The organism is Nocardia sp. CNY236 (assembly GCF_000482385.1).
Taxonomy (GTDB): domain Bacteria; phylum Actinomycetota; class Actinomycetes; order Mycobacteriales; family Mycobacteriaceae; genus Nocardia.
The window spans coordinates 57,672-115,342 of the sequence record NZ_AXVD01000007.1 but is presented as its reverse complement, the minus strand read 5'-3'; the positions used below and the strand labels follow the sequence as shown (position 1 = coordinate 115,342).

The 57,671-nt window shown below is 63.9% G+C and carries 43 protein-coding genes and 2 pseudogenes (1 of these 45 only partly in view); 30 read left to right on the top strand and 15 right to left on the bottom strand.

Annotation, left to right across the window (positions count from 1 at the left end):
• Nucleotides 1-9,297, top strand: the end of a protein-coding gene (locus tag K940_RS27195) for a non-ribosomal peptide synthase/polyketide synthase (RefSeq protein ID WP_081706193.1). It extends 15,168 nt beyond the left edge of the window; the window shows 9,297 of its 24,465 coding nt (coding positions 15,169-24,465); its start codon lies off the left edge, out of view; the stop codon is at nt 9,295-9,297.
• Nucleotides 9,291-10,088 carry an FkbM family methyltransferase gene (locus tag K940_RS0106685; RefSeq protein WP_028476899.1) on the top strand — a complete coding sequence of 266 codons (798 nt, stop codon included), beginning with the start codon at nt 9,291-9,293 and terminating at the stop codon, nt 10,086-10,088. Before K940_RS27195 ends, K940_RS0106685 begins: the two co-directional genes overlap by 7 nt.
• Nucleotides 10,089-10,139: 51 nt before the next feature.
• Here K940_RS0106685 and K940_RS0106680 read toward each other — a convergent pair whose 3' ends face one another.
• A complete protein-coding gene (locus K940_RS0106680; RefSeq protein WP_028476898.1) occupies nt 10,140-12,491 on the bottom strand; it encodes an arylsulfatase in 2,352 nt (783 codons plus the stop codon).
• 461 nt (nt 12,492-12,952) lie between these two features.
• Between K940_RS0106680 and gndA the strand changes: the two genes are divergently transcribed.
• Nucleotides 12,953-14,398: an NADP-dependent phosphogluconate dehydrogenase gene (gene gndA, locus K940_RS0106670; protein ID WP_028476897.1), complete on the top strand. Its 1,446-nt coding sequence runs from the start codon at nt 12,953-12,955 to the stop codon at nt 14,396-14,398.
• Nucleotides 14,399-14,431: 33 nt separating this feature from the next.
• On the opposite strand, the gene K940_RS30675 is transcribed toward gndA, so the two are convergent.
• Entirely contained in the window at nt 14,432-14,887 is a 456-nt protein-coding gene (locus K940_RS30675; RefSeq protein WP_051406943.1) for a GyrI-like domain-containing protein, read from the bottom strand.
• Nucleotides 14,888-15,104: 217 nt separating this feature from the next.
• On the opposite strand from K940_RS30675, the gene K940_RS0106660 reads away from it, so the two are divergent.
• Genes K940_RS0106660 through K940_RS0106650 form a run of 3 tightly spaced genes read left to right on the top strand, consistent with a single transcriptional unit; the run spans nt 15,105 to nt 17,683 of the window.
• Nucleotides 15,105-16,049 carry a metal ABC transporter substrate-binding protein gene (locus K940_RS0106660; RefSeq protein ID WP_028476896.1) on the top strand — a complete coding sequence of 315 codons (945 nt, stop codon included), beginning with the start codon at nt 15,105-15,107 and terminating at the stop codon, nt 16,047-16,049.
• Nucleotides 16,046-16,780 (top strand): metal ABC transporter ATP-binding protein, encoded by a 735-nt coding sequence (locus tag K940_RS0106655; RefSeq protein ID WP_028476895.1) that lies wholly within the window; start codon nt 16,046-16,048, stop codon nt 16,778-16,780. The genes K940_RS0106660 and K940_RS0106655 overlap by 4 nt, the downstream gene beginning before the upstream one ends.
• A gap of 24 nt (nt 16,781-16,804) precedes the next feature.
• Nucleotides 16,805-17,683 (top strand): metal ABC transporter permease, encoded by an 879-nt coding sequence (locus tag K940_RS0106650; protein WP_028476894.1) that lies wholly within the window; start codon nt 16,805-16,807, stop codon nt 17,681-17,683.
• A gap of 89 nt (nt 17,684-17,772) precedes the next feature.
• On the opposite strand, the gene K940_RS0106645 is transcribed toward K940_RS0106650, so the two are convergent.
• The gene (locus tag K940_RS0106645) at nt 17,773-18,357 is read right to left on the bottom strand and encodes a TerD family protein (protein ID WP_028476893.1); all 585 of its coding nucleotides are present in this window, start codon (nt 18,355-18,357) and stop codon (nt 17,773-17,775) included.
• Between the two features lie 133 nt (nt 18,358-18,490).
• Here K940_RS0106645 and K940_RS0106640 point away from each other — a divergent pair, with 133 nt between their 5' ends.
• The 5 genes and pseudogenes from K940_RS0106640 (at nt 18,491) to K940_RS0106620 (ending at nt 23,560) form a co-directional block, all read left to right on the top strand.
• Entirely contained in the window at nt 18,491-19,477 is a 987-nt protein-coding gene (locus K940_RS0106640; RefSeq protein WP_028476892.1) for an NAD(P)-dependent alcohol dehydrogenase, read from the top strand.
• A gap of 110 nt (nt 19,478-19,587) precedes the next feature.
• Complete coding sequence (locus K940_RS0106635) at nt 19,588-20,445, top strand: LLM class F420-dependent oxidoreductase (RefSeq protein ID WP_028476891.1); 858 nt, start codon at nt 19,588-19,590, stop codon at nt 20,443-20,445.
• A 345-nt stretch (nt 20,446-20,790) separates the two neighbouring features.
• A pseudogene (locus K940_RS31480) lies at nt 20,791-20,955 on the top strand (transposase); the annotation flags it as partial.
• 883 nt (nt 20,956-21,838) lie between these two features.
• Entirely contained in the window at nt 21,839-22,066 is a 228-nt protein-coding gene (locus K940_RS32865; protein WP_028476889.1) for a hypothetical protein, read from the top strand.
• A 372-nt stretch (nt 22,067-22,438) separates the two neighbouring features.
• The gene (locus tag K940_RS0106620; RefSeq protein WP_028476888.1) at nt 22,439-23,560 is read left to right on the top strand and encodes a hypothetical protein; all 1,122 of its coding nucleotides are present in this window, start codon (nt 22,439-22,441) and stop codon (nt 23,558-23,560) included.
• 451 nt (nt 23,561-24,011) lie between these two features.
• On the opposite strand, the pseudogene K940_RS0106610 reads toward K940_RS0106620, so the two are convergent.
• Nucleotides 24,012-24,320: pseudogene (locus K940_RS0106610) on the bottom strand (transposase); the annotation flags it as partial.
• A gap of 194 nt (nt 24,321-24,514) precedes the next feature.
• Between K940_RS0106610 and K940_RS0106605 the strand changes: the two are divergent.
• The 3 genes from K940_RS0106605 (at nt 24,515) to K940_RS0106580 (ending at nt 28,424) form a co-directional block, all read left to right on the top strand.
• The gene (locus K940_RS0106605) at nt 24,515-25,972 is read left to right on the top strand and encodes an SDR family oxidoreductase (protein WP_369797475.1); all 1,458 of its coding nucleotides are present in this window, start codon (nt 24,515-24,517) and stop codon (nt 25,970-25,972) included.
• A gap of 102 nt (nt 25,973-26,074) precedes the next feature.
• The gene (locus K940_RS32230; protein ID WP_155980769.1) at nt 26,075-26,236 is read left to right on the top strand and encodes an alpha/beta fold hydrolase; all 162 of its coding nucleotides are present in this window, start codon (nt 26,075-26,077) and stop codon (nt 26,234-26,236) included.
• A gap of 1,393 nt (nt 26,237-27,629) precedes the next feature.
• Nucleotides 27,630-28,424, top strand: coding sequence for a transcriptional regulator (locus K940_RS0106580; protein ID WP_155980768.1), 795 nt, complete (start codon nt 27,630-27,632; stop codon nt 28,422-28,424).
• Here the strand turns inward: K940_RS0106580 and K940_RS27180 are convergent.
• The gene (locus K940_RS27180) at nt 28,408-29,082 is read right to left on the bottom strand and encodes an HAD family hydrolase (protein WP_036527726.1); all 675 of its coding nucleotides are present in this window, start codon (nt 29,080-29,082) and stop codon (nt 28,408-28,410) included. The two genes, K940_RS0106580 and K940_RS27180, sit on opposite strands and share 17 nt — an antisense overlap.
• A 117-nt stretch (nt 29,083-29,199) precedes the next feature.
• A complete protein-coding gene (locus tag K940_RS0106565) occupies nt 29,200-29,784 on the bottom strand; it encodes a TetR/AcrR family transcriptional regulator (RefSeq protein ID WP_196812118.1) in 585 nt (194 codons plus the stop codon).
• Between the two features lie 58 nt (nt 29,785-29,842).
• On the opposite strand from K940_RS0106565, the gene K940_RS0106560 reads away from it, so the two are divergent.
• A complete protein-coding gene (locus tag K940_RS0106560; protein ID WP_028476879.1) occupies nt 29,843-30,766 on the top strand; it encodes a haloalkane dehalogenase in 924 nt (307 codons plus the stop codon).
• A gap of 120 nt (nt 30,767-30,886) precedes the next feature.
• Here the strand turns inward: K940_RS0106560 and K940_RS32225 are convergent, their stop codons facing one another.
• From K940_RS32225 to K940_RS0106525, 3 genes are all read right to left on the bottom strand, one after another.
• Nucleotides 30,887-31,027: a hypothetical protein gene (locus K940_RS32225; RefSeq protein ID WP_155980766.1), complete on the bottom strand. Its 141-nt coding sequence runs from the start codon at nt 31,025-31,027 to the stop codon at nt 30,887-30,889.
• Nucleotides 31,028-31,402: 375 nt separating this feature from the next.
• On the bottom strand, nt 31,403-31,951 hold the full coding sequence (locus K940_RS0106545) for a dihydrofolate reductase family protein (protein WP_028476878.1): 549 nt from the start codon (nt 31,949-31,951) through the stop codon (nt 31,403-31,405).
• A 613-nt stretch (nt 31,952-32,564) separates the two neighbouring features.
• The gene (locus tag K940_RS0106525) at nt 32,565-33,455 is read right to left on the bottom strand and encodes an MspA family porin (RefSeq protein WP_155980765.1); all 891 of its coding nucleotides are present in this window, start codon (nt 33,453-33,455) and stop codon (nt 32,565-32,567) included.
• Nucleotides 33,456-34,257: 802 nt separating this feature from the next.
• Here K940_RS0106525 and rox point away from each other — a divergent pair.
• On the top strand, nt 34,258-35,691 hold the full coding sequence (gene rox / locus K940_RS0106520; protein ID WP_028476874.1) for a rifampin monooxygenase: 1,434 nt from the start codon (nt 34,258-34,260) through the stop codon (nt 35,689-35,691).
• Nucleotides 35,692-35,886: 195 nt separating this feature from the next.
• Here rox and K940_RS0106510 read toward each other — a convergent pair whose 3' ends face one another.
• Together K940_RS0106510 and K940_RS27175 are read right to left on the bottom strand one after the other, a co-directional pair.
• Nucleotides 35,887-37,065: a winged helix-turn-helix domain-containing protein gene (locus K940_RS0106510; RefSeq protein WP_028476873.1), complete on the bottom strand. Its 1,179-nt coding sequence runs from the start codon at nt 37,063-37,065 to the stop codon at nt 35,887-35,889.
• 284 nt (nt 37,066-37,349) lie between these two features.
• Complete coding sequence (locus K940_RS27175; RefSeq protein ID WP_051406942.1) at nt 37,350-38,564, bottom strand: epoxide hydrolase family protein; 1,215 nt, start codon at nt 38,562-38,564, stop codon at nt 37,350-37,352.
• 192 nt (nt 38,565-38,756) lie between these two features.
• Here K940_RS27175 and K940_RS0106500 point away from each other — a divergent pair, with 192 nt between their 5' ends.
• The gene (locus tag K940_RS0106500) at nt 38,757-39,353 is read left to right on the top strand and encodes an ABATE domain-containing protein (protein WP_028476872.1); all 597 of its coding nucleotides are present in this window, start codon (nt 38,757-38,759) and stop codon (nt 39,351-39,353) included.
• Nucleotides 39,354-39,426: 73 nt separating this feature from the next.
• Here K940_RS0106500 and K940_RS0106495 read toward each other — a convergent pair whose 3' ends face one another.
• The gene (locus tag K940_RS0106495) at nt 39,427-40,101 is read right to left on the bottom strand and encodes a helix-turn-helix transcriptional regulator (RefSeq protein WP_028476871.1); all 675 of its coding nucleotides are present in this window, start codon (nt 40,099-40,101) and stop codon (nt 39,427-39,429) included.
• Between the two features lie 65 nt (nt 40,102-40,166).
• Between K940_RS0106495 and K940_RS27170 the strand changes: the two genes are divergently transcribed.
• A complete protein-coding gene (locus K940_RS27170) occupies nt 40,167-40,997 on the top strand; it encodes an isocitrate lyase/phosphoenolpyruvate mutase family protein (protein ID WP_036527723.1) in 831 nt (276 codons plus the stop codon).
• Between the two features lie 53 nt (nt 40,998-41,050).
• Here K940_RS27170 and puuE read toward each other — a convergent pair whose 3' ends face one another.
• Together puuE and K940_RS0106480 are read right to left on the bottom strand one after the other, a co-directional pair.
• Nucleotides 41,051-41,968, bottom strand: a complete 918-nt coding sequence (gene puuE, locus K940_RS0106485) for an allantoinase PuuE (protein WP_028476870.1) — start codon at nt 41,966-41,968, stop codon at nt 41,051-41,053.
• A gap of 238 nt (nt 41,969-42,206) precedes the next feature.
• Nucleotides 42,207-43,289: a hypothetical protein gene (locus K940_RS0106480; RefSeq protein ID WP_028476869.1), complete on the bottom strand. Its 1,083-nt coding sequence runs from the start codon at nt 43,287-43,289 to the stop codon at nt 42,207-42,209.
• A 648-nt stretch (nt 43,290-43,937) separates the two neighbouring features.
• Between K940_RS0106480 and K940_RS0106475 the strand changes: the two genes are divergently transcribed.
• The 12 genes from K940_RS0106475 (at nt 43,938) to K940_RS0106420 (ending at nt 55,490) form a co-directional block, all read left to right on the top strand.
• Nucleotides 43,938-44,267 (top strand): TcmI family type II polyketide cyclase, encoded by a 330-nt coding sequence (locus K940_RS0106475; RefSeq protein ID WP_028476868.1) that lies wholly within the window; start codon nt 43,938-43,940, stop codon nt 44,265-44,267.
• A 55-nt stretch (nt 44,268-44,322) separates the two neighbouring features.
• Nucleotides 44,323-45,591, top strand: a complete 1,269-nt coding sequence (locus tag K940_RS0106470; RefSeq protein ID WP_028476867.1) for a beta-ketoacyl synthase — start codon at nt 44,323-44,325, stop codon at nt 45,589-45,591.
• On the top strand, nt 45,588-46,796 hold the full coding sequence (locus tag K940_RS0106465) for a ketosynthase chain-length factor (protein ID WP_028476866.1): 1,209 nt from the start codon (nt 45,588-45,590) through the stop codon (nt 46,794-46,796). Before K940_RS0106470 ends, K940_RS0106465 begins: the two co-directional genes overlap by 4 nt.
• A 35-nt stretch (nt 46,797-46,831) precedes the next feature.
• Nucleotides 46,832-47,095: an acyl carrier protein gene (locus K940_RS0106460; RefSeq protein ID WP_028476865.1), complete on the top strand. Its 264-nt coding sequence runs from the start codon at nt 46,832-46,834 to the stop codon at nt 47,093-47,095.
• Nucleotides 47,092-47,892, top strand: coding sequence for an SDR family NAD(P)-dependent oxidoreductase (locus tag K940_RS0106455; RefSeq protein WP_028476864.1), 801 nt, complete (start codon nt 47,092-47,094; stop codon nt 47,890-47,892). Before K940_RS0106460 ends, K940_RS0106455 begins: the two co-directional genes overlap by 4 nt.
• 17 nt (nt 47,893-47,909) lie before the next feature.
• Nucleotides 47,910-48,851 (top strand): aromatase/cyclase, encoded by a 942-nt coding sequence (locus tag K940_RS0106450; protein ID WP_196812117.1) that lies wholly within the window; start codon nt 47,910-47,912, stop codon nt 48,849-48,851.
• Nucleotides 48,832-50,322, top strand: a complete 1,491-nt coding sequence (locus tag K940_RS0106445) for an FAD-dependent monooxygenase (RefSeq protein ID WP_036527721.1) — start codon at nt 48,832-48,834, stop codon at nt 50,320-50,322. The genes K940_RS0106450 and K940_RS0106445 overlap by 20 nt, the downstream gene beginning before the upstream one ends.
• A 36-nt stretch (nt 50,323-50,358) precedes the next feature.
• The gene (locus K940_RS32860; protein ID WP_051406941.1) at nt 50,359-51,120 is read left to right on the top strand and encodes an SDR family oxidoreductase; all 762 of its coding nucleotides are present in this window, start codon (nt 50,359-50,361) and stop codon (nt 51,118-51,120) included.
• A 15-nt stretch (nt 51,121-51,135) separates the two neighbouring features.
• A complete protein-coding gene (locus K940_RS0106435) occupies nt 51,136-52,377 on the top strand; it encodes an MFS transporter (RefSeq protein ID WP_028476861.1) in 1,242 nt (413 codons plus the stop codon).
• Between the two features lie 51 nt (nt 52,378-52,428).
• A complete protein-coding gene (locus K940_RS0106430; protein WP_028476860.1) occupies nt 52,429-53,016 on the top strand; it encodes an NADPH-dependent FMN reductase in 588 nt (195 codons plus the stop codon).
• Between the two features lie 13 nt (nt 53,017-53,029).
• A complete protein-coding gene (locus K940_RS0106425; protein ID WP_028476859.1) occupies nt 53,030-54,502 on the top strand; it encodes an FAD-dependent monooxygenase in 1,473 nt (490 codons plus the stop codon).
• Between the two features lie 187 nt (nt 54,503-54,689).
• A complete protein-coding gene (locus K940_RS0106420) occupies nt 54,690-55,490 on the top strand; it encodes an SAM-dependent methyltransferase (protein WP_028476858.1) in 801 nt (266 codons plus the stop codon).
• Nucleotides 55,491-56,717: 1,227 nt separating this feature from the next.
• Here the strand turns inward: K940_RS0106420 and K940_RS32855 are convergent.
• Entirely contained in the window at nt 56,718-57,107 is a 390-nt protein-coding gene (locus K940_RS32855; RefSeq protein WP_196812116.1) for a winged helix-turn-helix domain-containing protein, read from the bottom strand.
• Nucleotides 57,108-57,671: the final 564 nt, after the last annotated feature.

Here is a 57,671-nt window from a genome sequence, read left to right as displayed (position 1 = left end):
TCGGGTCCGGTGCTGGCCCGCGGCTACCTGAATCGGCCGGTGACGACCGCGGCGTCGTTCGTGGCCGCTCCCTACGGCGCGCAAGGCGCCCGGATGTACCGCACCGGGGACATCGTCCGATGGACTCCGCAGTACGCGCTGGAATACCTCGGTCGCGTCGACTTCCAGGTCAAGATACGTGGCCAGCGCATCGAACTCGGCGAGATCGAAGCCGTGCTGACCACGCACCCGGCGGTGGCCGCGGTGGTGACCGTTCCGCGCAACCGGCCCGACGGACAACCGGCGCTGGCCGCCTACGTCGTGCCTGCGACGGACACGGTCGTCGACACCACCGACGTGCTCGAACACGCCGCAACCGCATTGCCCGCCCACATGGTGCCGTCGTCGATCACCGTGCTGGACCGTATGCCGATCACCGCGACCGGCAAGCTCGATCGGAAAGCGTTGCCGGAACCGGTCTTCGGGACAGACGACGAGCAGGCCGTCACCGCCTCCACCGATGCGGAGCGCACCATCGCGGCCGCCTTCGCGGATGTGCTGGGATTGCCGTCGGTGGGCGTGACGCGCTCGTTCTTCGCCCTCGGGGGCGACTCCATTCTGGCGATCCAGCTGGCCTCCCGGCTGAAGGCGTCGGGGGTAGTCCTGACAGGCCGGGATATCTTCGAGCACAAGACCGTTCGCGCACTGGCCCGCGTGGCTCGGGGAACCGACCGCGTGTCGCTGCCGGAATTGCCCGGGGGCGGAGTGGGGGAGATCCCCAGCACGCCAGTGGTCACCTGGTTCACCGAGCGACTGGGTGCCGCGCCACGCTTCGCCCAGTCCACGGTGGTGCGTCTACCGGGTGACGCGCAGGTCGATCGTGTGATCGCCACGGTGCACGCGGTGCTCGAGCAGCACGATATGCTGCGCTCGCGACTGCGCGAGCAGCGACTGGAAGTGCTACCCGCTCACTCCGACCTGGCTGCGAATTCCGTCCTGACTCGCACGTTCGGAGCGCGCGACACTCCGGACAGCGCGGGTTTCTCTGCAGTCCTGAACGCTGCCCTGGCCGCGGCCGCGGATGGTCTCGATCCCTCCGAAGGCCAGATGGTGCGGGTGGTGTGCCTGCTTCCCGAATCCGGCGTCGACGCCGAGGGGCGCGCACTGATCGTGATCCACCACCTGGCCGTGGATGCAGTGTCCTGGCGGATCTTGATTCCCGATTTCGCAGCTGCCTGGCAGCAGGTGACCCAGCAACGCCCCGTGGAGTTGCCGGCGCAGGGAACGTCCATGCGGCGATGGGCACACGCCTTGTCCGATGCCGCGGCGATTCGCGCCGGAGAGTTCGAGCTGTGGCATCGCATGGGTGCGGCGGCCGATCCCCTGCTCGGCCACACGGCGTTGGACCCTGCCGTCGACACCCAGTCGACGGTGCGGCAGCTGGTGGTCACCCTCCCGCAGGAGGTGACCGCGGCGCTGCTCGAATCGGTGCCCTCGGCGATGCGCGGCAGTGTCGACGATGCGCTGTTGGCCGGTCTGACCATGGCGACGACCCGGTGGCGCGCCCGGCGCGGTGATGCACCGGCGGGGGTGAAGATCCTGATGGAGGGTCACGGACGCGCCGAGCAGATCATCGAAGGAGCCGACCTGTCGCGCACCGTGGGATGGTTCACCAACACCTATCCGGTGGCGCTGGACCTCAGCGGGATCGACGCAACGAACGTGCGCGCGGTGGTGAAGTCGGTCAAGGACCAGTTGCGGTCCATCCCCGACAAAGGCATCGGCTACGGTCTGCTGCGCTATCTGAACAGCGGCACAGCCGACCGGCTGGCCGCCCTCCCGGAGCCGCAGATCGGTTTCAACAATCTGGGGCGCGTCGGCGTGGATCTCACCACCTTGTCCGGTCTGGCGTGGATGCCGACCGATGAGCAACTCGACCGGCACGCCGCATTCGATCCGGACATGCCCGTGGCCGCGCCGATCACCATCGATGTGATCGTCGTGGACGGCGCGAGCGGGCCTCGACTGTCGGCGCATGTCGGCTATGCCTCTCGCTTGCTCGATCACGCCGACGTGGCCGAACTCGTCGACGAATGGGTCGGGGCACTGACCGAAATCGCGACTGCCGCCGACGCAGAAGGCGACTGGGGATTGTCGTGCGCCGACATCGCTCATTCCGATGTCGACCAGTCCGAACTGGATACCTTCACCGACCGGTACGGGTCGCTCGACGACGTGTGGTCGTTGGCGCCGTTGCAGACCGGGTTGTTGTTCCATATCGAATTCGCCTCGGGCGAACTCGATGTCTATACCGCGCAATCGGTGCTCGCCCTGTCCGGAGAGGTCGACGAGCAGCGACTCGAGCGGTCGGCGGCGGCTCTGCTGCAACGACATCCCAATCTGCGCGCCGCGTTCGTCCGCACAGCCGACGGCGGCGCGGCGCAGGTCGTTCCCGCCGACGTGGTCATCCCATGGCGCAGCGTCGATCTGGGTGGCGATGCGGGAACATTGGAGGAACTGCTCGCGGCCGAACGGGCGATTTCGTTCGATCCGGCCGACCCTCCGCTGCTGAGGTTCCTGTTCGTCGATGTGGCGCCACACGAATACCGTCTGGTACTCACTGCCCACCACTTGCTGCTGGATGGTTGGTCGCTGCCTTTGCTGTGGCGCGATCTGATCGGCCTGTACGCGGTGCGCGCACGCGCAGAGTCGTTGCCCGCGATACCGTCCTACCGCACGTACATGCAGTGGCTGGCTGGACACGAATCGTCCGTCGGGGTCGAGGTATGGCGCGACGCGCTGTGCGAGGTCACCGAACCGACATTGGTCGCCGACACGCGAACCGCCACCACAGCGGACATCCCGGTCGATGTGGAGGTGGTGCTCGATCCCGCGAGCACGGCCGAACTGGCACGCTATGCGCGGGAGCAGGCGGTCACCATGGCGACCGTCGTGCAGTTCGCCTGGGCGGTGGTCTTGGGGAATCTGCTCGGTGTCGAACGTGTCGTGTTCGGCAGCACCGTCTCCGGGCGTCCGCCGGAACTGCCGGGCGTGGAATCGATGATCGGATTGTTCATCAATACGATCCCGGTCGCGGCGCAGGTGCACAAGAACTGGACCATCGCCGAGGCGTTGCAGCACATGCAGGCGAACAACACGCGCATGCTCGACCATCACCACATCGAACTGTCGAAGATCATGTCGCTGGTAGAGGCTGCCCCCCTGTTCGACACGCTCGTCGTCTTCGAGTCCTATCCCGTCGACAGCAGCGGTCTCGGCGATGCCGACATCGATGGTATGCGGGTGATGTCGGCGCAGGGCAGCGATGCGGCGCACTACCCGATCACCGTGCAAGCCCACCAGACCGACCGGTTGCACGTCCGGATCCGCTACCAGCGGGCTCGGGTCGAGGAACAGATCGCAGCTGGACTCGCCGCTCGCCTGAGCATGGTGCTGCGCGCGATCCTGGACGCTCCGCAGACGCGCTTGGGTGAAGTGGATCTTCTGTCGGTCGATGAGCGGCGTGCTCTGGCGCCGGCCTCGGGCGGTCGGGCCGAGCCGGCGCGCCTGCTGGCAGAGTTGCTGTCCGCTGGTGCGGCAGCGCATCCCGATGCGGCAGCGATCGTGTCCGGCACCGACACGATTCTTTACACCGAGCTCGATGCCTGGTCCAATCAGGTCGCGCGCCAGCTGATCGAGTATGGCGCAGGCCCGGGCGAGCAGGTCGCGATGGTGATGGCACGGTCGGTCGAGTTCGTGGTGGCAATCTGGGCAGTGACCAAGACCGGCGCGGCGTTCGTGCTGGTCGATCCGCGAAATCCAGCCGAGCGGATCGCGCATATGATCGATGATTGCGATGTACGTGTCGTGGTCACTGTCGACGCGATGCGGACGATGCTTCCGGAGCCGGTCCGGCTGGTGGTGTTCGATGATCCGGACACTCGGCTCGCAATGGAGTCCCGATCGGCGGCCCCGCTGACCGACGAGGATCGTACACGGAAATCGCATGTCGCGGACACGGCCTACGTGGTCTACACCTCGGGGTCGACGGGCACCCCGAAGGGTGTCGCGGTGACCCACGAGGGGTTGGCGAATTTCGCGGCTGTGGAACGTGACCGATTCGCCGTCGATGAGAACTCACGCGTACTGCATGTGTCCGCACCCGGGTTCGATGTCATCCTCTGCGAGGTGCTGTTGGCCCATTCGAATGGCGCGGTGTTGGTGATGGCACCGCGGGACGTGTTCGGCGGTCCGCAGCTGGCGGAACTGATTCGGCAGCAACGAGTGTCACATGCGGTCATGACCCCGAGTGTGTTGGCGACCATGTCGCCGGAAGGTCTGGATTCGGTGCGGGTGCTGATGGTGGGGGGTGAGATGGTCACGCCGGAGGCCACTTCCGCGTGGGCACCGGGTCGGCAGCTGCACAATGTCTACGGGCCGACCGAAACGACGATCTTGGCCACGATCAGTGATCCCCTTTCCGCCGACGGGCTCGTCACGATCGGGGGTCCGATGGGTGGCGTCGCAGCGGTTGTGTTGGATGCCTGGCTGCAGCCGGTACCGGTCGGTGTGGTGGGGGAGCTGTACCTCGCGGGCGTGCAACTGGCGCGCGGGTATGTGAACCGCCCAGCGACGACCGCGAGCGCATTCGTGGCGTGTCCGTTCGGCGCGGCCGGATCGAGGATGTATCGCACCGGAGACCTGGCGCGCTGGACACCCGAGTATGCGCTGGAGTGCCTCGGGCGCGGTGACTTCCAGGTCAAGATCCGTGGCCAACGCATCGAACTCAGTGAGATCGAAGCCGTTCTGGCCGATCAGCCCGGAGTGCAGCACGCGGTCGTCGTCGTGCGGGCAGACGCCAGTGGCGTCGACCGGCTGGTCGGCTATCTCGTCGGTTCCGAGGAGGTGGAGCCGGGTGCGGTCCTGGCAGCCACCAGGCTGCGTCTGCCCAGCTACATGGTGCCCGACGTCTGCGTGATGTTGACCGAACTGCCTCTCACCAGAACCGGCAAGCTCGATCGACTGGCGCTTCCGGCCCCGGACTTTTCGTCCGGGCGGGAGTGGGTCGCCCCCAGCACCGAGACAGAGCATCGAGTCGCGGAAGTGTTCGGCGCGGTCTTGGGTATCGACCGAGTCGGGGCGACCGACGGATTCTTCGACCTCGGTGGCAATTCGTTGTCCGCGACCCGAGCCAGCGCACAGCTGAGCACCGCACTCGGTGTGCGTATCGGAGTGCGGGATCTGTTCGAAACCTCGACTGTTGCCGAGCTCGCCGCACGGCTGGCCACCTTCGACCGCAGTGTTCGGGCACCGTTGGCGGCGCGCACCCGACCGGATCGGGTGCCGCTGTCGTTGGCCCAGCAGCGGATGTGGTTCCTCAATCAGCTCGACACCTCCGTCGGTGCATACAACATCCCACTGGTGATCCGGTTGCACGGCGAGCTCGATCTCGACGCACTGCGGCAGGCGTGCAGCCTGGTCATCGGTCGACACGAGACCTTGCGCACCGCGTTCCCGATGGCCGATGGCACGCCGTACCAGGCTGTGCTCGGCGTCGAAGACCTCGTGCCCACCTTGACCCCGGTCGACGTCGACCAACAGCAGGTGATGGCCCGAGTGATCGACGCGGTCTCGGCGAGCTTCGACGTGACGCAGGCGCCTCCGGTGCGACTGCAGCTGTTTCGACTGCGCGCCGACGCGCACGTTCTGGTGGTTGCCATCCACCACATCTGCGCCGACGGTCAGTCCATGATGCCGCTGGCACGGGATGTGGCAGTGGCCTATCAGGCGAGCAAGCAGGGCACGCAGCCGAATTGGCCGGCTCTGACAGTGCAGTATGCCGACTACACACTGTGGCAACGCGAGATGCTCGGCGACGAGCACGACCCGAACTCGGTCATGGCGCAGCAGTTGCGATTCTGGACCGACACCCTCGGCGGTCTGGCCGAGCTGCTGGAGTTGCCGACCGACCTGCCGCGCCCACCCGTGGCGTCCTTGCGTGGCAGCACAGTCGATTTCGCGGTCTCGGCGGCATTGCACCGGCGAATCGCCGCGGTTGCCCGTGAGGCGAACGCAACGGTTTTCATGGTCTTGCATGCCGCACTGGCGGTGTTGTTGTCTCGGCTCGCCGATGTCGACGACATAGCCGTCGGTACGCCCGTGGCGGGTCGTGGAGAGCGTGCGCTCGACGACCTGATCGGCATGTTCGTCAATACGCTGGTGCTGCGGTCGAAGGTGACGCGGCAGCAGTCGTTCACCGACCTGCTCGCCCAGACCAGGGAAACCGACCTTGCCGCATTGGCGCATTCGGACGTGCCGTTCGAACAGGTCGTGGAGGCGTTGAATCCGGTGAGGTCGACCGCGCATCTGCCGCTGTATCAGGTGACCTTGGATGTCCAGAATCTGGGCGCGGTGCCGCTGGAGCTGCCGGGTCTGACCGTCGAGCTGGTCGAAAACGGCTTCGAGCCGGCACAAGCGGACCTGAATGTGAAGCTTGTCGAGCAATTGGACGAGCAGGGTACCGCACAGGGCATGCTGGGACGACTGACCTACGCCGCCGACTTGTTCGTCGAGGAGACGATGACTCGGTTCGCCCAAGCCTATGTGCGGATCCTGGACGAGGTGACAGCAGATCCCACGGTCGCGGTCGGCGACATCGACTTGGTCGATCCCGCGCAGCGGCGGGAACTGCTGCAGGCGTCGGGGAATGCGGGCGCTGTCGTCCCCGAAACGACGCTCGCGGAGTTGTTCACCGCCAGGGCTGCCGCGCAGCCGGAGGCGGTTGCGGTGACCGATGGAACATCGCAGCTGACCTATGGGGAGTTGGATCGGCGCGCCGCCGCAGTGGCGGCGCGACTGCGCGCACTCGGTGTGGGACCGGAATCCTTGGTGGCGGTGGCCTTACCGCGCTCTCTCGAACTCATCGTGGGTCTACTCGGCGTCGCACGAGCAGGTGCGGGATATCTACCGCTGGACGTGGCCTACCCAGCCGAGCGCGTGAAGTTCGTGATCGAGGACGCAGCTCCCGTGGCAGTGCTGGCGTCACACGACACCGCCGCAGCGGTTGCGGAGTGCAACGCCCCGCTCGTGCGGATCGACGAATGCGTCGAAGGCGCCGCCGAGATCTCCGGGTCCGCGGCGTGGCCTCAGGTGCGCTCCGACAACGTCGCCTACGTGATCTACACCTCGGGCTCCACCGGCCGCCCGAAAGGGGTGACGGTCACTCATCGGGACGCGGTCACTCTGTTCACCAACGTCACACAGCGATTCGACATCGGCCCGGACGATGTGTGGACACTGTTCCACTCCTACGCCTTCGATTTCGCGGTGTGGGAAATCTGGGGTGCGCTGTTGTCGGGTGGCAAGCTGGTCGTCGTCGACTACGACACCTCGAGGACGCCGGAGGCCTTCGTGCGTATCGTCGCCCGCGAACGTGTCACGGTGTTGAGTCAGACCCCGTCGGCGTTCTACGGTTTCGTCGATGCCGAGCGTGCCTACCGTGAAACCGGTAGTCCCGTTGGCGCTCTCGACTTGCGCTACGTCGTTTTCGGCGGCGAGGCACTGGATCCGTCGCGATTGGTCCCGTGGTTCGGCGCGCACGAACCAGGATCTCCCCGGTTGGTCAACATGTACGGGATCACCGAGACGACGGTGCACGTCACCTTCTCGGAGATCACTCGCACGACCGAGACCGGGATCGGGTCACCGCTGCCCGGGTTGCAGGTGTATGTGCTCGATGACCGGCTGCGTCCGACGCCGATCGGAGCCGTCGGGGAGATCTACATAGCCGGCGGGCAACTCGCACGCGGCTATCTCGGAGCGGCGGCGGTGACCGCGGGCCGGTTCGTGGCCAATCCGTTCGATCCGTCCGGCGCCCGACTGTATCGGTCCGGGGACGTGGGCCGGTGGCGCCAGTCGGCCAAGGGGCTGGAGTTGATGTACGAGGGCCGCGCCGACGCTCAGGTGCAATTGCGCGGCTTCCGGATCGAACTGGGCGAAGTGGAGTCCGCGCTGGTCCGTCATCCGCAGGTCACCCGGGCCGCGGCCGCGGTGCACCGGCACGATCGGGATGTCGACCAGCTCATCGGCTATGTTGTGGCCGCCGACGGGCAGCAGATCGATATCCATGAGGTCCTCGACACCGCCGCCGAGCTGCTCACGAGCTACATGGTGCCGTCGACGATCGTGGTGCTGCCCGAACTGCCCTTGACCGTCAACGGCAAGCTGGATCGCAAGGCGCTGCCCGCCCCGAACTTCGATGCAGCGGCCAACGATTTCGTCGCGCCACGTACGCACACCGAAAAGGTGATCAGTGACGTGTATGCCCGGGTGCTCGGTGTCCGCCGCGTGGGAGTCACGGACGGCTTCTTCGACCTGGGCGGCAACTCGTTGCTGGCCACGATGGTGGTGAGCGAGTCGAGTGCTCGTGGCGTGACCATCGCGCTGCCGTGGATGTTCGACGACGCGACGCCTGCGGCGCTCGCGGCACGCGCCGACAGCGCCGAAGGCGGCTCCGGCCTGCAAGTGTTGCTTCCCCTGCGCGCGACCGGTACGCAGCCCGCAGTGTTCGGGGTACACCCCGCCGGCGGGTTGGCCTGGTTCTACGGTGCACTCGCCGAACACCTCCACCAGGATCGCCCGGTCTACGGCCTGCAGGATCCGCATGTCGTAGCCGGCGAACCCGTCGCGGAATCGGTGGACCAGTTGGCCCGACGCTACGTCGCCGAGATCCGCCGTGTGCAGCCGCACGGGCCCTATCACCTGCTCGGATGGTCGCTGGGCGGGGAAATCGCGCACGCGATGGCAGTGCAACTGCAGCGCGACGGCGCCCAGGTGGGTCTCCTCGCCCTGATGGACTCCATGGTCGGCTCGGCGGAGTCGGCTGCGCTGATCGATCCGGTGGACGAACCCGCTCCAGGGCAACTCATGGCAGACCTGCTCGGTGGGTGGCGCGAACTGTTCGACCTCGGCGACGACGTGACCGCGACCACCCACGAACAAGCATGGGGCGTCATCCGTGACCAAGTGACCGCAACCGGAATGTTCACCGCTGAGCAGGTCGATCGAGTCATGGAAAGCTTCACCACCGCCAACGACGTCGCCCACGACTATCGGCCCGGAACCTACGACGGCGATCTGGTCTTCTTCACCGCTGGGAAGGACCGAGCCGATCACGACGCCGTCGCCCGGACTTGGCGACCCCACATCACCGGCGCCGTGCACAACACGGTCGTCGACGCACGCCATCTCGAGTTGACCCATCCGTATGCAATGGCCCTCATCGGCCCAGTTCTGGAAAGGTTCATGAACGAATGCTGACGACGACTCTCCAGCAACTCCAACACCTGCGACTCGACGACGGCAGGACGGTCAGTTGCACAAGTCCAGCAGAGGCGCGGATGTTGTGGAACGAGATGGCAACCGATGGGTACTACCGACGTGCCGCTGCCCACCTACGAGCGGGGGACCTCGTACTGGATATCGGCGCGAACATCGGGCTCAGCACAATGATGTTCGCCGACACCTGCCCCGACATTCAGGTGATCGCCGCCGAGCCGGCTCCGGTGACTTTCGATTGCCTGGAGCGCAACGTCGCCGCTCACGCACCGCGTGCGGTTGCGCATCGCGTCGCGGTGGCAGCCGCCCCAGGCGTGGCGTCGTTCACCTGGTACCCGCGGGCGTCGGCGAATTCCGGTCTGTACGCCGACCGCGAAGCAGACGACGCAGCCACCGCGACCTATTTGCGTAACAGTGGGCTGAACGACGAAGCGGTCGCGCTCATCACCGCCGGTCTGCACGATGGTGAGCAGATCGACGTCGAGGTCACCACGGTGTCGGCGATACTCGACGATTTCGATCCGAAGGCCGAGATCGGGCTGCTCAAGATCGACGTCGAGCGCGCCGAACTGGATGTGCTGCACGGCATCTCCGATGCGGACTGGCCACGCATCCGCGCTGTCGTCGCCGAGGTGCACGACCGGGATTCGCACCTGGCGCAGTTTCGCGACCTGGTGAGTCGACACGGCCTGTCGGTGCAGATTCGACAGGACCCGAGTCTGGGCGGGACCGAACTGTACGAGGTGTACGCGGTTCGGACCGGGGGCAGGTGACGAGTCCGCCGTCGGCACTGCGGTCACCGCAGTGCCGGCGGCGGATCACATTCACTGTCGTGCCATGTGCATGCGTATCTCGCTGCTGGCGTCGGTGATCGACTCGCCGGACAGATCGACCACGACGGTGTGCAGCCCGCCGGTGAAACGGAACGGCGGGTCGTAGTCGGGCGTCACCGCGGAGCCCGGATTGGCGCCGCAGGTCATCCCGCCGGGGTTGAACGCCACCGGTGTGGTGATGGGTATGTCGGTCTCACCCACCTGCTCGCGGTCGATGTAGAGCCGCGCGATGCCCGGTGTGCCTTTGCCCGTGGCGAAATCGGGGTCGCCGGTGGGTTCGAATTCGAAGCGCAGCTCATGGCGGCCGGGTGGAACCGCCTGCGTGGAGGAAACTCGATAAGTCGCGCGCCGGACATAGTTGTGGGCATAGTGCAATCGACTGTCGCGCACATAGAAGGTCCATCCGCCGACATTGGTGCCCTGGCACAGCAGGACACCTTCGGCGCCGTCGGGCGGGATGTCGGCCACTGCGGTCACGCTGTGCGGACGGTTCAACACGCGCGGAGCGACCGCGGCGGGCAATGTCGCCGTATCGGGTCGGAGGGTGTAGTGGGTCTGCGCCGGGGTGATCTGTGGGCGCTGCACCATCATGCGCTGCAAGACGCTGCCGTCGATGGGGAGCACATTGTTCCTGCCGGCTTCCACGTACCACAGCGAGATCATTTCGATGAGCTTGTCCCGGTGCTCGGCCGCGAGGTTCCGCGTTTCGGTGAAGTCCTCGGCGATGTGATACAGCTCCCAGTGTTCGGCGTCCAGAGCGTCGAGTTCGTCGGCGGTGATGGGGGCGCCGAAGGGCCTTTCCGCCTCACTGAAGGAGGGGCCGGGCCACGGACATACCGCGCGCCAACCGTCGTGGTCGATCGCCCGGTGACCGAGCATCTCGAAGTACTGCGTGCGATGCCGGCTCGCCGCATTCGGATCATCGAAAGTGTGCGCGAACCCGACCCCGTGCAGCGGCGACTGGGCTACGCCTCGTACGGCGGTCGGCGGATCGATCCCGAGCACGTCGAGCACTGTGGGCACCACGTCGATCACATGCGCATACTGGGTGCGTATCTCGCCTCGAGCTCTGATCCCACGGGGCCAGTGGACCAGGAAGGGATCACTGACGCCTCCGCGGTAGGTCTCGCGCTTCCATCGCCGGAAGGGCGTATTTCCCGCCCAGGTCCAACCCCACGGGTAGTGGTTGAACGTCGTGGGGCCGCCGAGTTGGTCTATGGCTCGCAGGCTGTCTTCGATCGGTTCGGGCGCGTTGTTGAAGAACTGCAGCTCGTTGGTCGTCCCGGTGACGCCGCCTTCTGGGCTGGCGCCGTTGTCGGAGACGAGCATGATCAGCGTGTTGTCGAGTTCGCCGGTGCGCTCGAGGAAATCCAGCAGGCGCCCGATGTGGTGGTCGGTATGCGAGAGGAACCCGGCATAGACCTCCATCATCCGGGCGGCCAACCGGCGCGCATCCGGTGACAGCGAGTCCCACTGTGGCACGTCCGGGTCGCGACCCGACAATCGCGCGTCCGGCGGGACGATGCCGGCCTGCTGTTGCCGGCGGAAGGTGTATTCGCGGTAGGCATCCCACCCCGTGTCGAACCGACCGCGATAGTGATCGGACCACTCCTTGGGCACATGGTGCGGGGCGTGTGTCGCTCCCGTGCAGAAGTTCATGAAGAACGGTTTGTCGGGGGCGATCTGCTTCGCACTGGCGATGAAGGAAATCGCTCGGTCGACCAGATCCGAGGTCAGGTGGTAGCCCTCGTCCGGACTGGCGGGCGGCTCGACTTGATGATTGTCATAGACCAGGTCCGGATACCACTGGCTGGTGTCGCCGCCGAGGAAGCCATAGAATCGTTCGAACCCTCGGCCGAGGGGCCAGCGATCGTAGGGGCCGGCAGCCGATTCCTGCTCCGAGGGCACCAGGTGCCATTTCCCCACCATATAGGTGTTGTACCCGTGCTGTAGCAGCATTTCGGAGAGAAATCCGTTCTCGAACGGAATGCACCCGTTGTAGCCCGGATACCCGGTGGCGATTTCCGTTATGCCAGCCATCGCGTTCGCGTGGTGATTGCGGCCGGTGATCATGCAGGAGCGTGACGGTGAACATAGTGCTGTCGTGTGCATGTTGTTGTACAGCAATCCACCCGCGGCGAGGCTGTCGATCCGTGGTGTGTCGATCGGACTGCCGTAGCAGCCGAGCTGCCCGAACCCGGTGTCGTCGAGCATGATGAACAGCAGATTCGGCGCTCCTGGTGCCGCTCGGACCAGCTGTGGCCATGCGGGACTCGACACATCGGTCGTGCGCCCGATGACTCCTGGAAAAGTGGTGCCCTGCCGGTACTCCTCGAGTGACATCTCCTCGGTCCTCCGTCCTGTCGACCGAAGCGTGGCCCCGGCCGACGCATCGGTTTGCCACTGTCAGCCATGCCTGACGCATCGGCTCTGTGCCGTATTGGAGTTCCTTGCCGTACTGCAGTCTGTCGCCGTACTGGAGTTCTTTCGTTCCCGAGCGAGGTTCGTCCACATCGTCGCCAGTCGTCACGGACTCTGTGCTCTCGGCGGCCCGAGGCTCGGGGGAAACCGAAGACCACCGGGCGCTCGGACTCGATTCTCGCTATCCGCGATCACGACGGCGCAGGTCGAATGCTAGACGACGGGCGGTGCGCCTGTCAGTGGACCGGCCGCGATGCGCAACGATCACGATTCTGGACGGTAGGTAAGGTCTCAGTCATCGTGGAGCACGCTCCACGATGGAGCCGCCGAACGGCGTCGTGCGGTTCCACCCATACCACTCGTCGAACGAAGAGAGCTGATCGATGCCGACCTCCACAGCGCGTGCACAGATCGGGGTCACCGGCCTGGCAGTGATGGGCAGCAATATCGCCCGGAACTTCGCCAGGAATGGCTACACGGTGGCGTTGCACAACCGAAGCATCGCCAAGACCGATGCACTGCTCGAGGCATATGGCACCGACGGCGACTTCGTGCGTACCGAGACCATCGGGGAATTCGTCGCGGCGCTCGAGCGGCCGCGGCGGGTGCTGATCATGGTGAAGGCCGGCGCCGCCACCGATGCCGTCATCGAGGAGTTGGCGTCGGCGATGGAGCCGGGCGACATCATCATCGATGGTGGCAATGCGCTCTACACCGACACCATGCGACGGGAAGCCGCACTACGCGAGCGTGGGTTGAATTTCGTCGGCGCGGGCATCTCCGGCGGCGAAGAGGGAGCGCTCAATGGCCCCTCGATCATGCCCGGAGGTCCCGCGGAGTCCTACGATTCGCTCGGTCCGCTGTTGGAGTCGATCGCCGCGAAGGTCGACGGAACGCCGTGCTGCACGCACATCGGTCCGGATGGTTCCGGGCACTTCGTCAAGATGGTGCACAACGGCATCGAATACGCCGATATGCAGTTGATCGGCGAGGCCTACCAGTTGTTCCGAGACGCGCTCGGCTTCGACGCGAAGCAGATCGCCGGAGTGTTCACCCAGTGGAACACCGGGGACCTGGAGAGCTACCTGGTCGAAATCACCGCCGAAGTTCTCGATCAGATCGACGCGAAAACCGGCCGACCGCTGGTGGATGTGATCGTCGACGCTGCCGAACAGAAAGGAACCGGGCGCTGGACGGTGAAAGCTGCGCTCGATCTCGGGGTGCCGGTGACCGGCATCGCCGAGGCGGTCTTTGCGCGAGCGCTGTCGGGTTCGCGCGCACAGCGCCGAGCCGCGACCGGACTGGCCTCCGGTCGGCTGGCGGACAAGCCGGTCGATGTCGAGCAGTTCACCGAAGACATCCGGCAGGCGCTCTATGCGTCGAAGGTCGTCGCCTATGCGCAGGGCTTCGACCAGATCGCCGCTGGCAGTGCCGAATACGATTGGAACCTGCACCCTGGCGACCTCGCCACGATCTGGCGTGGGGGATGCATCATCCGCGCTCGCTTCTTGAACCGGATCAAGGAAGCGTACGACGCAGACCCCAAGCTTCCCAGCCTGATTCTGGCACCGTACTTCCGTCAGGCGATCGCGACGGCTATCGACAGCTGGCGTCGTGTCGTGGCTACTGCGTCCCTGCTCGGCATCCCGGTACCAGCGTTCGCTTCCTCGCTGTCGTACTACGACGCGTTGCGCGCCGAGCGGCTTCCGGCAGCCCTCACTCAAGGGCAGCGTGACTTCTTCGGCGCGCACACCTACGAACGAATCGACGCCGAAGGCAAGTTTCACACGCTGTGGAGCGGCGACCGCAGCGAGGTTCCTGCGGACTGATCGTCGTGGCCCGCGGCCCGGAGATCACCTACGTCACTGAACCGGGATCGGCGCGGGTTCGAGTCCGACATACAGGTCGTGGGATTCTTCCGCACCTGTCGGGGTGTAGCCGATGTCGAGTTTGAAGTCGGTGGGGCCGAGACCTTCACGCCCCGCCCACTCCAGCATGGCGCCGAAGCTGCTCGCGATTTCGGTGACCGGGCCGACATGTCGATGGAACAGCAAGCGCTGCGCCGGGATGTGAACGACCCGGAACGCGGCAGGGCACGGTTCGGCACGATCCACGATCACTCCCACGACCTGCCGGTACCGTCCATCGTCGACCTCGAGTGATACATCGACGAATTGCTCCGGCGTACGGCCCGGCATCTGCTGCACAGCAGCGAACAGGCGAGCCCAGGCCTGGGGAACTTCGACAGCGAGATCCTCCCAGCGGGCGACGACCTCCACACCCATCACGGTCATGCCTGCGTGTTCGAGGATTTCCATACAGTTGTCCTTCGATCCTGCGTCGGTGGCAAGGCTCTCGTGCCTTGTGCGCGGATGGCGCCGCTGTGCGGATCACAGTGTCACAAGCAGGGGGTGAGGGCAATCGGGGGCGCTGACGAGCCCCGGCCGACCAGATACGATGCTGGACTCCATGTGATCATTAATTCACCAGCGCGAACTTGAAAGTTAGGGAAGGCGAATATTATCGTCTCAAGGTATGAGGGTTCGGCTCCACCGTTTGTTCACCCGGCGTCCGCGTCGGATGGCCGGGGCAGTCGCCGTGAGTGCCTTGGTCTTTGCGCTGACCGCGTGCCAAGGAAACGCCAGCGGCGGCGGCGATCGGCTCGTCGTACTGACCACCTTCACGGTGCTGGCCGATATGGCGCGGAATGTGGCAGGCGATCATCTCGTGGTCGAGTCGATCACCAAGGTGGGCGCCGAGATCCATGGATACGAGCCGACTCCCGGCGACATCAAGAAGGCCACGAGGGCCGATCTCATCGTGGACAACGGCCTGAATCTGGAAGCATGGTTCGCCCAGTTCGTTTCCGACGTCCGGGTGCCTCATGTCGTGGTGAGCGAAGGCATCACACCTATTGGGATCAGCGAAGACGCCTACGTGGGCATGCCGAACCCGCACGCGTGGATGTCGCCCCGCAACGCACAGATCTATGTCGACAACATGGTGCGCGCCTTCAGCGATCTCGCCCCTGAGCACGCCGACGATTTTCGCGCCAACGGCGACCGGTACAAGACCGAGCTCGGTGCGGTGCGGGACGAACTCGTCGCCACCTTGAACGAACTACCACCGAACGAGCGCGCCTTGGTGACGTGCGAAGGCGCGTTCTCCTATCTGGCTCGAGATGCAGGCCTGACCGAGAAGTACATCTGGGCGGTCAATGCCGAACAGCAAGCCACCCCGCAGCAGATCGCATCCGCCATCGACTTCGTCCGCGAGCATCGAGTACCTGCGGTGTTCTGCGAGTCCACGGTGTCGGACGCGCCGATGCAGCGTGTGGTCGAAGCCACCGATGCAGAGTTCGGGGGGGTCCTGTACGTGGATTCCCTCTCGGAGGCCGATGGTCCGGTGCCGACCTATTTGGAATTGATCCGCCACGACGCGCATACGATCGGCTCCGCACTGACCGGACGTCGCTCATGAGTGCGCCGGCAATCGAGGTGCGCGGTGTCACGGTTCGCTATCGCGATGTACTCGCGCTCGATGGGGTGGACTTCACCCTGGGTCGCGGCCGGGTCTGTGGCCTGATCGGCATGAATGGCTCCGGCAAGTCGACCCTGTTCAAAACCGTCATGGGCCTGGTGCATCCCGACCGCGGCACCGTGCACATCGAAGGCAAGGCGCCGGTTGCGGCCCGACGGGCCGGCATTCTCGGCTACGTGCCACAGAGCGAGGATGTCGACTGGAGCTTTCCGCTCTCGGTGCGGGACGTGGTGATGACCGGCCGCTACGGTCATCTGGGGTTCACTCGCCGTGCACGCCGAATCGATCGCGAAGCCGTCGAGCACGCACTGGACCGCGTCGAATTGGCCGATCTCGCCGACCGGCAGATCGGGCAGCTGTCCGGTGGGCAGAAGAAACGTGCTTTCGTGGCGCGCGGCCTGGCCCAGGGCGCGACCATCCTCCTGCTCGACGAGCCGTTCGCCGGCGTCGACAAGCGGTCGGAGGCCACGATCACCCACTTGTTGCGGGATCTCGCCGCAAACGGCGCCACAATTCTGGTGTCGACGCATGATCTGCACGCGCTGCCCGGCCTTGCCGATGAAGCGGTGCTTCTGATGCGTACGGTACTCGCGCACGGCGACCCGGAGGAAGTGCTACTTCCGGAGAACCTTGCCAAGGCGTTCGGCTTGGATGTGATGAACCGGGTATAGCCCGGTCGGAGGCGAGACAGACGAATGAACTTGACCGAAATCTTCACCGATCCGCTGCAATACGAATTCATGGTGCGCGCACTCGCCACCACTGTGACCGCAGCCGCAGTGTGCGCGGTGCTGTCGTGTTGGCTGGTGCTGATCGGATGGTCGTTGATGGGTGATGCGGTCTCCCATGCGGTTCTGCCCGGCGTGGTGCTGGCCTATATCGTCGGCCTTCCGTTCGCGGTGGGTGCAATCGTGTTCGGTTTCCTCGCGGTCGCTTTGATCGGCGTCGTTCGCGATACCAGCCGGATCAAAGAGGACGCGGCCATCGGGATCGTGTTCACGACGTTGTTCGCCTTCGGATTGGTCCTCGTCTCGGTGACACCCAGCCAGACCGACCTCAACCACATCGTGTTCGGCAACCTGCTCGGTGTCAGCCGTGCCGAACTGGTGCAGATCGTGATTCTCGCGGCGATCACCCTGGCCGCGCTGCTACTCAAACGCCGCGACTTCACGTTGTATGCCTTCGATCCCACCCATGCGCATGCGATCGGTCTCAACCCGAAACTACTGGGCACAGCGCTGCTGGGTCTGCTCGCGTTGACGGCTGTGGTTGCGCTGCAGGCAGTTGGCGTCGTCCTGGTGGTGGCCATGCTGATCATTCCGGGCGCAACGGCCTATCTGCTCACCGATCGCTTCGGCCGAATGCTGGTCATAGCCCCTGCAGTTTCGGTGACCTGCGCCGTAACGGGCCTGTATGTAAGCTATTACCTCGACACAGCACCTGGCGGTATGGTCGTCGTTGTCCAGGGCGTCGTTTTCGCCGCGGTGTACTTGTTCGCCCCACAGCAAGGCATTATCGGGCGGCGGATTTCCGCGGCCCTGCGGCAGCAGGCAACCGCGGACGCTCGAATGTAGGTCGGTGAACCGACCACAGTTCTCGGTTCGTGCGCGTTCAGCGAAAGAAAACCCCTGCCGCACGCGTGGCGGCAGGGGATCGATTCTGTCTACTGTTGCAGCGTGAAACGTAGAAGCGCCTGCATATCGCCTTGCTTGACTTTGCCCTGGCGATTGAGGACCTCCAACTGCCACTGGTCACCATTGCGGAATGCGCGGGCGACGGCATTGGCGTTGTCGGTGCCCAGAAGTGAGGGCCAGATATCGGCAACCTGCTGAGTAGTTCCGCCCGAAGCATCGTAGATTCTGAAGGAGATGTTGTTCGCCTTCTCGAACGAGCTGCCCTTCTTGAACGCAGCAGCCACGAAGACGATGGCGTCGATCACCGGCGGGACATTGGCGAACTTGACGTGAACGGTCTCGTCGTCACCGGAGGCGGCGCCGGTCTGCTCATCGCCGGTGTGTACGACCGAGCCGTTGCCCAACGGGTCCAATGAATCCAGACCCGCGAAGCGCACGGGTTCACCCCCCTGCATGAGGATGGCGACCAGATCCAGGTCTACACCGCGCTTGCGACGCGCCCAACCGAGTGCGCCACCGCTCGTCCCCGAGGATGGGTCCCAACTCGCTCCAACGTGCAGTTCGGAGATACCCGCGAGGTCTGCTGCGCCATCTTCTTTCCTGAGCGTAATCACGCCATCAGCATACCGACGATCGCATAACATGCTGCCATGCAACGCGCTTCGTCGGAGTCGGACATGCACTCTCCCAGCGCAGCACTGAGCTGGGCGGGACCGGCGTTCGCATCGTAGCCGAGAAGGAGCCGCAGTGAAGGCCGTAGTGCACAACAGTTTCGGGCCGCCGGAGGTCCTCACGATCGTAGACGTCGAGCCTCCTACCCCCCGCGCCGACGAAGTTCTGATCAAAGTACACGCCACGACCGTGACCGCAGCCGAGATCCTGATGCGGCGAGGTCGTCCCCTGTGGGGCCGCAGTGTTCTCGGGGTGACCCGCCCTCGCAAGAAAGTACGCACACCAGGACTGGAACTGGCCGGAGAGGTTGTCACGGTCGGTGCGTCCGTGCGTCGGTTCGCGCCGGGTGATCAGGTGTTCGGCTTCACCGGCATCGGTGTCGGGGCGTGTGCGGAGTACAAATGTATGCCCGAATCGGCTTCTCTGGAACACAAGCCGGTCGACATCACCTACGAGGACGCCGCCGCGGCGGTGGATGGCGCGTCGACGGCATTGTATTTCCTGCGCGAACGCGCCGATGTCGGTAAAGGACACCATGTCTTGATCAACGGTGCGTCCGGCAGTATAGGCACCTATGCGCTGCAGCTCGCGAAACTTTTCGGCGCCGAAGTCACCGCGGTGTGCAGTAGCAGGAACGCCGAACTGGTCACGGAACTGGGCGCCGACCATGTGATCGACTACACCGTGGACGACTTCACCACTCGCCGCAACACCTACGATGTCGTTTTCGATACTGTGACGGCCTCCACCTATCGAAAGTGCAGGCGAGCATTGACACCCACCGGGTGCTATCTCCCGACGAAAGGACTGTGGAACTGGCCTATCGCCGGGTGGACAGTGCTGCGGGGCGGACGCACGGTTCGCCCTGGGATGTCGGTCGAAAAGCGTGCGTCCCTGGCGTTCCTCAAAGAACTCATCGAAAGTGGGCAGCTACGCATCATTGTCGATCGCAATTACCCGATCGACGACATTGTCGAGGCGCACCGATATGTCGAGACCGGACACAAGCGGGGCAATGTGACGGTCTCGGTTGTCTCCGGAGTTCGACAGGCGCTGTCGTAGAAATCGCGACTGCCTACATCGAGCTCGGTTGGTTCAGCGAGCACCAATCCGCCACAACACAGCTCAGTCCTTGCCAGTCGCTTGGGCAGCATCGATGCGACAATTTGCCCGTGCGGATCGGTATCTCTACCCCAGTTGTCACCGTAGTCCCCGGAGTAGCCTCGGCATGGGAGCGAGAGGCCGGCATCAGCGACATCACGCGCATCGCCGAAGCCGCTGACGGATTGGGATTCGACTACCTGACGTGTTCCGAACACGTTGCGATCGACGCCGACGTTGCAGCCGAGCGCGGCTCCACCTACTGGGATCCTCTCGCTACGTTGGCATTTCTTGCCGCGCGAACTACACGCATCCGTTTGGCTACGTCGGTGATCGTCCTGGGCTATCACCACCCGCTTGGGATTGCGAAACGATACGGAACGCTCGATCGGGTCAGTAACGGACGGCTCGTGCTCGGTGTCGGTATCGGGTCTCTGCGGTCCGAGTTCGATCTGCTCGGCGCGTCGTGGACTGACCGCGGCGATCGTGGCGACGACGCGCTGCGCGCGCTGCGCGCATCACTGTCGACCCCAAATCCTGGCTACCAAGGCGACTACTACCGCTTCGACTCAGTCGTCGTCGATCCGTGCGCGGTGCAGCCGCATGTGCCGATATGGGTCGGTGGCCGGACGGCGAGGTCATTGCGGCGAGCTCGCGAATACGCCGATGGCTGGATGCCATTCGGCCTGAGCGGCAACGAGATCACTCGGCTCCTCGGCCTTGTTCATTGCGGTCCTGGCTTCGAAATCGTGTTGCCTACCGCTCGAATCGACCCGATGAGTGACCGAGGGCACACCCAACGGCAGTTGGACCGCCTGCGGGACCTGGGCGCGACCGCCATCACGTGTTCGATTGCAGCGACTTCTGCGGAACACTATTGCGAGCAATTGGCGATCTTGAGTGCGATGACCACTGAGGTTGAATCGTGATGACCGAAACTCAACCGCCGCTGGCCCGCCTTGGCCTCAGCATTTGTCATCGCTAACGCACTCGGTTGCTCCGCCAATCATATGAACTGGGTCTGAAGCGAAGCCGAAACCGTTCTCCGACGAACAACTCGCTGCGATCAACGCGCCGACGCTGGTGCTGTTCGGCGTAGCTACGGTCGTCAATGACCCTGGGATCGGAGTGCGGCGCCTTCGCGAGCATGCTCTCGCAGCCGGAGGAACACGGTATCCGTCGGTGAGCGCGACCTGATCCTTGCGGCCGTCGGCGCGGACCCCGATCATCACCAGCAGGCACAGTTTCCCTACCTTTCTTGGTGGGTGTTCGACCTCGCAGCCATCGGCGGGGACCTGGCCATCTTCGACTGCCCCGACTGCTTCGCCGGCGTTGCTGCTTTGGCTCCGGTGCCCAAGGAGTCCGGCCGCATCCACGGCAACCTCAAACGACGGCGCCACTACGACCGGCGCCTGCTGCGCGCCTGCTACCTCGCCGCCCACCACGACACACTCGAGGCTCCATCTGTTGCACCCGGAAGGTCCGAGAGGGTCGGTAGAGCCCGCATCGTCATCGACGCGGGCTACCCGCAACAGCCGCTTCAGTACTCTCGCGATGCGTCGGGCCTGTGACCACATATGTTCGTTACCTATCGCTGTCGAGGACGAAATTCCCGGCACCGCAATACTCGCCAAGGCTTTCGGCTGTCCTCAGTCGAGGATCCGGGGAAGACATCGACGTCCTGTGTAGTTGCAGCGATCATTTGATCCCACGAAAATTCTTGGCCTACAAGGCCATCCGCATATACCGGGCGCCACATGCAACACCGGCCTCTCTGAACCAGCGCAACTTGGTGCTCAACCTCGTCGGTGACCAGCATCACGCCGATTCTCTTTGATTTCGCGGATCACATGCTCAAGCGGTGATTCTCCGGTCTCGCGCTCGTCGCCCAGCAGGGCCTGCGACCACTTGACCCCCAGCTCGCTAGGGTAGCCATGTGCGCACGTCAGACGCGAAGTCTCTCCGCGGACGGCGCGACGAAAGTGCCGACCGTGCGGATGCGCTTACGACGTGTGGCCCCAAATTGGCCACAGAATTTCAGGGAAGACACGCACCCGGGGTGCTAGGTTGATCACCGGTTACAGCAGGTCGGCAGGGACCACTACATGGCAATCCGCCGAGCTGGCTGTTGAACTCCAGACACGCATCACGGCATCGAACAGAGCGTCGAGATGACGGGCCAGAACTGCTCCGCGCGAGCGGCTGCCAGCCCAGTCGACAGGCGCCAACTTCCGTCTGGTGTTGTGCGCGAGGCATTGGCCAGGGGCTGGAGTTCGGCCTGCAGACGATGCTCAGGCCCGAGACCAATCTCTTTTCCTCGAGTTGCTCGACCAAAGTTTCGCCACGTTGTTGCACGAGGCCGCGCACGGCGCTGCGCGCACGCGCGTAGTCTCCGAGACCAGCCGCGGCGGCGCCTACCACGACGGGAAGTTCCATGACCTCGCCAACGAATTCGGATTGCACGTCGAGCGCGACCTCGCATCGGCTGGTCGACCACCACACTGGCCGAACCCACAGCCGAGCAATACGCCGGCGGGATCGCAACCTTGACCGCGGCGATCGTGGCGCACCGCCGGTCCGAACACGACCTGTTCACCAAGGACGGCGAAGGCGAAGACTGCGAGGGAAAGGAGAAGGTGCCGCACAGCGGCAGTACGCTGGTGTGCAGTTGCAACCCGGTAAGACGAGTACGGGCACACAAGAAGACGATCGATGCCGGCCCGATCCTGTGCGGTATCTGCAGCCAGCCTTTCGTACACCTGCGCCAGAGGGCAACTATACGTAGCCTTTTCGCTGCCCATCAAGATCGAACGGAGCCAATTTGTCAGCGGCTCGAGTTACCTTCGGATGAAATGTGTTTCGTTAGGCCGCAGGGGGTCGAGCTTGGTGGCGTCGGGCGGGCTGGTGTGTCCAGGCAGTGAAATGACCTCGGCATTGGGACCCTACGGCGTGCTCGTCGACGTCCACGACGACGGTATGTTCGACGACTGGGAAGCAAAACGAGGACTTCGCTGCCTGCTCTGCGGCTACAAGGTGGAGGCATACCACTCGCGCGCCGGAAATCCCTTCTTCCGGCACGGTAAACGGACGCCGGCCGGTCAGATCCCGGGCGGCGGGAAGGGGTCGGAAACCTTCGACCACGCCCGGCTCAAGTACTGGACCCGCGACCGGCTCGAACACTACGGGCTATCCGCCAGGGTCGAGCCCCACATCGGTGACCAATTCCCCGATGTCTACGGTACCAAGAACGGAATCGCCTACGCCATCGAGGTGCAATGGAGCCACCTCGACTTCGACACCGCCCGCGAACGCACCGAAGGACTGCGCGCGGCCGGCTGCGACCGCGTCGTCTGGCTGACCCGCCACTGCAACTGGGTCGAGAAGCTGCCTGCCGTCGGCGTCAGCGACTTCCGCCCCGTCACCCGCGACGGGTACGAACTCCACACCGGAGTCCTCTGCCACCAGCCCGCGCGGCGGGTGCCAAGGACACGGATGGCCGTGGCGTGCTGGCCGCTCGATCGTTTTCTACGGGACTGGACCAACAGCAGCACCGACGAACTCGCGTGGGCATACAGCACCGCGACAACCGCAGGATGGGCAACCGTGACCGATTGGGAACAACACACCAAAGACCAAGCCCACGAAATCGCAATGAAGAAAGGGCAACTCGCCGACGCCCTCACCGAACGCGACCAACTCCGAACGGACCTCCGCACCGCACAGGCGACCATCCGCAGTCACGCTGACACGATCGACGAACAAGCGCAGACGATCATTTGCCAGGTCAGAACCCTTGGTGAGCGAGCTGGCACGATCGCCGACCAGAAGGAATCGATTGAACGAGCTGTTGCCGAGAACGACCGGGTCACCACCGCGGCCAAGAAACTACTGGCGAAGAACTCCCGGGCCGAAGAGGACCAAAAGAAGAAGGCCGCCGCGATCGAACGACTCACACGTACAACCCAGAAAATGACGACCACATGCATCGCGTTGGTCGTGCTGTGTTTCGTCCTCACCATCGGCTGGGTCATCTGGCTGGCCTGAACACCGATTGATTCATACGCATCAACGCACGGCGGCCGCAGGTCGCCCGACTCACATCGATAAGGGGAAACGAATGCAGCGCAACATCTACGGGGCCGATTGCTTCGAATGCAAACGGTTTGTCGGATCCAAGAAGGGCTTCATCTACGGTGCCGGCCACGCCAACATCGTAGTGTGCGAAGAGTGTGTATACGCTGTGTACGGGGTCCAGAAGGGCTGGCTGGCAGAGATGAAACCCGAACCTGTCCAGCCTGAGTCGCCCGCAGTCTAGCCTATCTCTAGCCTCGATCTTTCGCCGGGCCTATGGCCCGGTGTAGTCGGGTTCGGATTGGGGTTTCGGATCGTAGCCGGGCTGGTGGGTGTGGTTGACCGTCCGTGTCAGCGGGTGGCTGCCGGTTCCACGGGTCCGGTGGTGGTCCTTTCGATGGTTGTTGGAGCGGTTTCGTGCTGGTCAGGGGGCCGCGAGCCGGGTCAGGGCGTTGATGGTGAGGGTGGTCCACGGGTTGTGGGCTGATAGGCGGAGGTGGACGCGGCGGGCGTGGCGGGCCAGGCGGGCGGGGATCGAGAACAGTCGCAGGCGCAGGGTCTTCGGTTCCCAGCGGCGTGCCTGATGGTCGTGCAGGGCCAGGGTCTGCATCCAGACGGTCAGGTCCATGGCGAGGGCGACGACGGCGAGCCAGACGCGGTTGGCGTCGAAATCATGGAACGGCAGGTTGCGTAGGCCGGTGGCCTTCGCGGCGCGGACACGGTCCTCACAGCGGATAGCCCAGAGCGTCGGCGACGACAGCGGCTGGCATCTGCTGGACGTGCTGGCGCATGGCAGAGGTCCGGGCACGACGACCCCGTCTGGCATGAGGTCGGATATGTCGAACAGAACGCGGCACCACGTTTGACGCCCCGGTTTGTGGTCATCACCGAGGGGAAGCCAATCGAAAGGCAGTCTTTGTGCGCTGTGTGGTGTTGGGAGCGACCGGCTACATCGGTGGACGTCTGGTACCTGAACTGTTGCGGGCAGGGCATTCGGTGCGGGTGCCGGTCCGCACCCCCGGCAAGCTTGCCGGGGCGCCCTGGCGTGACCGCGTAGAGGTAGTGGCGGGGGATGTGACGTCCGCTGCCGCGATGCGTGCCGCGTTGGCCGGTGGTGACGTGCTGTACTACCTGGTGCATTCGCTAACGCGCGCCGATTTCGACACAGTGGACCGGGCCGCGGCGTCGCTGGTCGCCGCCGAGGCGGCACGGGCCGGGATGACCAGGATCGTCTATCTGGGCGGCATCATTCCGCGCGAGCAGCGAATGTCGCGGCACTTGGCCTCCCGCGCCGAGGTCGGCGAGATCCTGCGCGCCGGATCGGTGCCTGCCCTGGTGTTGCAGGCCGCGGTCATCATCGGCTCCGGATCGACCGGCTTCGAGATGCTGCGCTACCTGACCGAGCGGTTGCCGGTGATGGTGACACCCCGGTGGGTGCGCAACCAGATCCAACCGATCGCGGTGCGCGATGTGCTGTACTACCTGACCGAGGCTGCGACACTGCCGGGCGGCGTCGGCGGCGCTTTCGACATCGGTGGCCCGGACGTCCTGACCTACCTGCAGATGATGCGAGGCTACGCCAGGGTGGCGCAGTTGCCGCGTCGGGTCATCATGCCGATTCCGGTGCTCACCCCGTGGCTGTCGGCGCAGTGGATCGACCTGGTGACGCCGGTGCCCCGCGCGATCGCCGTGCCATTGATGGAGTCGCTGATCAATGATGTGGTCTGCCACGACCATGCGATCGCCACGCTCATCCCGGACCCGCCAGGAGGGTTGACCGACTACCAGCGTGCGGTGACGCTGGCGCTACAGAAGATTCGCGATCTGGATGTGCCGACCAGATGGTCGGACGCCGATCTACCGGGTGTGCCGTCGGATCCGTTGCCCACCGATCCGGCGTGGTCGGGTGGTTCGCTGTATCGGGATGTCCGGGTACGTCACACCGATGCCGATCCTGCGGCATTGTGGCAGGTGATCGAGTCGATCGGCGGCGAGCACGGGTGGTACTCCTTCCCGCTGGCCTGGTCGCTGCGCGGGTGGATCGACCGGCTCGCCGGTGGGGTGGGTCTGCGTCGTGGGCGCCGCGATCCGTACCGGCTGCATGTGGGAGAGGCGTTGGATTGGTGGCGGGTCGAACACATCGAGCGACCCACGATGCTGCGGCTGCGTGCCGAGATGCGAGTGCCGGGGCGGGCCTGGCTCGAGCTTTCGGTCGAGCCGCGTGAGGCGGGTGCCACCTACCGTCAGTGTGCGGTGTTCGAACCGCACGGATTGGTAGGCCACCTGTACTGGAAGGCGATTGCGCCGTTCCACGCGGTCATCTTCGGTGGAATGGCGCGCAATATCACCGGTGCTGCGGAGTCGTCCCGCGTGAAGCCGCGGTGACACGATCTTCGCTGCGCTCCTCGTGTACCTGGTGGCACGATCGCCAACGGCACTTTGGTAGGGGTGATTCGAGCACGGCATGATGCGGAGCTACGGTGGTCAATGACCCCGGGATTGGAGTGCGGGCGGCTTCGCGAGCATGCTCCTGCAGCCGAGGTCGAGGTCTACCCGAATGTCGGACATGAATTGCTATGGGCACTCCCGCAGAAGGTCATACCTCGGCTACTCGAGTTCGTCGCCGAGCACGATGAGGTCCGGGTATAGACAGCGAAACCCCCAAGCGGCGGCATGCCAGTGTTGGCGACTGTCGTCGTGTTCTGGGTCGCACGACTTCGCCATGGCCGCCGACCCACTCGATGACGAGCATCCGAGGCTCCACCTGTTGCACCCGGAACATCCGAGACGGTAGGTAGAGCCCGCGTCGTCATCGACGCGGGCTATCCACAACAGCCGCTTCAGTACTCTCGCGATGCGTCGGGTCGCATCCGGCCTTCTTCGATCAGTACCTGCCGCGCGTGTGCTTTGAGCGGACATTCGGTGGACATGCATTCACGGTGCTGTTGCATCGCTCGGTGCGCTTCAGGGACACCGAGTCTTCCTTCGGGGGGCTTGTGTGACCACATATGTTCGTCACCTATCGCTGTCGAGGATGAAATTCCGGCACCGCATTACTCGCCGAGGCTTTCGGCTGTCCTCATTCGAGGATCCGGGGAAGACATCGACGTCCTGCGTAGTTGCAGCGATCATCTGAGTCCACGAGAACTCTTGGCCTACAAGGCCATCCGCGTATACCGGTCGCCACGTGCCGTCGTCGTGTTGCAGCCAACCGACAGGCTCCTCCGGTGCGTCAGTGGGGTCGTCGTCTGGCATGTTCCGTAGCGCCGCAGCCAGCCGGGCCAGGGCCCCAATGTCCGCTTCCGGCGCCGTCACCAGACGATCTCTCGGACGACAATCCGGTTCGATGTCGCCTTGGTGTCGATGGCGACAAGCGATGGCGTTCTCGTGACTATGACCAGGTCCTCCGTGACTCCGGGAGCCTGTAGCTCGAGCCCCATCGAAACTCCTCTGTGATGTCGGAAATTGCTCTCCAGCAGAGGTTCCCGCATAAGGCTGTCCTGGTATAGGCCATATCGTCGGCCATATGAAGGTCAAAAATAGACCTGATAGGACGTAGACTGGACTCGTGGCAAGCTCAGGCAACACTGCACTCCGCGCCGCGAGGCAGGCGCTAGGAATCCGTTCTCAAACCGCGTTGGCGGCAAGGCTGACCGACATCGCCCGTGAAATCGGTCTGCGAGCCGAAGTCTCGCCCCGAACAGTGCGTCGCTGGGAGTCCGCAGATGCTCCTTGGCCTCACCCCGACCACGCAGCCGTACTCGAGGCACTGTTCCACCGCCCGCTCGTCGAACTCGGCTTCACGCCTCCGTGGTCCGACAGCCAACTACATCGCGCACAAAAGACCAGCCTGCCCGACAAGCGATTCGCGAGCGGCCAGGGTGTGGCCAGTAGGGTCGAAAATCTTCTTCCAGATTCTGTCGCAACCGATTTCGCCACGATCACGATGTCGCACCGACATCTGTATTGGTCGATTCCCGCGAGTCGACTCCATAGTCTGGTAGCTGAACACACTCGGCTTGGAATCGATCTGATACCACAAGTGTCGGGTGCATCGCGTAGCATCCTCGCTCGCGCGGTATCCGAGTCGGGCTTGCTTTCCGGGCGGCTCGAGTTCTTCGACCTGCAACTGCCGAAGCAGTCCCAGGCAAGCCTGGTGATAGCGTTGCGCGCCGCCCACGAGGCAGCCGATTCGCTCCTTGCTGCCGCAGCGCTGGCGCACATGGCTTTCGCGCCCGCCTTTTCCGGTGACCCGACGCGAACCGACGAAGCACGCGAGCGACTACGTGCTGCTCGGGCTTTCGCTCGGCGTGGTGACGCCAATCCAGAGTTCAATGCCTGGCTCGACGCCGTCGAAGCCGAGGTTGAGACCAAGTTCGGCAATACACGGCAGGCGCTCTCGCTCATCCGCCATGCGGAAGAGTCCTACGCAGACGTCGACGCTGGTGCCGCTCCGTCCCCAGCGTGGTTGGACTGGTTCTCCCCAACACGTCTTGCCGGATTCAAAGGCAATACATTGCTTGCCGCTGGATGCAGTCGCGAGGCACGGGAAACATTGGCAGAAGTCATAGCTGAACTGCCTGAAAGCGAGATCAAGCAGAAGTCGATCTATCTTGCTGACGCCGCCGCGGCTTGTGTCCAGGAGAAGAATCCAACGGCGGCGTGTGCGCTACTACAGGATGCGCTCGATCTCCTTGCCAGCAACTGGTATGCAGTCGCATTGGACAGAATCAAGCAGGTACGGACAACACTTCGTCAGTGGGACTCTCTGCCTGAAGTACGTGCCCTTGACGCGCGCTTGTACGACTGGCACATCACTGTCAATTCACTGGTCTGACAGGCGTGTTGTTCTCCGTGGCAACAATTTCGGCCAGTTCGGTGAGGTCGTTGATTTGCCAGTCGGACAGTTCAGCGACTTCCGGCCTGTTGCGGAGAATCAAACCCCACGGTCCACGGCGAACGTACGCTGTGCGCATACCCACAGCTTTGGCCGGTGCCACGTCGTTGTCGATCCGGTCACCGACATATACAATCTCTTCCATTGGGCATCGTGCCGACTCGGTAACCTTCTCGAAAAACCGAGGATCGGGCTTCTGAACTCCCCAATCATCGGATGTCGCAATGAAATCTGTAGGCAGCTCCAGGCCACGAAGTATCGAACCAGCTCGAGCAGTTTGGTTCCCCGCCACGCCGACCTGGATACCCATCGCTCGCAACTTACTCAGGGCAATGCGTACATCCGGGTACAGATCGCCCTCGCCGAACCACTCGGGTTGACCGGCATCGACGCGGGCTTGCCGCTCGTGGTCCAGATCGAACCCAGGGCAAAAGACCTGAAATGCCTCCCGATAATCGCTTCCTGTCGCAATTACGGCACCGAATACAGCAGAGAATGAATGACGCGGAACGCCGAGCCAATCCGCCCACGTCCCGTACTCACGAGATTCATCTACAAGGGTTTCACCAACATCGAATACGACAGCAGAGATCACCATGTCATATTACGACTCCTTCGCGACTGGTCGACCAGTGTGGCCAGATGCAACGAAGGCTATCGAGTCGCAGGCCAGGAGGCCTGGCCGCAAGCAGCCTCGAGCCCTGAGAGCGACGAATCACGGTCGGCGCAAGGCGAGTCCGAGGAATGCGTCCAATCCACTTGTGATCTCGGCCGCGGGTCTCTCGGAAACCTTCGCCAGCAGGATCAGGCCTTGGATCTGCGCGAGAATCGCATGCGCAAGTTGGTCGGGTTCGATGCCGTCACGGAGGGCAGCGTGCTCGGCGGCATCGTGGCAGGCATCGGCCAATCTCGCTTCCCAGCGCCCCAGCACTGCAGCGACGTATTCGCGCAACGCTTTGTCGGTGGTGGACAGTTCGGCTGCCAGGTTGCCGAACGGGCAACCCACGATTCGACCGAACTGCTCTTCGAAACCGGTCTGCACCAGCGTCACCGCGCTCGCGACAGCCAGCAGTCGGACCGCCGGATCGCGGTTTTCGCTCTCGGCCTGCCGCTGCTCCATCTCCCCGGCGTGCAGATCGATGACGGCCTTGGCCACATCGGCCTTCGAGGAGAAGAAATGGTAGAAGCTGCCTTTGTGCACATTCGCGGCGGCACACAGATCGCTGACCCCCACCGAGTGGTAACTGCGGGTGATGAATAGCTTGGCTGCAGACCGCACAATTCGCTCGCGTGTTTGCATGCCGCCGAACATATGTCCAGTTGACCGTTTGGTCAAGAAGCTGATACGTTCAACGCGCATGAAGACTTTGCGCACACCTGATGAGTGTTTTTCCGACCTCCCCGAGTTTCCTTACACGCCGCGGTATGCCGAGATCCCTGACGGCGAAGGCGGCACTCTACGGATGGCATGGGTCGAGGACGGACCCGCCGACGCGGACCCGGTGCTGATGCTGCATGGTGAACCGAGTTGGTCGTTCCTGTACCGCCGGATGATTCCGGTGTTGGCATCCGCAGGTCATCGCGTCATCTGCCCCGACCTGGTCGGCTTCGGCCGCACCGACAAGCCGACTCGCGTGGAAGACCACACCTACGCCAGGCACGTCGAATGGATGCGTACCCTGGTATTCGACGAGCTCGACCTGACTCGCGTGACACTGGTCGGTCAGGACTGGGGCGGACTGATCGGTTTGCGCCTAGCCGCCGAGCACCCCAGCCGTTTCAGCAACCTGGTGGTCGCCAACACGGGCCTGCCCACCGGCGACGTCTCTATGCCGGAGGTGTGGTGGCAGTTTCGTGAGGCCATCAGGACCCAGCCCACCATCGATGTTGGCCGGTTCGTGCAGTCGGGCTGCCAACATCCGATGAGCGATGCGGTCCGCGCCGCATACGACGCCCCCTTCCCCGATTCCTCCTACAACGCCGGTCCCCGCGCGATGCCGGGCCTGGTGCCGACCTCGCCTGACGACCCTGCCGCGGCCGCCAACCGGGCAGCCTGGGCGACGCTGCGCGAGAGCCCCGCCCCGATGCTGGTGGCATTCAGCGACGGCGACCCGGTCACCGGCGGAATGGCACCGATCTTTCGGCGCGAGATGCGCGGGGCCGAAGGGTACGAACACCCAGTCGTCGGTGGTGCCGGACACTTCCTGCAAGAGGATGCCGGAGAAGTACTGGCCGGCCACATCGTCGAGTTCCTCGGGACAGTTGACAAGCGCCACGACTAGTACCGTGGCCGCGCAGTTGGCGGGTTGGGGTGTTTGTCGACCGTGGTGGGGTGGTGAACGGCGACACAGGAAGTCACCACCAACGAAGCACTCGACACCTACCTTGCCGAGCAGGTGCGGTCAACTCACCATCCCGTGGGGATCTGCCGGATGGATACCGGCCAGGGGTCCGTCGTCGGCCCCGATGCGACGGACCAGCCCAAGACGCAGCGCCCGCCCGCCGATCTGGCGGACGGCCATGTCGATGATCCGGTCACCCACGAATCCGGGCCTGGCGGATCGCCGACTCGACACCGTCGGTGACGAACGTAACCGCGCGGTGTCCGCGAGATCCGGTCGTCCGTGCCTGGTAGGCGACGACGAAGGCGTGCTCGCCCGCCGCCGGCACACCGCCTCGGGCATTGGTCTGGTCGAAGAGGAACCGACCCTGTCACGACCGCGTCGATCTTCGGGTACACGACCCTCCGAAGTCCTTCGGTGTCTGGGCGGTGCGCGGCGGGTGTCCGTCGTAGGGGTCGTCCCAGGCTGCTGCTGCCTTCAGTGGAGGAGCGGTCCGACCTCGCCGTCACGCCGAGTAGTGCAGCCGTCCACCGACACAACGGCACCCATGATCGTCCCTCCCGTCACGCTGCTCGCTCAGCCGTTCGCGGGCCGGTAGCGGAGCACGACCACCCCGGACTTGTACTGTGTCGACGACATCAGCTCGAGCCGCAGCGGCCCGAAGCCGTCGAAGAACCGCGGGCCGGTGGGCCACACGTGCGGGTGCACTCCGAACCAGTACTCGTCGATCAGGCTGCACTGCGCGAGCTCCTGCGCGAACTCCCCGCACCCGGAGACCCACAGCGTGTTGTTTTCCTTGACCTTCGCGACGCTCTCGGTGAGGTCGCCCTCGAGCAGCGTCGCGTTCCACTCCAACGGGGCGGACAGTGTCCGCGAGGCAACATACTTCGGCATCGAGTTGATCCGCTTCGCGAACGTCTCCATGCCCGGGACCCCACCGAGGTTCGGCCACGTGGCCGCCAAGCCCTCGTAGGTCTTGCGCCCGAGCAGCATCGCGTCGGCGAGCGTCAGCTGCCCGAGGTTCGCATCGCGACTATCGCTGTCGAGCTCCAACCACTGCTCCGGACTCGGCGCCTCGTAAGCGGCGTTTACGGTGACTGCGCTGTGCAAAATGACCTTCCCCATGCAGCGCATGCTAGTCAACGAAATGTTGCGTTCCTAGAGATTCGACCCCGTGCTGTTCGGCGGGTGGCTGCCGGGTGAGGGCCTGGGGCTGGAGGAGGCGACCACGCCTGTGCTGCTGCGGTTCCTGGCCGCTGCCGCGCGACGCGGCTGCCCCGGCTACGGGAGCCCGGCCGCGTCCACTTGTAGCAACAAGGCCGCGCAGTTAGGGTTTCGCATCACCTGGCTGGGAGTCGCGTGAATCATTTTCGATGTTCTGTGCCTGGCTGCGGACAGCCATCGAGGACTTCATAGAATTCGACACGGGTGCACGTTATGAAGAAACTCATCATCAACTGATTCGAGTTGCGTAGCTTCTCGTGATCGGGCAGCCGCGGCTGTATGGATTTCGAGTCGAATGGTAGCCGGAGCATGGTTGTGGCCTCACTGTTCCACGAGTCCAACTTTGCGACAAACGCTTTCGGCGTTACAAGTCGAAGATCGAGGCTTGGACACATGCCACGTAGCCGTCCGATCGGCCCATACCGCCATGCAGTACGGGCACAGTGCGGATCAACGGATCAGCCGCCGATACACCGTTCCCTTCGGCGGTGTGTGCACCGCCGAAGGACGGCACTCAGATGTCCCAGAAGCGACCCAGCGTCGTCACACTGTCACCGGAATCGCTGACGACGGTGACATACGGTTGCACGGTCGTCGGGCCCACGACACCGGTCACGGTACCCAGAAAATTTACGATCCTGATATACCCCTCAGAACCCGAAATCGGTCCACTGGCAATCTCCACCTGCACGACACCCGGACCGAAACCGACTTCGATCTCACCGGTAAGACTCGGAATGAGATTGCCCTTGAAATCGAGCCCAATCTGCGTCGTGCCGACATCGAACCCGAACGACGGAGTGGTGTAATCGATTTTGATCTTCCCCCCGATCGTCGCCGGATACCCGATGAGATACCCGATCTTGATCGTGCCGGCGAACTCGTCCGCCGTATCACCGGACACAGCGAACTCCGCCTTCCCATCGTGCAACCACTGACGCGTCAGCGGATTACGATCCAATGGAGGCACGCCCCGCACCACCGTATCGGCTTGAATCGCACTGATCGAGCGCTGATGCGCGTCGACGACACTTTCGGTGCTGTCAGTGGCCGCGACCGCGGTACCACCGCCCAGAGCAAGTGCTACCGCGGTGGCCAGCCCCATAGCCACCAGCCAGCTACGACGGCCGGTGTACGGTCGCGTACCACCCGCCTTCGTTCTTCTCGATCCGTTGTGTCGCGCTGGTGTCGGGCGACCATCGCCCGGATATGTGCCACCTGTTCGGTGGAGAAGTTCTGTGTAGCGGCCGCCGTCGCCTCCGACGAAGTAGCGCGAACGCGGCGGCTCCAGAACGACCTCGTGCGCACCGTGTAGCCGCAATTCGCCGGCCAGCATCATGCCAGTCGGCCCGCCGCCGACAACGATCACGTCGAACATGAACTCCCCAGTTTCCTCGGTTCCCATTTCAGCCAGCCGCTCCGCACGCTGTTGTGGCGCACACTTCTGTCGCGAATCCTGACTTCCGCAGGTTCTGGCTTCGGCGGACGATTGTGCGGCACGACCCGGGTCTTGCCGCAAGACCCCCCTTGCGCTATAAATTCAAGTGGGACAGAGCGAGGTTCTCTCAGCTTCATTCTCCCGCCGTGGCTATCGGGACACGGGTCCTGAGTGCCGGCAACGGTCCGGTCATAGAATCGACTGCGTCTCAGACCAATCCATCAATCGTCCTGGGCCGATCAGGGCGATCGAAGTGTTGATCGATAGACGCTCGGTTGGATTTGCTCGTAGCTGTGGAAATCCGGCCGCGCCGACGTGTGGACTTTGCTGCTGCTCGGGCCTTAGGACCAGTTTCGTCTGGCTCGCGATATCACTCTCGTCCTGCGCCGGCCGTGGGGGGAGAAAGGGCCGCCCCTAGACATTTCACCCCCTACGTGTTCGCCAAGGTTTCGGCACCTCTGCCAGAAACCGCTGTCCCGCCCCAGCACCGAAAACCGCTCGCCCTGCCGCCTGACGATGGCCACGGCGAAAATCCATGAGGAATTGTTCATCCGCACCAGAATGCAGCAGAGAACACATCGCTCTGCCCCACCTTCAACTTATAGCGCAAGGGGGGTCTTGCGGCAAGACCCGGGTCGTGCCGCACAATCGTCCGCCGAAGCAAGAACCAGCAGAGATCAGGATTCGCGACAGAGGCGTTCGCGGGTGTGCGCCGCCACAGTGTGCGGTGCAGCTGGCTCAAATGGGAACCGAGGAAACTGGGGAGTTCATGTTCGACGTGATCGTTGTCGGCGGCGGGCCGACTGGCATGATGCTGGCCGGCGAATTGCGGCTACACGGTGCGCACGTGGTCGTGCTGGAGCGAGAACCACAGCCACCGAAGGTTGTCCGTTCGCTCGGACTGCACGTGCGCAGCATCGAAGTGTTGGACCAGCGTGGCCTACTGGAGCGCTTTCTCGCGCACGGCCAGAAGTTCAGGAGGGGTGGCTATTTCGCCGGCATCGACAAGCCGTGGCCCGACCGCATGGACACCGCGCACGGGTACATCCTCGGCATCCCGCAAACCAGCACAGAACGGCTGCTCACCGAGCACGCCACCGAAGCCGGCGCCGATATCCGGCGCGGCAGCGAACTTGTCGGTCTGTCTCAGGACGAGGTTTCGGTAATTGCCGAACTCGCCGACGGCACCCGGCTGCGTTCGCGCTACCTCGTCGGTTGCGACGGCGGCCGCAGCACGGTACGCAAGCTGGCCGGCGTCGGCTTCCCCGGCGAACCCGCCCGATACGAGACGTTGTTGGGCGTCATGGAGCTGACCGCCGCGCCGCAGGAGGTCGCCGCAGTGATGACCGAAGTCCGCAAGACGCAGCTGCGGTTCGGCGTCGGACCGGTCGGTGACGGCGACGGACTGTACCGTGTCGTCGTGCCTGCCGGCGGGGTGAGCGAGGATCGTGCGGTCCCGCCGACCTTCGAGGAGTTCCAGCAGCAGCTGTGGGCCACTGCCGGCACCGACTTCGGTGTGCACTCACCGCGATGGCTGTCTCGGTTCGGTGACGCCACCCGGCTCGCTGAACGCTATCGGGTAGGCCGGGTATTCCTGGCCGGCGATGCGGCGCACGTCCACCCCCCGCTGGGCGGGCAGGGCCTCAACCTCGGCCTCCAGGATGCGTTCAACCTCGGTTGGAAACTCGCCGCCGCGCTGCACGACTGGGCGCCGGACGGGCTTTTGGACAGCTACCACGCCGAGCGGCACCCGGTGGCCGCCACCGTGCTGGACAATACCCGTGCACAGACGGAGCTGATCGCCCTCGAGTCGGGGCCCCGGGCCGCGCGCCGGCTGCTCGCTGAGTTGATGGACTTCGAGGAGGTGAACCGCTATTTGATCGAGAAGATCACCGCGATCTCCGTCCGGTACGACTTCGGCCAGGGGCACCACCTGCTCGGCCGGAGGATGCGCGACGTGGAACTGAAGCGGGGACACCTCTACGGCCTGATGCATCGGGGCCGTGGACTACTGCTCGACCAGACCGGCCGGCTTTCGGTGTCAGGCTGGACCGATCGCGTCGACCATATCGTCGACGTCAGCGAGGAACTGACCGTTCCCGCTCTACTGCTGCGGCCGGATGGCCACGTGGCGTGGGTGGGTGATGATCAGCAGGAGCTATGCACCCAGCTACTTCGATGGTTCGGCGTCGCCGGCAACTAGCTCCACACGATCTCTGTTCGATGGTCTGACCAGGTCGCACGTCGACATCGACGCCGCAGGGTCGACGTGTTGTTCCGCGGCGACGCCGAGCTTCGCTACGAGCTGCAGTCGTTGGCCCACCGAGTGGCCGACCGCAAGCAGAATTCTTCCGCGCACAGGTCGCCGGGCCGTGACCAGCGGTGAGGGCCGAGCTGATCAGGCCGAGGTGAGCGCGGCAGCAAGTGGCGTGGTGAGCGTCTCGGGCAGCACCCGGTCGGCGCGCGCGTCGGTACAGCCGACCCATTCGGCGGCCTCCCGAAGCGCTTTCGCCGCAGCGGGTACGTGTTTGGAACCGTTCAGCGAGATCTGACGCGCCACCAGGGTCCGGCCCTCACGCGCCGGATCCACTCTGCCCACCAGACGCCCGCCCGACAGCAGCGGCATGGCGAAATAGCCGTGCACCCGTTTGCCTTTGGGGACATATGCCTCGAGGCGGTGGGTGAAGTCGAAGACTCGTTCGGTGCGGGCCCGGTCCCACACCAACGAGTCGAAGGGCGAGAGCAGCGTGGTGCGGTGGCGACCGCGCGGCTGGTGTTCCAAGGCGGCGGTATCGGCCCAGGCTACAGCCGTCCGTCCGTCCCTACCCCAGCCGGCTACCGACACCTCGACCAGACCGCTGCCGGGCAGCGCCGAGCGGACTTGTTCCACCGTCAGCCGATGATAGTCCGCGAGATCCTTCACCGTGGCCACCCCCAGCGCCGCGCCCGCTCGTGCGGTGAGCTCGCGCAGGCAGGTTGCGTCGTCCATGTCTTGCGCCAGCAACTCAGCAGGCACCGCCCGTTCGGCTATGTCGTACACCCGCTTCCAGCCCCGACGTTCGGTACAGACGACCACACCGGTGTCCAACAGCCACTCGATGGCGACCTTCGATTCCGACCAGTCCCACCAGGGGCCGCCGTTCTTCGCGCCGCCCAGTTCGGTGGCCGTCATCGGGCCCTCGCCGTGTAGCCGGGCCAGCACTTCGGCGCAGGAACGTTCGCGGTCGGCCAACCTGTGCCAACGGTGGCCGCGCTCGATGAATGCGCGGCGCCGGAAGGCGTACAACGGCCAGGCGTCGATGGGGAGCACACACGCGGCGTGCGACCAGTATTCGAACGCGCGGGTGTGCTGCCAGTACGCCGCCTCCACCACGTTGCGGCCGACAGCGCCGAGCCGAGCGTAGGGCACCAGCTCGTGGGAGCGGGCCAGCACGGAGATGGTGTCGAGCTGCACGGCGCCCAGCTGCTGCAGCACGGCACGAGGAGTGCCGCGCCTGCCGTACGGAGATCCGAGCAGGCCTTGGGCGCGCAGAAAGATTCGGCGCGCCTCGTCGGCAGAGAGAGACACTTCTGGCATGCACGCAGCCTAATAGCCTCTTTCATCCGCAGTATGACGTGATATGCAGATGCATCTGCAGGGTGGAGGCAGGCCAGATGGACCGTTCGACCCGGCGTTACCGTTGGCGGCAGTCGCGATATTGCTGCCGCCTATCCCGGAGGAGGCTGCCGTGGCTGAGCCAACCACCACCGAAGCCAACCACCACCGAACTCATCGAGTCGGTGTCCCAGGCTGGCCCGTTGCCCGTCAGGCTGGTCGCCCTACATCCGATTCACGCATCGAGCGGCGGGCGGGATGCCGACCTATGCGCCGGAACAATTCCGAGTCCCGGCGTCCATCCGCGTCCGCCGATCAGCGGCCAGCACTGCCGCCAAGCCTTCCTGCAGGTCCTTGACGAAATACTCGGGAACTTCAAGCGAAGGGAAATGTCCCCCGAATCCGGGCGACCGCCATCGGACGAGCTGTCGGTACCGCTGTTGTGCCCAGGAGCGCGGACACTTCTCGATGTCGCGGGGATACATGGTGATCGCCGACGGGACGTCGACCCGAAGGTCGGGGTCCAGACGGTTGTGGCTTTCGTAGTAGATGCGGGCCGACGATGCGCCGGTCCGGGTCAGCCAATACAGGGTGACATCATCGAGAATGCTGTCTTTGGAAATTGTCTCGAACGGGCTGTCTTCGGTATCTGTCCACTCGGCGAACTTGTCGAGAATCCAGGCGAGAAGCCCGACTGGTGAGTCGACCAGCGAGTAGCCGATGGTCTGCGGTCGGGTGGCCTGCTGCTTCGCATACGCCGCGCGGTGGCGCCAGAAATCGCGGGTTTCCTCGGTCCACTTGCGTTCTACCGCCGTCAGCCCTTCCGTGGTCACCCCGGGCGGTCCCTCTGCGAACGTTGTGTGGATGCCCAGAACGTGCGCCGGGAATCTGCCGCCGAGGACCGTGGTGATATTGCCTCCCCAGTCGCCGCCGTGAGCTGCGAAGGTGCTATAGCCGAGCCTGCCCATGAGTTCCACCCATGCGGCCGCGATCTTTTCGGTTCCCCACCCGGTGGTGGCCGGCTTGTCGCTGTAACCAAAGCCTGGCAACGATGGAACCACGACGTGGAACGCGGGCGCGTGGGCATCTCTCGGATCTGCCAACTCGTCTATTACATCGGTGAACTCCGCGATACTGCCTGGCCACCCGTGTGTCACGATCACAGGAGTGGCATCTGCGCGTGTGGATCGTCGGTGTAAGAAGTGGATTCTCAGATCATCGATGGTCGTGCGGAACTGGCCGATGCGGTTGAGGCGCTCTTCGAACGACCGCCAGTTGTACCCGGTGCGCCAGTAGTTCACGACATCGACGAGGTCGGTGAGAGGGACGCCCTGTTCCCAACGGCGACGGCCGGGTGCGGCGCGATGGACGGTCTCGGGCTCCGGTAGCCGCGCCGCGGCCAATCGCGCGCGCAGATCGTCGAGGTCGGCGTCGGTTGCGTGGGCTTCGAATGCTTCCACGGCGCCGGTTGGACAGTTCATGAGATGTCGTCACCGAGGTGAGCTGCCGTAGCGACAGCGCTTCGATCGATGCCGACCCCAGAAGGAAAGACGAACCAACGTGTGGGCATGAGACCTCCTGGGGGATCGTGAAACCGGCTCGAACCTTCAATGAACCGCCTATGGTGGTTCTAACATGTCCTATGTCAGCATGCAACCTGCTACGGTGGTTCCATGCGCGGTCGGTTCCCTGACTTTCGTCTCGGCAACGTGCTAGCGACCAGTTTCACGGCCACTCTGACGGAGCGGCGTGGCAATGCTGTAGAGCGCATTCCCACCCCGCAGCGACTCGTCGACTGGCTGGCAGTGAACAACCTGGCCGTGGAGTCCTGCACCGCCACCCAGCTCGAACTCGCTTGGGAATTGAGGGAATCGATTCACGCCGCCGCAACGGCAACCGCGATCGACGACACCGTGCCTGCGTCTGCCATCCAGATCATCAATGACTGCAGCATTCAGGGTCGGGCCGTGGCTGTCTTGACGCCCGAGGGCAATCGTCACTGGCGACTCGGCTCGGCTTCCTGTGTCGAAGATGCCCTGAGCGTGATCGCCGCCGACGCGATCGGCATCCTCGCGGGCGAACGAGACGGAAGATTGGCCCTGTGCGCCTCGCCGACCTGCCAGGCTGCCTTTTTCGATACCAGTCGAAGTCGCACCCGCAGATGGTGTGACATGAACACGTGCGGGAATCGTCAGAAGAAGGCGCGTTTCAATGCCAACCAGCGCACAAGCCGGAATGCCGCACGCAAGGGTGTCGTCCGATCCGGCTGAAGAGCTCGTCGGGTAGGAGGGGATCGACGGCCAGTTGGTCGCCCGCCATGCTCGACGGACGCCACACCCTTGGTTACACTTCGACCCTCAGCAGCGTCCAGAACGCCTGCGCCCCTTGGGGTGTCACCCGCAGTGCCCGCCCAGAGCCGACTCGCCGCACCCATTGTCGCTCCAGCGCTGTGGCGCACAGGGTCGCGCCCAGTGCGCCGGCGAGATGGGGCCGGCGCTCCGTCCTGTCCAGGCACGACCGGACGAGGGGCCGCCGGGAGCTTCGAGGGTGCTGGTAGCCGAGGGCATCGGTCAGCCATGCCCGGCCTTCGGGAGTGACCGCGAGCCCGGAGTCGGTGGCAACCAGACCTCGAGCGATCATTGCGTCTGCCAAGGCCACGCCCAGCTGACCCGCCAGGTGGTCGTAGCAGGTGCGGGCCCGAGCTTCAGCCTCGAATCGAACCGATTCGCGCAGATTCTGCGGGGGCGTTGTCTCGCCGGCATATGAAGCGAGGGTTTCGATCAGGGCGGCTTGCTCCGGGCCTGCCAGCCGGATGTAGCGATGGCGGCCTTGCCGTTCCGCGGTCAGCAGTCCGCCGGCGATGAGTCGGGAGAGTTGCTGGCTGGCCGTGGAGGGTCGCACCCCTGCGTGCCGAGCGAGTTCGCCCGCTGTCCAGGCGCGACCGTCGAGCAGCGCGTGGCAGAAGGCGGCACGTGTGTGGTCGGCGAGCAGGCCGGCGATCTCGGCGAGGGGGGCCATGAAGCCATGATGGCGCACGAACAGTTCGGGGAGCACCGAACTGTCACGGCCCTAGCGTCGAGGCCATGACCAACGCCCACGGTCTGCTCCAGCGTCCGCAGACCACCTTCGCTCGTTTACACGACCAGACCACCCCACTGTTACTCCCCAATGCCTGGGACTACGCCTCCGCAGCCATTCTGGTGGACCAGGGTTTCGAGGCGATCGCGACCACGAGTCTGGGCGTGGCCGCGGCTGCTGGACTGCCGGATGGGGCGGCGGCGACCGCCGAGGAGACCGTGGCCCTGGCCCACCGGCTCGGACAAGGCTCCCTTCTGTTCACCGTCGACGTCGAAGGCGGTTTCAGCGACGACCCGAACGATGTGGCGGAGCTGGCCAGAACCCTGCACGAGCTGGGGGCAGCGGGAATCAACCTGGAAGACGGCCGGCCCGACAACACCCTCGCTCCCATGGAACTGCACGCTGAGAAGATCGCCGCGGTCAAGACCGCCGTTCCCGCACTGTTCGTGAACGCTCGCACCGATACCTACTGGTCCGGAGGGCAGGAGGAACACGACGAGACCGGACGACGCCTCGCGGTGTACCAACGAGCAGGTGCAGACGGAGTATTCGTGCCAGGGCTCACGGATCCGGACAGGATTGCTGCTGTGATGGACACCCTCACCGTCCCGCTGAACCTTCTGTACCAGCCGACCGGCCCCAGCGTTGCCGATCTGGCGGCATTGGGCGTGCGCCGGATCAGTCTCGGCTCGCTGCTATACCGCAACGCTTTGGCGGCGGCCGCAGCCACAGCGACCGCCATCCGTGACGGTCTGCCAATGAAACGTGCGACGCTGTCCTACACGCAGCTACAGGCGCTGGTGGCGCCTGCTGACCACCAGGGGAGGTATCCGTGATCGGATTCCATCACAGGAGCCCCAGAGCTGCACAGTCGAGTATGCGGCAGAACTCAGTTCGGTGGGTGCACTTTTGCCCAGTGGTTGGCGATGTCGATTCGCTGGGCCATCCAGACCTTGTCGTGCGACTGGACGTAGTCGAGGAAACGTTGCAGCGCGGCCGTGCGAGCGGGGCGTCCGGAGAGGCGGCAGTGCAGACCCACCGAGAGCATCTTCGGCGCGCCGGCCACTCCCTCGGCATAGAGCACGTCGAAGGCATCTTTCAGGTAGGAGAAGAACTCCTCACCCGTGGCGAAGCCGGCGTAGGAGGTGAACTTCATATCGTTGGCCTCGAGAGTGTAGGGAACCACCAAGTGGTCCTGGCCATTCACCTTCACCCAGTACGGCAGATCATCGGCGTAGGAGTCGGCATCGTAGGCGAAGCCGCCGTGCTCGACGACCAGCTCCCGAGTTTGCGGAGAAACGCGCCCGGTGAACCACCCTCGCGGCGGCTCACCGATCAACCTGGTGATGATCTGCACAGCCTCGTCGATGTGCTGGCGCTCCACTCGGGGATCGACCGTTTGATAAGAAATCCACCGCAGCGAGTGGCATGCGACTTCACAGTTCATGCGTTTGAGCTCGTGTACCGCAGCGGGATTGCGTTCCAGTGCCCGGGCAACGGCGAAGATCGTCAAGGGGATGTCGCGGGTGGCGAATGCTCGTAGCACTCGCCACAGCCCTGCCCGCGACCCGTATTCGTACATCGTTTCGATCGGTAGGTTTCGGTTCGGATACACGTCCATCGGGACGACATCCGACAGCAAGCTCTCGGCTGCCGGGTCACCGTCGAGGACACAGTTCTCGGCGCCCTCTTCGTAATTGAGGACGAACTGCACCGCGAGGTTCGCATCATCGGGCCAGTGTGGGTGCGGTGGATTCGGCCCGTAACCGACCATATCGCGGGGGTAGGCGAGGTCGAAGTCGCTCATGCCACATCACTCCTGTTCAGTGCGTAGCCGAACGCGACGGACATTGCGAGGTGCCCTCCAGCCGCCGCGCGAATCCATCTTCAGAATAGACGTCGTAGCGGTACCGGCTACTGGATCGGCAATCTGTCGCCGAAGGGGAAATGAACCACCGGCGCCGCCACGGAGGGACGCCGAGAGTCACAATGCCTCGTTCAGCGGAGACCGCCACGGCGGATGAGGCGCTGTCGCCGGGCGTTGCTCAGGGACGGATGGGTGCGTGATCCTGGATTTTGAGCGGGGTGACCGGGGTACCGTCGCTCCACGTGCCCATGTACCGGTGTTCGGGCGTGTCGCCGAGAGCGTATTCGCGGTCGGCGCCGCTGTCGGCTGCGCTACGCAGGGCATCCCAGACCTTCCAGATGAAGAAGTAGTCGTAGGCGTCGATGGAGCCCCGAGTGTCGGGGTTCGGCGAGCCGTTGGACACACCGTGCGCGGACAGCAGCGGGGGAGTGCCGTGCTTGTCGGTGTAGGTCAGCACGATGTTCTTGTTGGCCGGCGGAATATGGCCGAGTTTCGGGAAGAGCGCGTTGCAACTGGAGTCCTGGTTACCCTCCAGCGCGACGATCCCCTCATCGCCGATATGGCACTGGAACAGCGTATCCGCGGGAATGCCGGCGAGAGTGTCGTCGAGTGCAGGCTCACCCTTGCCGGCGAACCCGCCGTCGTGGGGATCATCGAGAAAGACCGCTCGAGGACGTGGCAATTCGAGGGCTTCGTGGCGATTGAGGAAGTTGGAGGTCAATATGCCACCGAACGACAAGCCGAAGTAGCTGGTGCGGTCGAGCTGTGGCTGTACCCGCGCGGAGTCGGACTGCAGGAAGCTCAGCCCACCGCGAATGCCCTCCACCGCCGACTGCACGCAGGGCTCGATGTCGCCCGGCCCTTTCGGACATGGGGTGCGCGGGCTGGCTTGCCAGCGCGGGTAGATGACGACGCTGCCCTTGCGAACCGTGTGACGGATGAGCCCGTGCAGCTTTTCGTAGCCGGAGTACTCACCGAAGCCATGCGTGATCACCGCTAGTGGGGCACTCGCCAAAGGCGGACCCCCGACAGGCTCGAACGCAAACCACGCGTTGTCGCCCTCGCCGCCGGAGCTGACTCGCATGTCCGTGTAGGCGTAGTCACTGCCACCCGGACCAGACGTCGGTTGTTGCGGTGGAGCGACCGCGTTCACCGGCCCCCCGGCGGATCCACTGTCGGGGGCGGCGTGCGCTAGCGCGGTGGTGCCGACCAGTGCACCGGAGACCACGAGTGTGACCGTGAGCCGGGCAGTGGCTCCCACTCCACGCGTGAAAGCTCGGCGCCGAGCGGAAAGAACAGTGGACGAGAAGGCTGGCCGCATCAATTGGTCCTTCGTTACACAGATCCTCGGAGTGGCTTTCGCCGACAGCGATTGCACTCTAGCTGCAATACACGAGGTCGGCGACCGGCCGCCCGTTGCCCGTGCCGATGGAAGTCGTTGCTCGACAAGCAGATACACCACGGTGTCGAGTCGGGCGTGTTGTGACTGCTCACCGAATGGACCCGTCCGGAGCCGGCAGGCGGCAGGCCCGCCAACCAGTCCAAACCGCCGGCCCCGCCGTCGAGCTAGACCATGCCGAGCAGGCTGCTCCGGACCGTGAGCGGCGCACAACACCAGGCCAGTGGCTGTGAGCAGGCGACTTAACACTGCCCTAAGGTTCGCGTAGTGAAAAGATAGCGGAAGATTTGATGTCGTCTTATTGACGGATGGAGCAGAGCCGAAGAAGATATTTCATAACATCCCCATTTTTGTGTTCGAGGGACAGCAAACACTGAGGTTGCAGATCCCCGGCAGTGGATGTTCTGTCGATGAATTCGTCGCCCCTGGAATGCTTCCCCACCCGATGGTTCGGCGCGCCTGGCTGCCGGCATTTCGGGTGCGGCAGGGCATGTTTCTCAAGGATTTACAATGCACTCCACACTTATCGTCGCGCGTATGAATCCGGCGTCGTCGACGTCTGTAGCAAAGATCTTCGAGGAGTTCGACAAGAGTGAGATGCCCGGACTCATGGGCACCGTTACTCGTCAACTCTTCCACTATCGTGGACTCTATTTTCACCTTCAAGAATTCGAGTCGGCCGACCGTGCTTCCTCGATCGAGAAGATGAAGTCGCATCCGTCCTTCGTGCGGATCAGCAGCGACCTCGAACCGTTCATCAGCGCCTATGATCCAGACACTTGGCGCTCACCGTCCGATGCGATGGCGACACGGTTCTATCACTGGACACAGTCCTCCTGAAGTTCGGCCGCTCATACCGGCCAATGCAAGTGGTTTGTATACCGAGAGGTTTGCGGTGAAACGTCAAGTAGTTGTTACTGGCATCGGCGTGCTCGCGCCGGGAGGAATCGGAAAGCGCGCATTCTGGGATCTGTTGCTCGCGGGGCGTACCGCGACTCGTGGGGTCACCTTCTTCGATGCCTCCTCCTTCCGCTCGCAGGTCGCGGGCGAGATCGACTTCGTGCCTGCCGAACACGGTCTGGGGGTGCAGGAGATCCGGCGCATGGACCGGGCGGCTCAGCTGGCAGTGGCCGCGGCACGCGAGGCCATCGGTGATGCCGGTCTCGATACCGGCGCACTGGACCCACACCGGCTGGGTGTGACCGTAGGCAGCGCCGTTGGCGCTACCACCGGTCTCGACCAGGAATATCGGGTCGTCAGCGATGATGGTCGGTTGCATTTGGTGGATCACGAGTACGCGGTCCCGCACCTGTACAACTATTTCGTTCCGAGTTCGTTCGCCACCGAAGTGGCCTGGCTGGTCGGCGCGCAGGGACCCACGTCGGTGATCTCGACCGGTTGCACCTCCGGAATCGACTCGGTTGCCCACGCGGTCGAACTCATTCGCGAAGGTTCGGCCGACGTCATGGTCGCCGGCGCCACCGATGCTCCGATATCTCCTATCACGGTGGCGTGCTTCGATGCCATTCGCGCCACGACACCGCGCAATGATGAACCGGAGTGCGCCTCCCGGCCGTTCGACCGTTCACGCAACGGATTCGTCCTGGCCGAAGGTGCCGCCATCTTCGTGCTCGAGGAGAGAGAGAACGCGCAAAGGCGCGGAGCGCGAATTTACGCTGAAATAGCGGGATATGCCTCGCGCAGCAATGCGTATCACATGACCGGGTTGAAACCCGATGGTAGGGAAATGGCCGATGCAATCGGCGCGGCACTGATCGAGGCGGAAGTTGCAGCCAGCGACGTCGATTACATCAATGCGCACGGATCGGGAACGAAGCAGAACGATCGGCACGAGACCGCCGCATTCAAACGGGCACTCGGTGAGCAGGCCTATCGGGTGCCGGTCAGTTCGATCAAGTCCATGATCGGGCACTCGCTCGGAGCTATCGGATCTGTCGAGATCGCCGCCTCTGTCTTGGCGATAGAAAACAATGCCGTGCCGCCCACTGCCAATCTGCACACGGCCGACCCAGAATGCGATCTCGACTACGTACCAGTGACCGCGCGCGAGTGGAAGACAGATGTCGTGCTGACAGTCGGAAGCGGTTTCGGTGGCTTCCAGAGCGCAATGGTCCTCACTCATCCGGAAAGGCGTGCAGCGTGACGGTTTCGGCAGTGATCACTGGCCTCGGTGTGGTCGCCCCCAATGGTCTCGGAGTCGCCGATTATTGGTCGGCCACCTGTAGCGGAAAAAGCGGAATCGGGCGGGTTGGACGGTTCGATATCACGCAGTACCCGAGCACGCTGGCAGGAGAGATTTCAGGCTTCGACGCCGAGGACCACCTGCCCAAGCGGCTGCTTCCACAGACGGACAGGATGACACAGCTGGCTCTCGTGGCCGCGGACTGGGCGCTACAGGACGGAGACATCCGGACATCCGACATGGCCGAGTTCCGCATGGGCGTGGTCACCGCCAATACCTGTGGCGGGTTCGAGTTCGGCGAGGGGGAGTTGCGCAATCTGTGGAGCAAAGGCGGCAGCCACGTCAGCGCATATCAGTCCTTCGCGTGGTTCTATGCGGTGAACACCGGTCAGATCTCGATCAGACAGGGTATGCGTGGACCCAGCAGTGTCGTGGTGAGCGACCAGGCAGGTGGTTTGGATGCGCTGGCCCAGGCGCGGAGGGAGATTCGCCGAGGAAGCGCGTTGGTGCTCTCGGGAGGTGTCGATGCGCCGATTTGTTCCTGGGGTTGGGTAGCGCTGCAGGCAAGCGGCCGGATCAGCACCAGCGAGCTGGCCGATCGCGCCTACTTACCATTCGACGCCGAGGCACACGGTCAACTGCCCGGTGAAGGCGGCGCACTACTGGCAGTGGAAGATATGGCAGCCGCGCGCGATCGCGGTGCACGTATATACGGCACGATCGCCGGGTACGCGACCACCTTCGATCCCAAGCCCGGTAGCGGGCACGAACCCGGATTGCGCCGCGCTATCGAACTCGCATTGGCCGACGCGGAATTGGCGCCGGGCGATGTGGATGTCGTATTCGCCGACGCCGCAGCAGATCTCGAATTGGACCAGATCGAAGCCGAGGCCATCGGCGCGGTGTTCGGGCCGTGTGAGGTTCCGGTCACGGCCCCGAAAACCATGACGGGAAGGCTCGGTTGTGGTGCCGGCGCGCTGGATGTCGCCACTGCCCTGCTATCCATTCGTGACGGGTGCATACCCCCCACGACCAACATCGACCCGATGTCGAGCTACGACCTCGACGTGGTCACCGAGACGCGCCCGGCCACCGTGCGAAACGCCATGGTGCTCGGCCGGGGTATCGGCGGATTCAACTCCGCACTCATCGTCGGCGCTGTGTGAGTGACGCCGACCGAAATTCGAATCGGGAGAGAGATTTGTCAGTCGAAGAATTCGAACTCGCCGACTTGCGGCGAGTGATTCGAGCGGCCGCAGGTGAGGTCGAAGGCCTCGACGGCGACATCATCGATACGCCGTTCGAGGAACTGGGCTACGAATCGCTGGCCCTACTGGAGACCGCGGGAAGGATCGAACGCGAATACGGTGTGAAGCTCGAGGATTCGGTATTGATCGACGCCTCCACACCCAGGGCGCTGCTCGAGGTCGTCAATCAGCAACTAGCAACGGAGCCCTCGCTATGAGTACGAGAAACGAACCGGAGCAGTCGGCCAGAACCGTCGTCGTGACCGGAGGCACCAGTGGAATCGGGCTGGCGGCAGCCACGACGCTGGCGGCCGGAGGGCATCGGGTGTATCTGTGCGCCCGAACCAAGAGCGCGGTGCAAGCCACAGTCGAGCAACTGCGTGAGCTCGGCTACGAGGCCGACGGAAGCGCCTGCGATGTGCGGTCCCAGGACAGCGTCACCGATCTCGTACGCTCGGCGGTGGATCGCTACGGCCCCATTGGCATCCTGGTCAACAATGCGGGCCGTGGCGGCGGCGGTATTACCGCGGAAATCGCCGACGAGTTGTGGTTGGACGTCATCGATACCAACCTCAACAGTGTCTTCCGGATGACCCGGGAAGTGCTGACCGGGGGCGGTATGCGAGCCGGTGGTTGGGGCCGAATCATCAATGTCGCATCGACAGCCGGTAAGCAGGGCGTGGTGCTCGGTGCGCCCTACAGCGCCTCCAAGCACGGGGTGGTGGGCTTCACCAAAGCTCTCGGCAACGAGCTCGCGCCGACAGGCATCACCGTCAACGCCGTGTGTCCCGGGTATGTCGAAACGCCGATGGCGGAGCGGGTCCGCGCAGGCTACGCCGCTGCGTGGCAGGTGCCCGTCGACGAGGTCATGCGACGGTTCCAAGCGAAGATCCCATTGGGGCGCTACTCCACTCCCGACGAGGTCGCGGGGTTGATTCGCTATCTGACTTCCGACACTGCAGCACCGATCACCGCTCAGGCCATGAATGTCTGCGGCGGACTGGGCAATTTCTGACTTCTGGAGGAGCGCTGATGCAAGCAGAACCACGACGCGTGGAGCATGGGATCTCGATCGATGCTCCCGCGGAAGTCATCTACCGGTTGATCATCGGAGTCGAGGACTGGCCGACGGTTTTTCCGCCGACCGTGCATGTCGAGTGTCTGGAGCGATCCGGTGACAGTGAGAGGATTCGCATCTGGGCGACGGCGAACGGGTCGGTCAAGACATGGATATCGCGCCGCGAATTCGACCATGAACGCCGGCAGGTCACCTTCCGGCAGGAGGTGTCGGCGCCTCCGGTGGCGGCGATGGGTGGGCAGTGGGTGGTCGAGCCGACCAGCGCAAGCACATCTCGGGTGCGGCTCTATCACGACTATCGGGCGGTGAACGACGATCCGGAGGGACTGGCTTGGATCGAGGCGGCGGTCGATCGCAATAGCCAAGCGGAGTTGGCGGCGCTGAGCGCCGCCGCCACCCGGACGGCCGACGATCGAGAACTGATGTTGTCCTTCGAAGACAGCATCAGCGTCCCTGGCCGAGCCGAGGACGTCTACGACTTCCTCAACCGTGCGGATCTGTGGCCGCAGCGACTCCCGCACGTCGCCGAGGTCGCCCTACAGGAGGACGTCCCGGGGCAGCAACTGCTGGAGATGACCACCGAGGCTGCGGACGGATCGGTCCACACCACCACGTCCATTCGGATCTGTTCCCCGCACGATCGCATCATCTACAAGCAGATCGGACTGCCCGCGCTCATGGAGCTGCACACGGGATGCTGGTCCGTGCGTGGAACCGAAACAGGAGTGTTCGTCACCTCGCAGCACACCGTGATCATCCGGCGCGAGAACATCGAACCGATCCTGGGTGCGGGGGCCGATTCCGCGCAGGCGCGTGCGTTCATCCGGAACGCCTTGGGCACCAATAGCCGAGCAACGCTCCAGCACGCGAAACAGTATGTCGAACAACGCGTCTGAGCGACGCACTCGAGTCGACGACATCTGCGATGTGCTGGTTGTCGGGGCCGGTCCGGTCGGATTGATGCTCGCGCACGAGCTGTGCCGGGCCGGAGTGGCGACCACCGTGTTCGAATGCCTCGACCAGCCGATGACCGAGTCGAGGGCCTCGACCCTGCATGCCCGGACGATGGAGTTGTTCGCGCAGCGGGCACTGCTGCGCGAATTCGGTGACCCATCCCGCATCGCAATGGGTCATTTCGGCGGGATCCCGCTCGACCTCACGGTATCCAGTCCGTTCAGTGGTCAATGGAAGGTGGTGCAGTCACGGGTCGAAGCTGTGCTGCAGCGTGCTGCGGTGGCGCGCGGGGCCGACATCCGCCGATCCCATGAGGTCATCGACCTCGAACACACCGGTGATCACGTCATCGCAATCGCGAAGGGTCCGAACGGACTCGTCCGTATGCGCGCGCGCTATCTCGTCGGCTGTGACGGTGAACACAGCACGGTGCGCCGTGTGGGCGAGTTCGATTTCCCGGGACAGTCGGGCGACCGGCTGCTCTGGCGGGCGGATGTCCGGGGTATCGACATCCCGGATCGACGTTTCGAGCGCCATCCGAACGGGCTGGCCATCGCCTCCACCAATGCAGAGGGCACGACCCGGGTCATGGTGCACGAGTTCGCTGGTCCGCCGCCGGGGCGCGCTCCGGCGGCGGAGTACTCCGCGGTCGCAGCGGCGTGGGAGCGGGTTACCGGCGAGGACATTCGACTGGGCAGACCTGTGTGGGTCAACACGTTCGACAACACCCTGCGACAGGTGAAGTCCTATCGTCAGGGGCGAATCCTGGTGGCGGGTGACGCCGCACATGCTCAGATGCCGGTCGGCGGCCAGGCGCTCAATCTGGGAATCCAGGATTCGGCAAATCTGGGATGGAAACTCGCAGCTCACCTGCGACACGGTCCGGAGTCCGATCTGCTGGATACCTACCACACCGAACGTCACGCCGTTGGGCAGCGCGTGTTGAAACACATTGCCGCACAGTCATTATTGTTGCTGGGCGGTATGGATATCGACCCGCTACGCACGCTGACGCGGGAACTGGCGGGATTCGACTCGGTGCGCCGGCACCTCGCCGAAGTGATCAGCGGGCACGACATCCGCTACGACATTGCCGAGGGGGCACACACCTGGCTCGGTCGCACGGTCCCGTATCGACAGCTGCACACCGCGTTCGGAGCGGGGGACACTTTCGCGCTGCTCGAGCCCGGCAAAGGGGTCTTTCTCGAGCTTGCCGGTGACCGCACAACCGACGACCTGGTCAGACGCTGGGGGGGTCGAGTTTCCGTGGTGCATGCAACCCCGGCCGACGAGGCGGACCCGACGTTCACCGCGGCACTGGTGCGGCCGGACGGATACATCGTGTGGGCCGATGGCGACCGCGTCGAACTTGCGGACGCGCTGCGTCGCTGGTTCGGCGCGCCGGAGTCCTGATGCGGACTCAGAAGTGATGAAGAACAGGAGATTCACGTGGGAACATTGACCGGTAAGACAGCGTTGGTCACCGGCTCGAGCCGCGGCATCGGCCGAGCGATCGCCGAACGACTCGCCCGTGAGGGAGCGCTCGTCGCGGTGCACTACGCGCGACAGACCGACACGGCCAACGAGGTCGTCGCTGGAATCGAGGCTGCCGGCGGAGCCGCGTTCGGTGTGCAGGCCGAGCTCGGGGTGCCCGGCGATGTCGACACCCTCTTCGAGGCGGTCGAACGCAAACTGAAAGAGCGCGCGAGTCGAGCAGAGCTGGACATCGTTGTGAACAATGCCGGAATCATGGGAGGCATTGCGCCCGAGGAAGTCACGCCCGAGCTGTTCGATCGGCTCGTCGCTGTGAACGCCAAGGCGCCGTTCTTCATCACTCAACGGGCGCTCGGCATGATGCCCGACGGAGGCCGGATCATTGGAATCTCTTCTGGGCTGACCCGATTCGCCAATCCGGACGAAGTTGCCTATGCGATGACCAAAGGCGCTCTGGAGCAGCTTGCTTTCCACTTCGCCAAACATCTCGGTCCGCGTGGGATCACTGTCAATAGTGTCGCGCCCGGCATCACCAACAATGGGAGCCCGGTGTTCGACATCCCCGAGGCGGTGGCCCAGATGTCCGAACTATCGGCGTTCGGCCGGCTGGGGGAACCCGCCGACGTGGCGGATGTGGTGGCCTTCCTGGCCTCTCCCGATGCTCGATGGATCACCGGCGCGTTCATCGATGCCAGCGGCGGCTCGCTGCTCGGCTGACGGGGGAGTCGGGTCATGAGTCGGCCAGCCGTGTCCGTGTCGGCCAGTGAACCGCAGGCGTCGGCGGCACTGTGGGTCCTGGTGGCGGTGTTGTCGGCCAATATGTTGCTCGACGCGCTGGAAGTATCGGTTGTGATCGTCGCGCTTCCGGCGATTGCCGCGGACTTGGGGCTCGCGCTGTGGTCGTTGCCTTTGGTCATGACCGCGTTTGCGCTCGGGTTCGGAGGACTTGTGCTCCTGGCACCGGTCCTCACGTCCAGATTCGGCCGGCGGCGTGTCTTCCTGATCGCCCTACTGGTGTTCGTCTTGGCGTGCGTGCTCGGTGGGTATGCGGACAACGCCGCCATGCTGTTGGCGAGTCGACTGGTGAAGGGCGCCTGTGCGGCCCTGACGGCCCCGACCGGACTGGCGATCATTGCAAGCAGTTTTCCCGAAGGGGCATTACGGGATCGGGCACTGTCGATCTACTCGCAGTTCGGCGCCAGCGGCTTCACCGTGGGTCTGCTGGCCTCGGGTCTACTGACAGCAGAGTGGACGTGGCGGTGGACGCAATGGTTTCCGATTCCGGTGGCGCTGGTGTTGCTGCTGTGCGGAATGCGTGTGCTTCCACGGGATGTAGACGCGCCTACGCCGCTGCGGTTTCGACTCGTCGGAGACGGTGCGCTGCTGCGGTCGGCCGCAGGCGGAGCGCTACTCAATGGCTCGTTCCTGTACCTGATGGTGATCACAACCGTGGATCTGCACTACGGACTCGGGTGGTCGCCTCTGGTCATCGCGCTGGCTTTGCTCCCCGCGTGCGTGCCGCTGGCGCTGACCGCACGGTGGTCCACCCGGATGGTGCGCCGCTACGGCGCGCCATGGCCGATCCTGCTGGGCAGTTGCGCGGTCCTGCTCGCATACGTGCTCTACGCCGCCCAACCGCGGGCGGAGTCCTACGTCGAGCATCTGTTGCCGACACTGCTGTTGGTGGGTGCGGGTCTGGCGCTGTCGTTCGCTGCACTGAACATCCAAGCCGTATCACGGGTACCGACGGCCGATCGTGCGATGGCGGCGGCCACCCATCAAACCGGTGTCCAACTCGGGGCCGTGTCCATGCTGGCGGTGTTGTCGTGGCGATTGGCCGACACAGCGCCAGCAGCGGTTGTCGATCATCGGCACACCGGGGCGGTCCTCATCGCGGCAGCCGCGCTGAGCGTGGCTATAGCCGGTTTCGGCGTCGTATCCGAGCGCCGAACTCGATCCGCGTCGCAGCGGTAGCCCGCGGCGCGGCGAGCGCTTTCCTATTTCTGTGCCAAGAGAAAGATATCTATGCTCAACGAACCTATCCGACTGGCAATCATCACCGGCAGTGTCCGCATCGGGCGGCTGGGTCCGACCGTGGCGCAATGGTTCGCCGCCGAGGCCGGCCATCGCGAGGACCTGACCGTGGACGTCATCGATGCGGCAGACGTACCCTTGAGTCTTACCGGCCCGACCCGGCAACCCGCGCCGGACATGGTCGAGGTACTCGCCGAGATCAGCCCGCGCATCGAAAGTGCCGATGCTTTCGTGGTAGTAACTCCGGAGTACAACCACAGCTACCCCGCAGGCTTGAAGAACCTCATCGACTGGCACATCACACAATGGCGGGCAAAGCCCGTCGGATTCGTCAGCTATGGGGGTATGTCGGGCGGGCTGCGTGCGGTGGAGCATCTGCGTGCAGTATTCGCGGAGCTACATGCGATGACCATCCAGTCCACGGTGTGCTTCCGCGATTGCGCCGAGGCCTTCGACACAGACGGGCTTCCCAAAGACCGCGCCGCGTGTGAGGCCGCAGCCAAAGACATGCTCGACCAACTCGTCTGGTGGGCAAACGCGCTCAAAGATGCGCGCGCCAAGACTCCCTACAGCGTCTGAACGGGTAAGAGAAATGGATACGTCAGTACTTATCGTCGGCGCCGGCCCGGCAGGCCTGATGCTTGCCGCTGAGCTCACCTTGGCCGGGGCGCACCCCATCGTCGTCGAGCGGCTCGCGAAACGCACCGGTGAATCGCGCGGACTGGGCTTTTCCGCTCGTACCATGGAAGTCTTCGACCAGCGGGGACTGTTGCCCCGGTTCGGCGAGCTGGAGACGAGCGTGCAAGGCCACTTCGGTGGTATTCCACTGGACTTCTCGGTGCTCCCGGACGCCCATGCCGGGGTCAAACATCGAGTCTCCCAGTCGGAAACCGAGCAGGTTCTCGAAGCATGGGTACACGATCTCGACGTCGACCTCCGACGCGGGCACGCACTGGTGTCGCTGGTCGACGACGGTGACATGGTGACCGCCGAGATATCCGGGCAGGGCGCGACCTATTCACTGCAGGCGCAGTACGTGGTCGGATGCGACGGCGGCCGCAGCGTCGTACGCAAACTTGCGGGTTTCGATTTCCCGGGTACCGCACCGACCAGAGAGATGTTCCTGGCCGACCTGCGCGACATCGACATCGAACCGCGACTGATCGGCCAGACGGTGCCCAATGGCATGGTCATGGCAGCACGACTCCGTGACGATGTGCACCGGATCATCGTGTGTGAGCAGGGAACTCCGCCCCAGCGGCGGACCGAACCACCATCGTTCGCCGAGGTGGCCGCCGCATGGCAACGACTGACCGGGCAGGATATTTCCACCGCGACTCCGGTCTGGACCAGCGCCTTCGGTGACCCGGCGCGTCAGGTCACCGAATATCGCCGCGGCCGAGTACTGCTTGCCGGGGACGCGGCCCACGTTCACCTTCCGGCAGGCGGGCAAGGCATGAACGTCAGCATCCAGGATGCGGTGAACTTAGGGTGGAAGCTGGGTGCTGTCGTGCAGGGAACCGGATCGGTGCAGCTGTTGGATTCCTATCACCATGAGCGGCATCCCGTGGGACAACGGCTGTTGATGAACGCCCAGGCGCAGGGCAAACTGTTCCTCGGCGGGGACGAGATGCAGCCGGTCCGTCAGGTCTTTTCCGAACTCGTCGACTACGACGTCGTGGCACGACACCTCGTCGGGATGGTCTCCGGCCTCGACGTCCGCTACGACGTGGGTGCCGGACAGCATCCTTTGCTCGGTATGCGACTACCTCCTCGACCATTGGTCTGCGGTGGGGACAAGATCATCAGTACCGAACTGCTGCATGCTGCACGCGGCGTGCTGTTGCTTTTCGACGACAAACCGGCGTTGTGGGACGTTGCATCGAAGTGGACCGACCGCATTCGTGTCGTCCATGCCGAACTGCCCGAAGTAGATCGGGAGAATCCACTCCACGAGGTGGCGGCCGTGCTGGTTCGGCCGGACGGCTATGTCGCATGGGTGCAGCCGGGAAGCGACGACAGCCTGGCCGACAGTTTGCACCGTTGGTTCGGCTCCTCATCCTGAGCGATACCGGCGCTGCCGACCATCGGGTGCTGCATCCCCCGCAACGCCGGTCGTCCATGCATACGCGAAAAACTCAGGCGTACAACGTATTCGCGCAGCACACCAACGTACTAGCAAGTAAGTTAACGGTATTGCGCTCGTGTGCGATGACCGTTAGTCACGATCCACGAATCGAGAGAGCTGAACGATGAGCCAAACCCAGTGGATACCAACGGAAATAGATGAGGGTGCGCCCAGCGCCGCCCGCGCCTACGACTACCTGCTCGGTGGCAGCTCGCACTTCCCGGCCGACCGACAGTTGGCCGATCGAGTGCTGAGGACTCTCCCTGCACGCGACATGTCCAGGGCAAACCGTAAATACCTGGCCCGGGTGGTGCGATTCCTGATCGGAGAGGGCATTACGCAGTTCCTCGATCTCGGGTCCGGACTGCCGAACATGGACAATGTGCACGAGGTCGCCCATCGGATCGATCCGACCTGCCGAGTGGTCTACGTCGACAACGAGGACGCCGCGGTTGCCCACGGTGAAATGATGCTCGACGGAGTCGAGCACACCACGATCGTCGCGGCCGATATCCGTGACCCCGACGCCGTTCTCACCACTGTCGGCGGTCTGATCGACCTGTCGAAACCGGTGGGGTTGCTGATGCTCGGTGTGACCCAGTTCCTCGCCGATGAGGACGAACCGTGGGCGATCGCCGAGGGCTTCCGCACTGCGATCGCACCGGGCAGCTTCCTCGCGCTGTCCTCGTTCACCTGGGACAGTGACCCCCGCACCATGCAGAACACGATCGACGGATTCCGCAGTCACGGCGAGTCTCCGATCGTGCCGCGCACGCGGGCCGAGATCATCCGCTTGTTCGGCGACTTCGAACTGGTCGATCCAGGGTTGGTTTTCGTGTCGCAGTGGCGGCCGGACCCGGATGACGCGCCATCCGGGCAGCGCAACATGTATGCGGGTGTAGCACGCAAGCCCGATCGAGGGTAGCGGGTAGCCTCGGCCGGCGTCCTGAGGCGACGGCCGAGTATTCCGCGCATTCCCGATTCCGCCGCAACCACGAGGTCCCAGATTGTCACCGGCAGTTACGGGCGCCAGGACACAGCAGAAGGATCCGCACCGATGCGGTCTCTATCCGACGCTCGCTGTCCGATGCTTCGCCTCGAACCATTGCGAATGTCGGCGACGCTCTGGATCATCGGGCGGCGCCCGAACTCGATCTCCCGCCCTGTTCAAAGGGAGACCTTTTCCACTCGGCAGTGGACCTTTGCCTGCCAGCCCGAAACTTGTGCCCCAACGTTGCGCGCACAGAATCATTGCGTAAGTGAGTAGGACATGAGTGAAACGAATTCGTTCTGTTCGGGCAAGTCGTGCCGAAGCCGTGTAGCGGATGGACTCGATCCACGGTCGATCGCTCCCGGCGCCACAATCTGTAACGCCTGTTGCGACGCGATGGTCCGCGATCTCATCGCTTTACCCGACCTACACGAAGAATGTGCGGAGTTTCTTTCATCGGCGCGCAGTAGTCGAGAGCGAACATCCGGCGGTCCGCTTCCAGGAATGCCATTCAATGCTACTGTCGCGGACGTCAGATACACGATCCGCAGTGTCCTCGGAGCATGGTGTGGTTTGATCGTCGACGAACGAGGCCTGCCACATCCCGGCCGTTGCGTCCAGGAACGAGCCGAGTTTCTCCGAGAGAATATCGATTGGCTTGCGCGGCATTCCGCTGCTGCCGAAGCAACGAACGAAATCTCCCGATTGGTGCGTGACGCCCGCCGCATGATCGACCCGAATCCGCCGCGGCGGTTCGCTGTAGGATCGTGTTCTGTACCTCGATGCTCCGGCACACTGATTGCAGTGCTGGGCGCTCGAGACACACTTGCGGCCGCGGAAGTAATGTGTGATCACGATAGTGGACACCGGTGGTCGGCCACAACGTGGTTGAAAGAGCGATCCAGCGGCTCCCGAAATGGTGGACGATGGCTGAGTTCGTCGGAAATATCGTATGCTTGGCAAGTTCCCACCGGGAGTGTCTACCGATTGGCAAGTGAGAACAAATGGCGCAGAAAAACTGCGTCCGGTCGGAAATACTATTACAGCATGGATGTGGAGCGAACCTTGAAGACGGTCGGTCGAACGTCGCGCTGACGCGGTACCGATCTGCAATAGTGCTCGGTGTCGACGCCAGCGCTCACCATGAAAGGGGTCACGCTCTCAGAGCGCGGTCGGCGGTGACCGATCGAATCCGATGGATCCGAGCGATGCTTCGGTCACCCTCGCCATGATCCGAAAACCGATACCGCGCACTGTCTCGATGTATCCTTTGATGCCGATCTTTCTCCGTAGACCCACCATGTGCACGCTCAGCGTCTGACTGGCTATTGCGCCGTCGTATCCCCAGACCTCACCCATGATCTGCTCCCTGGTGAATACCGCACCGGGATCGGAGAGCAGCAGGGCAAGGAGATCGAATTCTTTGCGTGTGAGTTCGATTTCGCGATTGTGTACGAACACCTGTCGGCGTTTCGGGTAGAGGTGTACCCCGCCGGCAGCGAGCACTTCGGCAGGGGCGCGTTCACCGATTCGCCGAAATACGGTATCCATACGAGCATCCAATTCATGTATACTCGTAGGCCAGATCAAGTAATCGTCGGCTCCCAGCCTGAGTCCGAGTATTCTATCGAACTCGTCGGACTCGTCGGTGCCCAGAATGACAATCGGTATGTCCGATTGAGTGCGTATGCGCTGACATATTTCGAAGCAACACTTATGAGTGAGGTCGGGGTACAGAAATACGATGTCGAAATTGTGCACTTTCCCGAGCGCATCATCCAAACTCTGGGACGTGGCAACCATATGCCCATGACGAGTCAGTCCAGTGATCAGCTCGACTGGATTCTCGGCATTATTGCATACAATCATTGCTCGCATGTGCGGCAGCTCTTTCGGTATCGTTCCAGATATATAACGACCTGCACCACCGCGTTCCATTGCGAACAACAGGGGTCCACGTCGACGAATTACGGATGAAGCACACTGAATTGTCGGCGCAGCCTCCCCTTTGCGATGCTCGAATTGAAGTATCGTCAGCAACGATTAGAATCTACCACACTAGCCCGAACAGGGAGTGTCGAGTGGTCGACAACAAAGATAGCCGAAGGGCATCTC

Bases quoted from the DNA above. Each gene is read 5' to 3' on its own strand.
- K940_RS0106685 (WP_028476899.1), top strand. From the start codon at position 9,291: ATGCTGACGACGACTCTCCAGCAACTCCAACACCTGCGACTCGACGAC.
- K940_RS0106680 (WP_028476898.1), bottom strand. From the start codon at position 12,491: ATGTCACTCGAGGAGTACCGGCAGGGCACCACTTTTCCAGGAGTCATC.
- gndA (WP_028476897.1), top strand. From the start codon at position 12,953: ATGCCGACCTCCACAGCGCGTGCACAGATCGGGGTCACCGGCCTGGCA.
- K940_RS30675 (WP_051406943.1), bottom strand. From the start codon at position 14,887: ATGGAAATCCTCGAACACGCAGGCATGACCGTGATGGGTGTGGAGGTC.
- K940_RS0106660 (WP_028476896.1), top strand. From the start codon at position 15,105: ATGAGGGTTCGGCTCCACCGTTTGTTCACCCGGCGTCCGCGTCGGATG.
- K940_RS0106655 (WP_028476895.1), top strand. From the start codon at position 16,046: ATGAGTGCGCCGGCAATCGAGGTGCGCGGTGTCACGGTTCGCTATCGC.
- K940_RS0106650 (WP_028476894.1), top strand. From the start codon at position 16,805: ATGAACTTGACCGAAATCTTCACCGATCCGCTGCAATACGAATTCATG.
- K940_RS0106620 (WP_028476888.1), top strand. From the start codon at position 22,439: ATGACCTCGGCATTGGGACCCTACGGCGTGCTCGTCGACGTCCACGAC.
- K940_RS32230 (WP_155980769.1), top strand. From the start codon at position 26,075: ATGACCCCGGGATTGGAGTGCGGGCGGCTTCGCGAGCATGCTCCTGCA.
- K940_RS27180 (WP_036527726.1), bottom strand. From the start codon at position 29,082: ATGGTGATCTCTGCTGTCGTATTCGATGTTGGTGAAACCCTTGTAGAT.
- K940_RS0106565 (WP_196812118.1), bottom strand. From the start codon at position 29,784: ATGCAAACACGCGAGCGAATTGTGCGGTCTGCAGCCAAGCTATTCATC.
- K940_RS0106560 (WP_028476879.1), top strand. From the start codon at position 29,843: ATGAAGACTTTGCGCACACCTGATGAGTGTTTTTCCGACCTCCCCGAG.
- K940_RS0106545 (WP_028476878.1), bottom strand. From the start codon at position 31,951: ATGGGGAAGGTCATTTTGCACAGCGCAGTCACCGTAAACGCCGCTTAC.
- K940_RS0106525 (WP_155980765.1), bottom strand. From the start codon at position 33,455: ATGGGAACCGAGGAAACTGGGGAGTTCATGTTCGACGTGATCGTTGTC.
- rox (WP_028476874.1), top strand. From the start codon at position 34,258: ATGTTCGACGTGATCGTTGTCGGCGGCGGGCCGACTGGCATGATGCTG.
- K940_RS0106510 (WP_028476873.1), bottom strand. From the start codon at position 37,065: ATGCCAGAAGTGTCTCTCTCTGCCGACGAGGCGCGCCGAATCTTTCTG.
- K940_RS27175 (WP_051406942.1), bottom strand. From the start codon at position 38,564: ATGAACTGTCCAACCGGCGCCGTGGAAGCATTCGAAGCCCACGCAACC.
- K940_RS0106500 (WP_028476872.1), top strand. From the start codon at position 38,757: ATGCGCGGTCGGTTCCCTGACTTTCGTCTCGGCAACGTGCTAGCGACC.
- K940_RS0106495 (WP_028476871.1), bottom strand. From the start codon at position 40,101: ATGGCCCCCCTCGCCGAGATCGCCGGCCTGCTCGCCGACCACACACGT.
- K940_RS27170 (WP_036527723.1), top strand. From the start codon at position 40,167: ATGACCAACGCCCACGGTCTGCTCCAGCGTCCGCAGACCACCTTCGCT.
- puuE (WP_028476870.1), bottom strand. From the start codon at position 41,968: ATGAGCGACTTCGACCTCGCCTACCCCCGCGATATGGTCGGTTACGGG.
- K940_RS0106475 (WP_028476868.1), top strand. From the start codon at position 43,938: ATGCACTCCACACTTATCGTCGCGCGTATGAATCCGGCGTCGTCGACG.
- K940_RS0106455 (WP_028476864.1), top strand. From the start codon at position 47,092: ATGAGTACGAGAAACGAACCGGAGCAGTCGGCCAGAACCGTCGTCGTG.
- K940_RS0106450 (WP_196812117.1), top strand. From the start codon at position 47,910: ATGCAAGCAGAACCACGACGCGTGGAGCATGGGATCTCGATCGATGCT.
- K940_RS0106445 (WP_036527721.1), top strand. From the start codon at position 48,832: ATGTCGAACAACGCGTCTGAGCGACGCACTCGAGTCGACGACATCTGC.
- K940_RS0106435 (WP_028476861.1), top strand. From the start codon at position 51,136: ATGAGTCGGCCAGCCGTGTCCGTGTCGGCCAGTGAACCGCAGGCGTCG.
- K940_RS0106430 (WP_028476860.1), top strand. From the start codon at position 52,429: ATGCTCAACGAACCTATCCGACTGGCAATCATCACCGGCAGTGTCCGC.
- K940_RS0106425 (WP_028476859.1), top strand. From the start codon at position 53,030: ATGGATACGTCAGTACTTATCGTCGGCGCCGGCCCGGCAGGCCTGATG.
- K940_RS0106420 (WP_028476858.1), top strand. From the start codon at position 54,690: ATGAGCCAAACCCAGTGGATACCAACGGAAATAGATGAGGGTGCGCCC.
- K940_RS32855 (WP_196812116.1), bottom strand. From the start codon at position 57,107: ATGGATACCGTATTTCGGCGAATCGGTGAACGCGCCCCTGCCGAAGTG.